The following is a 49,815-nucleotide window of genomic DNA, read 5'->3' as shown; positions in this document are numbered from 1 at the left end:
GTCAATTTAACTGGTTCACTCAAGATCATTTTTACCATCTCAATCACACAAGTCACAACTGCTGATGTCAGATTTTTTGTTTCCTAACCCTTTTAGTATAACTGGGGTTATATTTAATTGCAAGCCCCTAAGTACAGGAGAGGTTACCAGCGAGCACTCGAAACAACTGATTCTGTCGTTTATAGAAGTTGTAGATTTGTTTCTGCTAGCCACAGTATTTTACATTACAGCCCTCGGACTTTACGAGCTGTTTATTGACGAGCGGATTAAAGTACCGCACTGGCTGGAAATTCATAGCATCGACGACCTCAAAACCAAACTCACCAGCGTGATCGTCGTCGTATTGAGCGTATTGTTTCTCGCTGAGGTAGTCAGATGGAAGGGCGATCCAAACATCCTTCCCCTGGGAGTGAGCATCGCCTTAATAATCGCTGCACAGACATATTTTTTAAGTTCCCAGGTGAAAAAGCCCAAGTCTGATTTATAGCTATTTTTGCAGGTAAATCCCCAAATATGGCGCCACCACCAAGAGTCCCAAAATAGCTTTTGGTAAGCGTAATATCTTTTATATTACATCTATCTTAGGGAGTAAAAATCTGCAATCTTAAACTTGCTTTTAGAGAGAGGAAGATAGTTGGTTCGAGTAGATAACATTCAAATTGTGTTTAATAATTGGATGTCATTATGCCAGAACAACAGTTTGACGGCTTACCTTCAGAAGCACAACAACTTCCTCAAGGAGCACAGAATATTTTTCAAGCCGCTTTTAAGAGCGCTAGCGAAGATGGAATGAGCCAAGATGCTGCGACTCGCGTTGCTTGGAACAGCGTAAAATCTGAGTATGTTCAAGGTGACGGCGGCTGGCATCACAAAGGCGATGATACTAACCAAACTCGCAAATCTGTACAGTCTGGTGGCAATTAGGCATTAGGCATTAGTCATCAGTCATTAGTCATCAGTCATTAGTTGTATCGTGTCCGCTCAAATAACCTCGGTCATGTTAGATCGCTGTAATAAAGGTTCGTAGTGAGGACTTCAGTCCGCATTTTCAGAGGACTGAAGTCCTCACTACAAACCAATCATTGTATTGATGAATTGATAAAAAGTTAGGTTTATAGCTGCCGGATTCTGCCCTGTTCCATATCTAAATCCTGCGGTTGAGCCGCTATAGCAATCGCCACAGCGGTGAGGACATAAATAACCTCATGAATAGAGCCGATCGCCCATAGCAGAAACGGTTTGATTTTCTTTCTCTGCAACTGTCAACTGTCAACAGTCCACTGCTATAATGTAACGTACTCGCTCGGGCGGCGCATATCCCATTGCAATTGGGCTAAAACCAGCAAGCTAAATACCATGACAAATCCCGTAAACAGGAAAGACCAACCGCTGGTATAAGGCAAAATTGCAATTCCCAACAGGTGAAAAAAACTGGCAGCTAACAGCGCGCGCGATCGCAGGGCCAATCCAGTCCAAAAATATCCGAGTCCGCTCATTCCCAGCCACAGCGGACAGAGATTTGCCAACACTTTTCCCCAACCCAAAAAAATGCCCAAGTCAGTCAGCAGCAATCCCAATAACATCAGGATTACCCAACCGTAAAGCACCCAAGTCAAGCGTTCTTTTTTGACCCAACAGTACGTCCAGCAAACCATAGCCACTGTACCTACGAGGCTGAGTACAGACCACAAAGCTGCTTGCAACATCCAACTCACCGGAAAAAATTGTGCCGTACCAAACATTGGTATCAACAGCAAGCCCCACATTAGGCAAGCTCGATCTAGGCAAGTATAAAATGTTGAGTAAGATCGTTTTTTTCCTAGGGGAAATTCAAAGTGCCAAATTCCTTCTAATTCCAGAATGTCAGGGTTAAGCTGTTTGCGGCGCAGAGGCGGAACTGAACAATTAAAAAAACTCATATTTTACAAAATTTCAATTCATGATTACTTGCTTATGTCCTATCTCACCAGCAATTTTTAGAATTGCAATCAGTCAATTGGATTAATATCGTGTTTTTTTTTATAACTCGGAAGTGATACTTGTTCCAGGGCAAGAGCTAAAGCCATAAGAGAGAGATTTATGAAGTTTATAAAATAGCTCTTGCGACGGATGGCTGCACTGTTATTTATTAGATACTTTGAAAAAAGTAAACCTTGTTACAGAATTTATGCTCACTTCATCCCATCCTCTCAAACAAGTATTTCACTGCCCGGAAGAATCAGATTTTTACTCGCATTGCTTGGAAAGTCTAGTGTTGAATGCCAGCGACGAATCTCGATCGCTCGTAGAGTTTGGTTCTGGAGAGGGCAGCCCAGTTATTAAATCTTTGCTGAGAAGTGATTTTGACGGAACAATCCAGGGATTTGAGCTGAATAATGTAGCTTGGAAAATTGCTCAATCTCAAATTAAGCAATACGAACTGAGCCAACAATACACTGTTCACAATTGCTCTTTTTTTGATTCGCCTTTATACCATTCGGCAGATTGTGTAATCTCAAATCCGCCTTATTTACCCGCTGCCGATGATAAGATTTATCAGCCGCTGTTGCACGGCGGGACAGATGGCTCGACCATTGCTAAGAAACTTTTATCTTTGGACTGCGAACAAGTTTTGTTGATGGTTTCGAGCTATTCTAATCCTGTGGGATTGGTTGATTATGCCTTGGAGCGAGGCTACTCGGTGGCGAATTTTGAGATGGCACCTTTAACTTTTGGCTATTACAGTTCGGAGCAGAAGGTGAAAAGCACGATCGCCAATCTCAGAAAACAGGGCATGGCTTTTTATTCGGAAAATATCTATCTGCTGGCGGGAGTGTTGTTTCAAAAGCAGCAAAAGTCGCAAAGAGATTTGTCGATCGAGCTAATTCAGCTCTTGACTGCGCTGTAAAACACAGCGTTGGTAGATAGTAGGGTGCGTCAGTCACAAACTGTTTTAGCTGAGTTAAAGCTTGTGACTGACGCACCCTACGCACCCGCGCCCGATCGCCCTTTAATTGTGGCCGCTTGGATCGATGTTGGTAGGGTGCGTCAGTCACAAACTGCTGGAGTTGACTCAAAGCTTGTGACTGACGCACCCGCGCGAGATAGCTGCCCGATCGCCCTTTAATTGTGGCCGCTTGGATCGATGTTGGTAGGGTGCGTCAGTCACAAACTGCTGGAGTTGACTCAAAGCTTGTGACTGACGCACCCGCGCGAGATAGCTGCCCGATCGCCCTTTAATTGTGGCCGCTTGGATCGATGTTGGTAGGGTGCGTCAGTCACAAACTGCTGGAGTTGACTCAAAGCTTGTGACTGACGCACCCGCGCGAGATAGCTGCCCGATCGCCCTTTAATTGTGGCCGCTTGGATCGATGTTGGTAGGGTGCGTCAGTCACAAACTGCTGGAGTTGACTCAAAGCTTGTGACTGACGCACCCTACGCACCCGCGCCCGATCGCCCTTTAATTGTGGCCGCTTGGATCGATCGCACTACAGCCAACCCAGCCCGATCGCCGATCGACTTCTCCTGATCGTAGCCCAACAGCAATTCCCAGGCCTCATCCGGGTATCTGTCTGCCAGCGGGATCGCCACCTCATCAAGCATCCAGCGCCCGTGACGTTCATCTTCTCGGATGTGGAGTTCCCAGTAACCCATCGCAGCTTGCGAGAGGCCCAGACGCTGCGCGGCGGCTAGATAATTGCGGTAAGCCACTGGCCCGGCGATCTCAAAATAAGTAAGTCCGCCGTTGTAGCGCAGAAAATGGCGCTTGCGCTCGGTAAGCAAGAAATTGTGGTTGATGCTGGCGAGCACTTGCCAAGGCACTATATCGAAGTAGGCTTCCGGTTCCGTACTCATGCCGAATTCTGCCAGCATTTGGGCAAAATAAGTCGAGTGCTTCCGGGCTAAGCGACCGCCGCCGTATTCTTCGATCAGCACCCGCGTCAGCGTTGACTGAATTTCGTTGCCGGCACCGCCGATGATGCGAGAAACGCGGCTGGCTTCCACTAAACCGTCGAAGGAGGCGATCGCCAGCAGGTGTCTGTATCCCCCTTCAGTCATCTGTTCCCGCAGGTAGCGATCGATCTGGGTGAGTTCTGGATTGACATCGGCTGCGGCGCGATCGCGCAGAGCTTGCTTGACATCCTCAATGTTTTGCAGCGCTGCAACGTCGATTTGGGCGATTTCCCACTGCTGCCAGGGTGCTTCGATGCGATCGCGCACTGAACGCAAATAGTGCGATCGTTCGTTGTTGTAGCGGCGCAAGTCGTCGTACCAAAACAAGTTGAGGCGGTTGATGCGGTACAGCAGGCGCTGCAAGAACAGGTGAGCGGCCTCATCGCCCTCCGGTTGCTGGTATGCCGATCGCACCGCCACGGCGATCGCGCTTTCCAAATCGCTGACAAGTAACGGTTTTGCCACCACCGTCTTGTCTAAATCTTCCATCTCTAGCAAATTGACAAATTGGCGATCGGCTGCATCGTAATTTGGGAGTGTCGGCTTATTTTTAGGAAGAGTCGGCGAGTCAATTTTTGGGAGTAAGTCTGCGGTATTTTGCATGGAATCAAGTTATCTTAACTCAGATTATTGTGCTGCCTACCACCACAGCCAACCGTTGTAGATTGCTGAAGATTTTGGCTAGTTAATTTCAAGATAACGAATCAGTCAGCCGGATACACCTTTCTATTGATAGATATTTTTGAGTTATCATTGTTATCTGCTCTGCCTTTAACTAACCATTTATATCATGTCAGGTTCGTAGTGCGGAATGCGAGTCCGCAGCATAAAAGCGGACTGAAGTCCGCACTACAAACCGACTTTAGTCCGCAGCATAAAAGCGGACTGAAGTCCGCACTACAAACCGACTTTAGTCCGCAACATAAAAGCGGACTGAAGTCCGCACTACAAACCGGCAACGCTTCTGTTGAATATCCCAGATTCACGGCGCTGCAAGTAAATCTCCAATCTCCAATCTCCAATCTCCAATCTAAAATCGAGTGACTGGCTGTGGGAGCGATCGACTAATTGGCGCTAATATTTGAGCATCTTGTGTAGCACGTACAGCTTCCCGCCACGCTGTGATACCGCCTGAGAGGAAAGCTAAACTCAAATTAGTTTTTTGCAATTTTTGATATGCTTTAACCGATCGCCCGCCCCGCGCGCAATAAAGTACAATAGTTGGCTGAGTGCGATCGGAATTGACACTCGATCGAGCAATAGCCTGCACTTGCTTGACACCGAATCCAGCCTCAATATCAATTAGGGGAACCAGCGGACTTTCACCGATGCGATCTTCGGCGTACTCTTCGGGCGATCGCACGTCAATCAAAATCACTGATTTTAACTTACCCTGCTGCAATTCGGCAACGGTTACTTTTTTGGCATTCAAACTAGCGGCAAAAGTCGGAATATCCATGTGATTAATTAAGGCAAATGCACTAAGAGTACAAACAGTAATCAAGCAAACACCAGAAAATACTCGCAAAGGGCGTAAATAGCGAATCATATCTTTTTTGAATTTGTCATTTAGCATTTTTATTGTTCCTAGAAACGGATAGAGTAGTTGTCCGAGATAGCCAACAGATATGCGATCGGAGATACCATATTTTTGGGGTCTTTTCCCTGCTGGCATATAGAGAGTGCCAAACAGTAAATCTAACAGTGGCAACTGAACCGCAAAGTTTTTGTTATAAATCTCCGGAATTTTAGTATGATGCCATTGATGAAATTCTGGAGTAGCAACGAACCATTTTAGCACACCAAATCTGATATTAATATTAGCATGAATCAGAAATGCGATCGCCGCCGAATAAAGACCATAAACTACCAAATTTTCCTTGGTAAATCCCAACCAGAAAAGAGGCAGAATTTTGCAAATCTGAGTAAAAACTTGCTCGCAGGGATGCACCCGCACTGCTGCCAACCAGTCCATACGTTCGATGCTGTGATGGACTGCATGAAATTGCCAAAGCCAGGGTACTTCATGCAGCAGTCGGTGAGCGATATAATATGCCAGATCGGAAACGATAACTACTTCGACAAACTGCAACCAGACGGGTTGAGAAGCTACTTTGCTTTGCAATTCCGGGTTGAGAAAATTAGTCATCATTGACAAAGTTACAGTTGCAACAATAGCAACAGACTTGCCAATAAAATGACCAGTAAAAAAATAGGTAGCATCGGTTGCCCATCCGAGACGGAATATCTTTTGCTTGTGCAAGGAAAAGATTCTTTCCAGGGGAATGAAGATGCAGGCTAAGATGATGAACCCTTTGACAATTTCTGGTAACATGAGATGATCATTGACAGTTGACAGTTGACAGAAGAGCCCGCCCGCGGAGTCGAGGGGTTGACAGTTGACAGAAGAGCCCGCCCGCGGAGTCGAGGGGTTGACAGTTGACAGGTAATGTCTATATTTACTTACTCACTTCTGTACTACCAGCAGGGCAGACAAAACCATCATTGTCAAGGATAGGATTAGGCAGTTGGGTCTTCCCAGGAGAATTTGCTTGACACAGAATGCCTACAGTAGTCTTGTCGTTGTTAGCTGGGGAAACAGGTAGTATAAATACCGCCCCGACATAGCTAGGCAAATTATGGGTTTTGCTGATGGATACCGCATAACTAAATGCAGCATTTTTTGTAATGCTGATTGAATAGTTATAGTTGATTGTCTGAGTTTTAATGCCCAGCCCCAAGTCATTAAGGGAATTAGAAAATACACCTTTTTCTGCAAAATTAGCTTGTTGGGCGCGGTTCATTGAACCCACATATTGCCTACCTTCTAACCGCCTCGCTTTCAGGGAACAATCCAGAAAAGAAGGAAGGGCGATCGCAGCAAGAATTATAATTATCACGAGCAAAATAATCAGTTCCACTAAAGTGAATCCCCCATCGTTTTTTTTATTACGAATAATGTTTTTTTCTGAAAATTGTGCTTGTTTGTTGAGTGCATCGAGTTGAGGTTTTGTCTTAAGCTGCATGGTTGTTCTCCAAATGTGTGATTAGAGTATTTTTTAAATGAGTAATGGTTAGAGGAGAGGCGCGATGATATTCTGGTTTCAGGTAAATGCCTGATTTCAGTGCGGCGGGGCTTCCAAAGTTCGCATAATGCGCCTTGCTTCTACTCTATCTCTATTAAATCACCAGGCTATTTGAGAACTTGAGTGAGTTCTCATCGACTTCTCATCGACTTTAGACATTACTGGTATTTAATAGCCCGACTGACTATAATTGAATAAATGCTTAGAGGAACGGTAAATTATGGCTGTGCAGTTGCTCAAAAGACTTTTCACAGTTGAAGAATACCATGAGATGGGTAAAGCAGGGATTCTTGCGGAGGGCGATCGACTAGAATTGATAGAAGGAGAACTTGTTGAAATGGCAGCTATTGGAACTCGTCACGCAGGTTGCGTTAACCGCATTACTCGAATCTTCTGCCGACTTCCAGAAGAAAGTGCGATTGTGACTGTACAAAACCCGATTCAAGTCAGCCAGCGAACTGAACCGCAACCGGATTTAGTGTTGTTACAACCTCGCGCCGATTACTATTCAACCGCCCATCCGCTACCATCGGAAGTTTTGCTGTTAATAGAAGTAGCTGATACTTCCATAGATTATGACAGAGATGTGAAACTTCCTATTTATGCCCGATCGCAAATTCAGGAAGTCTGGATTGTCAATTTACAGGAAAACTGCTTGGAAGTTTACCGCCAGCCGACTGTTAACGGTTACGGTTTAATCCTCCGGTTTTGGCGGGGCGACGAAGTTTCGCCGCTGGCTTTTCCCGAATTTGTAGTTAGTGTGGATTTGGCGATCGGCTAAATAATAGACTTGAATTATAAAAATAATTAGGACGCTGCTCAAAGCCCATACCACAATTTTTTTATTCTTGTGGGACGGGCTTCTAGCCTGTAGGAAAAATAATTAGGACGCTGCTCAAAGCCCATCCCACAATTTTTTTATTCTTGTGGGACGGGCTTCTAGCCTGTCCAAAAATTTGATTCAAATGATTTTTACAATCTTGTCTAAGGATTATTTGCATTCTAGGCGATCGCGAAAATACTCCTCATACAAACAGCATCTCGCACTGCAATAATTACCATCCAGTTTCACCAAACCCATACTGTTCAATTTAAACGCTAATTCCGACTTCAACCTGACGGGATTTGAGACACTCGCAACCTCTCCCATCGCCTCGATTAATTCGGGATATTTTTCTAAATTCCACAAATGGCGGCGCAAATGATCGGTGTAAATTCCGGTTTCGGTTGTCGCCGATTTTAACAATTGATTTAAAGTCACATCTTGACAGACAATGCGATACATAGCCAGCCGCACTAAATAGGGATGTCCGCCCACTAAAGCCATCAAGTCTGCAACTTCTGTCGCACTCCAATTCAGTCCGTGTCGCCTCGCCAAATCTTGCACTTGCTGCGAATTAAACTCGGACAATTCAATCGGCAATCCGACATTAAACGGCGATTTATTCACATCTAGCGGGATGTAAACTTCGGTGGAATGTACCACAATCAAACGAAACTTTTTCCAAATATCTCGCCGCTTCGCTTCTTCATGCAAAGCGCGCAACAACCCAAAAAAGTCGTCGGCAATTTCCGGGGATTCAAACAGGCGATCGCTCTCATCCAAACCTAACGTCAGAGGCGGTGACGATTCTGACAGCAAATACTGTTCAAAATAAGCCTTGCAGCACTGATTGCTGCCAATCATATCGGCTAATTCCCAGCACTTCGGCAAGTGTTCCAGCATTCCCAATTCTTGACCGACGCTAGCACAAAACCACTGCAAAAAAGTATCAGAATTAGCGAATATTCTCCGATTTGCTAGCTGAAAACTCAGGGCTACCGTGCGAGAACCTTGCGCTTCTGCGTGATGCAAAATCCGCGCCATCAAGGAAGTTTTGCCCATCTGTCTGGGCGCTTTGATGCGGATCAGGGCTCCCGGTTGGGCGATCGCCTCGTAACACCGCGATTCGATCGGAGGGCGATCGACATAAAAGCGAGAAGCGACTTCTACTTGTCCTCCCGGCAATTCTGGCGCTGCTGCTGGCTGGGGTGGAATTATTGACTGTTTTGTGCTAGTAATTGAGTTCCAATTTACAGCGAATTCATGGTCGGCAGTTAACGATGTGCGGCCTTCTTTGATGATAGTTAAAATTTCTGATAATAACTTTGATGAGTCGCCCGCACAACGCCAAATCCAGGGCTGAATTCCTTGTAAACAACTGAACAAATCAAAGGAAAGCGGTGTATTTGACTCAAGGCAAATCGGTAAAATAGCTGTTTTTTTAGCAGTTAAATTGTGCAAATGCTTGGCTAACTGCACTTGTTCTAATATCATTTCGCTGGCGGCCGATTCTGCGGATATTAGCAGCAGTAAATAATCGGAAAGCTTTAAATACGATCGTGAGTCGCTGCTGTTGTTAATTAAAAAGACTTCGTGGCCCCCGGCGCTCAAAGTTTCGTGCAACTGCTGGGAAAGAATGTGGTTTGAGATCGATCGCGCGTTAGTGTTAGCAAAGCGATCCGTAGCAAAGCCCGCCCCTACGGGGGCTACGCCAACGAAAGTGATCGCCACTTTTGCGCTCACCACCCGTACCTCCTCCGGCTCCGAATTCGCCTCAAAATCGGCTAAATCCCGCCATTCCTGCCCCAATCCGCGACAAATTTCGATGAAATTGACATAATCCACAGGTTTGCCATTCAGGAAATGACTGACAGTAGATTGCGCCATCCCTAAATCCTCAGCCAGGATTTTCTGACTGGGAAAGCCATTTCTCAGGAGAGACGATTTAACTGCACGAATGAACTCTTCGCGCACTTTTAGCGATCGTGGCATTGCTTATCGCGATCGAGACACTGCAACCATCATAAAGGACAGCCGCCCGAAAGTCGATGAAAAGTCGATGAATTTTCCAATAAGTCAGTCGTCAACTCAAATAGTGGCCTGATTTGATTAGAAATAACAAGGTTGGATCGCATCAAAACGAGGTAAACGCATGGTGCATTTTCTCCTAATTTGGTCGCTGGCGTCAGCTACCGAGCCACCGAGTTTCGCCTTCACACCGCCGATGTTGTTGCTGGGAGTTGTGCTAAGTGCGATCGATATATTAATTCTCACAACTCACCCGCCCAGATAAAGTTTTGACTGCAAAAATATCTCTTATGTCATTTATCCGAACCATTTTTCAGTTAATTGTTGCTGGTTCAGCAATGTATCTATCTATTTATTACTGCATTTCTTATGCTAGTATGTCGGCTCAGTTTTACGGCGGTAAACTTGACCCGGACACTGGTGGACTTGGATTCGGTATGTTGTTGGGTATTTATTTATATCCGTCGTTACTCTTCCTGATTTTTTCAGGAACATGGATATACAAAAACTTTTCCAGTATTTTATCTTGCTATTTTATCACTGTTTTTGTAGTAAATATAATTGTCTGCAATCTAATAAACAGAACTACATTGATAGGATTAATAGCTGGCTTTCTTGTGGTGTCCATGATGCTATCTCCACTAATTATTTTAGTCTCTACGACAGCGCATTATACAGCATCCATATTTCACCGCTGGCGAGGACAGCGATAGCGAAGCGCTCATACTTTTAGCGCGCACAGCTAGCGTGTTGGTGCAGGCACAATAGAAGTAGATGCAGGACAAGGCGTGTCAACTTAACATCAAATGCTGTACCGATATCGTTTGTAAGTCCGACAGTCCGACAGGGAATTCATTCCCTGTCTCATAGCGAAAGTCCTCTCAAAGAGGACTGAAAAGCCAATTAAATAAACCTCTTAATCCTCAACTTTAAATCTCAAATCTCCAATCTAAAATCAATCATTCCCAATCTAAAATCTAAAATCTAAAATTGATAGTCGGTTTTAACCGACTTTCGCTTTGAGGCAGGGGTTTAAACCCCTGCCTCAATGCGGATTTGACCTTAAATTGACTGCTAACCCTCCCTAAAGTCGATAAAAAGTCGATGAAAAGTCGATGAATTTTCCAATAAGTCACTCACCAACTCAAATAGCGGCCTGATTAGATTAGAAATAACAAGGTTCAGCACTGTCTAAAGGAGGTAAAAGCATTGTGCATTCTATCCTAATTTGGTCGCTGGCGTCAGCCACTAATCGATCGGGTTTCGCCTTCACACCGCCGATGTTTTGGTTGCTGCTAGGGGTTGTGCTAAGTGCGATCGATCTATTAATCATCACAACTCAGCCACAAAGATACAGATATTACCTGCTGATGATGGGAGTTGCTGCTCTAATTTCATCCTTTATTTTGTGGAGAGGATCGGTAACATTTCAATTCAGTTGGGCAAATGTAATGTATGAAGATTTTGACTGGCAGATATCCTACTGGATGGGAATAGCCCTCGCGCTGAGTATCTGGATTAGACCAATTTTCATTTTTCGCAAAAAGTTTGTCATTCCTGAATCCACCGCAGCAACAACTATCTCCGAAATTCTATCTGGAGAAACTGGAATGGTGATTTATGAGGGTGCTTCTTGGAAAGCTCGCAATGAAGATTCCCAACTAATCGCATCCCGACAAAAAGTTTACGTTTTGCGCCGGGAAGGAAACACGCTGATTGTGATACCTGACAGATTAATTCACAACAGCTAAATCTGGGTTTGTTATTTCTTTTATTAGACGGCGATTGAAATCGCTTCTACACAAACAAAGTCCGCCTCCGCGGACTAAGAAATCACTGTCAACTGTCAACTTTGATCGATCGGCGATTGAAATCGCTTCTACACAAACAAAGTCCGCCTCCGCGGACTAAGAAATCACTGTCAACTGTCAACTATCAACTGTCAACTGTTTAGGAGATTCACTATGTATCAGTATTTTTTGATGGTGTTGTTTGCAATCACCGGAGTATCCTTAGCCAGCAGCGTTAAAATTGTCCGTCAAGGAGATGAGGCTTTAGTTGAAATTTTCGGAAAGTACGATCGCAAAAAACTAGAACCTGGTATCACATTTCTGATTCCCTTTGTCGAGCAAGTCGCCTACCAACAAACTCTGCGCGAGCAAATGTTAAAACTGCCACCGCAACAATGTGCAACTCACGATCGCGTTTTTGTCACCCTGGAATTTATTGTGTACTGGCGAGTAATTGACTTAGAAAAAGCTTCCTACAAAGTGCAGAATCTCAAGGAAGCTATGTTCAATATGCTGATTCTTTGCATTCGGACTCAGATTGCTAAGTTAACTGTCGAGGAACTTCATACAGCTCGCCATCAACTCAATAATACTTTAGTGGAGGAGTTGGATACAACCACCGATCCGTGGGGTGTCAAGTTTACGAGGGTGGAGTTGCGCGATTTTGCGATCGGCACTAAAACGATTAAACCAGAATATTCCGACAAAAAAGAAGCATCAAAGTTGCGATATTAGGAATTAGTATTTCCTCGTTTTCCTCGCTCCCAGTATCTGCCCATTCCTGAAAAAAAACACGTCAAACCCAAAGTCCAGCAGGGGTTTAAACCCCTGCCTCAAAGCGAAAGTCCTCTAAAGAGGACTAAGAAGAAGACTTTTAAATTCATTAGTCCTCTTTAGAGGACTTAAGCTTTGAGACAGGGAATTCATTCCCTGTCGGACTGTCGGACTATCGGTTTTACTATAAACAAAGAGGATACACTACCATGAGTCCAGAAAATTCTCTATCAGCTATCATTTCAGTTTATCGTTACGAATGCTTCTTGTTTTCAATGTACGTCGGAGTAATTGGCGTGCTAGCTCACCCCTCATTTATTAACGATAAAATTCGGGAGATGCCATCGGAACCAAAACAGTATCTTAGCTCAATGAACAGAGGGCAAACAGCCTATTTTGCTCAAAAAAATACTTTGGCTAATTCTGTTGAAGCATTGGCAACAGGCATTCAAACTGAAACCCCAAATTACAAGTATTCAGTTCATGCCACCAAGCAAGCAGCATTTAATTATGGACTATCCAAGCACTTAAAAAATACAAGTTATGTGGGCGGTGTCTTTGTAGTTCCTGCTAAAGAAGTCGATCAAAATGCTGCCAAAGATGAACTCAAGACAATAGCCATATTGTGCAAAGCTGATTTTCCAGGTTTAATTCAAGTGGCAGAACCCACTTATCAAAATGGTAAAACTGCTTGCGGCAAAGGCACGACAGCAGTGACCGAATAATTTAAATTTAGGGCGGATCATGACAGCCGATTACAATATTAAATCGGCATTTACTTGATTTTTCAAGGACTAAAGTCCTTACTACAAACAAAGAGGAGATTATACCATGCGTCAAGAAAATTCTAAGCCAGCTAATGGTTGCGGATGTTTAGTGCTTTTAATGTGTATTGGAGTATTGACCGCGATCGCTGTACCATCTTATCTGAATATGGCAAATAAGGCTAAGCAATCAGAAGGCAAACAGTATGTTAGTTCGCTGAACAAAGGTCAGCAAGCTAAATTTGCAGAAAACAATGCTTTTAGCAATTCTATTGCTGCTTTAGAACTTCGGCTTAAAACCGAAACAACCAACTACAAGTATTCAACTCTGGCTAGAAAGCAAGCTGCTTTTAATTATGGAGTGTCCAAGCAAAAAACAGAAAAAAGTTATGTTGGTGCTGTCTTTCTAGTTCCTGCCAAAGAAGTCGATCCCAATGCTGCTAAAGATGAAATGAGAACAAGATCCATCTTGTGCGAAGCTGACGATCGCGGTACAATTGAACCAGGGGAACCAATTTATCAAAATGGCAAACTTATTTGCGGCCAAGGCACAACGGAAGTGACAAAATAATCTAACTAAACGCAAGCTTATGATAGTCGATTACCAATATCAAATCGGCGGCAGTCTTCCGCAAGATGCACCTACTTATGTAGTCCGCCAAGCCGACTTTGCACTCTATCAAGCCCTGAAAGCCGGAGAGTTTTGTTACGTGCTCAATTCCCGACAAATGGGCAAATCCAGCTTATTAGTTCAAACCGTACAAAAGCTCTCGGCCGATCGCATTGCTTGTGCTACGATCGACCTTTCGGACATTGGCAGCCAGCAAGTCTCTCTGGATAAGTGGTACGGCGGCGTCGCTTACAAGCTTTTGTGCAGCTTCAACCTGTTTAACCCCGTCGAGTTTATGACTTGGTGGCGGGAGAGAGAGTTGATGCCGCCCGTGCAGCGCTTAGGAGAGTTAATTGAGGAGTTGCTGCTGGCAAAAATTGCTCAACCGATTGTCATTTTTATTGATGAAATTGATAGTGTTCTCAGTTTTCAAGAACCGCTAGATGATTTTTTTGCTCTAATTCGATCTTGCTACAACAAACGCGCTGTCAAGTCAGAATACCAGCGGTTAACTTTTGCTTTGCTGGGAGTTGCTTCGCCGTCTGATTTGATTTCCGATCCAATCCGCACGCCGTTTAATATCGGTTTGGCTATTGAATTATACGGCTTTAATTTACAGGAATCTCTGCCTTTAGCTAAGGGATTTGAGGGAGAATTTGACAATCCTCAAGAGGTTTTACAAGAGATTTTGGATTGGACGGGAGGACAGCCGTTTCTGACTCAAAAGCTTTGTAAGCTGATTCTGCAAAATATTAAATGCTTAGGAGATACTTCTATTATTTATGGTGTAAATGAGGAAATAAGGACTGAAGTCCTTACTACGAACCAATTATTAATTGGTGAAATAGTACAATCTCAGATTATTGATAATTGGGAATCCTCCGATGAACCGGTACACCTCAAAACAATTCGCGATCGCCTTTTCAGAAGTCAGTACCGCGCTAGTAGGTTGTTAGGACTATATCAAAAAATCTTGCAAGTCGATTCCCCCCAACCCCCCTTAAGAAGGGGGGAGGAAATGCAAGTCGATCCCCCCCAACCCCCCTTAAGAAGGGGGGAGAAAATGCCAGAATTCCCCTCAGTCAAATTAACCAGGAATGAGGAACTTTCAGAACCCCCCGATTGTAGGGGCGGTGCCCCCGTGCCCGCCCTGGCAGGGGGGATCTGGGCCGATAACTCTCCCGAACAAACAGAATTGCGGCTGAGCGGATTAGTCGTAAAACGAGCCGGAAAATTAACTGTATCCAACCGCATTTATGCAGCTATTTTTGACCAAAACTGGGTAGAAAAAGCACTCGGCGACTTGCGCCCCTATGCCGAATCACTAATAGCATGGATAGCATCAGATTGTCAAGATGAATCTCGATTGTTGCGCGGTCAAGCATTGGCAGATGCGCGAGAGTGGGCTGCTAATAAAAGTTTGAGCGCGCAAGATTATCAATTTTTAGGTATTAGCCAAGAAGCGGAATTTGCCAGGTTTCGCGATCGCGAAAAAAAAACTCAAGCTGAAATGGAGCAACTGCGCCGCGAAAAAAAGTTACTAGAGGAACTTGCAGAAGCACAAAAACAGAAAAGAATTACTCAATATAAGTTATGGCGCGAGTACAACATCAGATTAGCACTTCTTACAGGAGGCGCAGCAATATTAATATCAATCCTGATTGTAGCATTTTGGGTGAAACCGTCAATCGAAGAAAGAAATAACAAAATTCTGACTCTCAGCGTACTATCAGAAACGCTATTTGCTGCTGATAAAAAAGACGAAGCTTTGCTAGAAAGCATCAGGGCTGCTACTGAAATGAAGCGATCGCTCGGAGTGAGTTCAGAAATTCAGACGCGAGTGGCGATCGCCCTAGAACAGGCAGTTTACAGATTCACCGCACGCCGCAGCTTCCAGAGTCAAGCCAGTAACCTTGCTTTCGCGAGCTTCAGTCCCGACAGTCAAATACTCGCTACAGCTACCCATGACAATGATATCAAACTTTGGCAAACTAATGGAACTTTACAAGCAACATTGACCGGGCATACTGATAAAATTATAAGTGCAATCTTCAATCCTAGCGGTCAGATAGTTGTTTCTACCAGCGACGACAAAACTGTCAAGATTTGGCAAAATAACGGAAAGTTGATGCACAATTTAACAGGACATAGCGCTAAACTAACCAGCGTTTGTTTGAGTCCAGATGGCCAAACAATTGTTTCAGCAAGTGCCGACGGAACTGTTAAGTTTTGGCAAATTAACGGGCAAGAATTGTTAAGTTTTAAAGTAAATCAAGGTTGGATAACTCGCATGACTTTTAGTCCAGATGGTCAGATACTTGCGGCGGCTGGCAATGATGGCACTGTTAAAATGTGGAGTTTGACAAAACTTGTGCAAAAAATGCAAAAACAGCAGTCAGTCGAGGCAAGTAGCGATATCAAGTTGCTACAAATTCTACAGATTGATAGCGAGCAAATTGTGAGTGCAAGTTTCAGTCCCGACGGAGAAATGCTGGCGGCGGCAAGTGCTGGAGGAACTGCGATAATTTGGAGCAAAGACGGTATACCGCTAAGTATTTTAAAGCATACAAGTGGATTCACAAATATTAGTTTTAGTCCCGATAGTCAAATGTTGCTATCTGCAAGCAAAGATAAGATATTGAGACTCTGGAAAGTTGACAGCAGGGCAGGTACGGGGGCAGGCACGGGGGCAGGCACGGGGGCAGGCACGGGGGCACTTCCCCTACACATTTTAAGAGGTAATAAGGCTGCGGTTTCGAGTGCGAGTTTTAGTCCTGATGGTAAGGCGATCGCTAGTGCGAGTGCAGATGGTACGGTGATACTGTGGAATCTCGATCTTGACGATTTGTTGGTGCAGGGCTGCAATCGGGTACGGAATTACTTTCAGACAAATGCGATCGCCAATTCGAGCAATCGCCACCTCTGTGATGGCGTTAAAAGTCGATCGGGGCTAACACCAAAAAAACCCGGTTAAGAGGCAAAGTCTTGAGTTTCGCACCAAAATATCTACACAAAAACCTGGTTTTTGGACAATTCTGGATATGTTTAAATTTAGTAGCATCTAATAAATAATAGGTCAGGGCGATCGGTGTATTCAACTCTAGAGCAAAAGTACCAGCGCCTGCAAACACAGTTAACGGGCGGCATCATTAGCCTTGGTGGCATTTTCTGCACCGGTACTCTCTGGTATTGGCAGGTAGAAAAATGGCCTTTACTGGATGCCGCTTACATGACAGTATTTACCTTAGCAACTGTCGGATATGGCGAAATTCATCCCCTCGGCAGACGCGGGCGAATGTTCACCATGTGCCTGATATTGATGGGCGTGATTGCTATTGGTTATATCGTCAACCGCTTTACAGAAGCGCTGATTCAAGGATATTTTCAAGAAGGAGCAAGAATTAGGCAACAGCGGCGTTTGGTAGATTCTTTGATCGGGCATTACATTCTCTGCGGTTTCGGGCGCACTGGGCGGCAGATTGCCTTGGAATTTCAGGCAGAAAACATTCCTTTTGTGGTGGTAGATTTGGCGGTACAGTCGGTGCAGGCTGCTTTGGCGCTGGGGTATACGGCGGTGCAGGGAGACGCGACTCTGGACGAAATTTTGCTAAATGTGGGGATCGATCGCGCACTTTGCATAGTAGCAGCTTTACCGTCGGATGCCGAGAATTTATACACTGTACTGTCGGCGAAAACTCTGAATCCGAAGGTACGGGCGATCGCCCGTGCGACTACAGAAGAAGCAGTAAAGAAGTTGCAGCGGGGCGGTGCTGATGCGGTTGTATCCCCCTACATTACGGGCGGTAAACGCATGGCAGCGGCGGCTTTAAGACCTCAAGTGATGGATTTTTTAGATGGGGTTTTGACGGGCACTGATAGTTCTTTTTACATGGAAGAATTTCTGGTAGATCCCAATAGTTGTGTCTACGTCGGACAAACTTTGAGAAATGCTAAATTGCGATCGCAATCCGGGGCGTTAGTTTTAGCGATACGGCGCGCTGGCGGGACTTTGATTGTCGGGCCAACTGGAGAAACTGCGATCGAAGGAGGAGATACGCTAATTTGTTTGGGCACCGCCGAACAATTGCGAACTCTCAATCAAATCCTCAGCCCCCTGAGTTTTCGCCTCCCGCGCCCTCCAAACTAAATTGAAGAAGGACTAAAGTCCTCACTACAAACGGTTAATTAGGTTCGTAGTGAGGACTTTAGTCCTTTCTTCCTTCTGACTAATGACTGATGACTAATGACTAATAGACAAGATTGCAAAAATAGCTAGGAACGGGCAAGATGCCCGTTCCACAAATTTTTTTTCTGTGGAATGGGCATCTTGCCCGTTCCAAAAGCTGATTAAAAAGACTTTTGGAAGAAATATAATGACAAATGACAACTGACAACTGACAACTGACAACTGACTTCTAATATCAATCGCACTTTAAACCCGCTGCTGTGGCTGTCGGAAATTCGATCGGCACAAAAGTCACCCCAAACTGCTGCTGAGAACACTTGACAATATGCACCAATTTAGGACTAAAATTTTTGCGTTCTCCCATTGTGTCAAACTGAATTGTTCCCGTGGCTCCGGTAGCGCTAAAATTTGGATCTGCCATAGTTGTTTGCATCCCTTCCCGGCTGGGTTGTGGCTGCATCTCTATCGCTTGAATCAGCGTCTTTGCCGCATCGTAGGTTAACGCAGTGCGGTGACTGACATCTCCTTTCCAAAGCTTGCGAGTATCCTCAATAAATTTGCGGTTGGGAGAATTTAAAGGATGCCAAGAGACTGCTGCTGCGAATTTATCATAAGACGGTAACTGACTGGCAGCTTCTAAGGTTTTTTGACCGTATATTCCCCCGGTACCGACAACCCAATTGCGATCGAGATTGGCTTGAAAAAGTGCCATCGCATTATTGACAGAAAGTGGGACGTGACTCGGATTTAAAACAATCGTTATTTTTTCAGTTTCCCCGACTTCTTTGATGGCTTTTTTTACGTCAAAGTCGCTTTTCGACAAATCAAACTCTGTGATATTTGCAATAGTTCCTCCCCGTTCTCTAAACTGTTTTCTAAATTCTTCCCAAAAAGTCGAGATGGATTCGCTTCTGGAGTTGTAGAAACCTGCTATTTTGGTTTGACCTTGCTTTTCACTCAGATATTTTGTGAATACTTCAACACTAACTTTAGTGCTAGGAACAGTTCTAAAGAAAAAATTCCGGCGTTTTTCTGTGACTACTTCTGTTGTACTCCCTGGGGAAATTAATACTAAATGATTTTGGTTGTAAATATCGACTGTATGGGCTGTTGTTGGGTTAGTGTAGTGACCGATCGCACCCAAAATACCTGTGAGTTTGACTAGGGAATTAGCACGGGCGATCGCCTCTTCTTTGAGATTGGCATCGTCAGCAATTATGACTTGTAAACCTTTGCCTTTAATAGCTTGATTTTCCTGAAACTCTAAACCCTTTAGATTGCGCTCTAGGTCAGCGTTGAATAATTTTAAATTAACTTCCGTTTGCGCTTGAGCAACTCCCCGCAGGATTTGTTTAGCCAAATCGATTTCGGCTCTACCTTGTTCGTTTATGCCAACTGGAACGATAATGGCGATTGTGTAATGCTCGACTTTTGTCGCCTTGAGCAAGGCATTATTCATATAAATCAAGGTTTCGGGATCTTTTTGTTCTTCTTCTATCCACGACCTTTTAAAGAAATTAAATGCTTCCCGATAATTGTGTTTTGCAAATTCATTCAGTCCGCTTTGCTTTAATCGAGGGTTCGAGGATTTGAGGATAGATTCTTCGCCGCAGCTTAAAGCATCACCTTGCACGAAAAGGCAAGTTTTTGGGGTAAGAGTGTTGTGGAGAAAAAGGCCGATCGCAATTCCAGCCATAATTCCTGCAATTCCTAGCAGCAGCAAGCGAAAGTGCGATCGAGAAAACCTATTGCGTTCCGGCGGTGACGGTCCAGATACGGGCGGATTGTGTTCTAAATGTTGTGGTGGCGGTGGCTGCAATGTGGCGATCGAATTCAAATCCTGCAAAACTTCAGGCGCAGATTGGTAGCGATTTGTGAAGTAGTAGCGCACCATTTTGTTTAAAATCGTTTCCATGTCGCCACTAATCTGTACCATAGGGCGATCGGGAGTAGAATAGCGCCAAACGATATCACCCTGCCCCGAATCTATCAAGAAATCTTTAGCAGGATGCAAGCCAGTCAAGCCTTCAATGGCAATAATACCCACAGCATAAATATCGCTACAACGCCGAGGATGACCCTTCAATTGTTCGGCTGGCGCATATCCTTCGGTATAAATAGTTCTACTTCTAGTCTCTCCCGAATCTGTGATTTCTAAGGAACTGATTTCTTTGACAGCCCCAAAATCAATCAGAACTATTCTGCCATCGCAATCGCGCCGAATTAAGTTAGAAGGAGTGATATCGCGGTGAATGACATTATTTTGGTGAACAAAAGCGATAACTGGCAAGATATCCTGCAAAAAATCAATTACTTGCGTTTCATTCCATTGGGGATTTTGATTAAATTGTTCCCTGAGCGAACGTCCTTCAATGTATTCTTGAATTAAATAAAACTTTTCATTGTCTTCAAAGCTCTCGAATAACTGCGGAATCTGCGGGTGTCTGCCCAATAGGTACAAAGCTTGAACTTCTCTTTCAAATCGATCCCTTGCTTCTGGTAAGAGTTGGGAATTGCTGGGCTGCTTAATTTCCTTAACGACACACAGGCGGTTATCGGGTATGTCTAAATCAGTAGCTATATATGTCCTTGCAAATCCTCCCCGACCTAATTCACTAACAATTTGGTAACGTTGGCGCAGGATATCTCCTGGTTGCAGGCACATAAATTTTTTGTTATTCTTTAACAGGCTGCGATGTTCAGTTTGATTCTACCGCATTTTTACTGAGATTTATGATGTGCGGTCGATCGATGAATGAGGACTAAAGTCCTTACTACAAACCTAATTAATGGTTTGTACTGAGGACTTTAGTTTTTTCTCGGAATCAGGACTAAAGTCCTTACTACAAACCTAATTAATGGTTTGTAGTGAGGACTTTAGTTTTTTCTTGGAATGAGGACTAAAGTCCTTACTACGAACCTAATTAATGGTTTGTAGTGAGGACTTTAGTTTTTTCTTGGAATGAGGACTAAAGTCCTTACTACAAACCTAATTAATGGTTTGTAGTGAGGACTTTAGTCCTTTCTCGGAATGAGGGCTAAAGTCCTTACTACGAACCTAATTTATGGTGAAATTTGTGGCTTTAGTTTTGCAAAAATCCTGAAACCCAAAGCCGATGGCGGGATTTGAACCCGCGACCGACCGATTACGAATCAGCGAGGACTAGCGAGGACTGAGGCGGAACCAATGGTTCCGGGTTGATCTTAATCGATTTTCAATCAGGGCAAATAAGTGATAAGCGCCCTGAAAGGTCTGCCGATCAGTTGCGAGGAATTGTTTGCCGTCAGGTTTATCTGAAACATCCCGCCGCTCAGGAAGGCCTCGTACTGGAATCCTGGGATCGCGAGTTAAGCACAAGTTCTAAACAAAAAAGCGCAGAGTTGGCGCTCTGCGGTTTTTGCGTTTTGGGGGGGGGATCGATTACGAATTAGCGAGGACGATAATTGGTGAACCGGAACCATTGGTTCCGGGTTTGACTTACAGTAAAAAATTGTGCCAACCACCAAATTTTACCGCAAGGTATGATAATAATCATGGGCGAACCGGGGCAGCACCGGCGCTGGAGCGAAAGCTTTCGTGAAAGCTCGTGCAAGGGCTAGCCTAGTTATTTTCTGGTAGCCAAATATGAATGAACAACAAACCCAAATTTTACTAAGTAGCATAGTTCAATTAATCTCAAAGATTTCGGTAGCGCTGGTGAACTGCGATTCTCGCCTTAAAGCTTTAGAGAATCAAGAATCACAAGAAAGCGCTGCCGCTTTTCTGCAACTTAATCCCTTGATTGAGGCTTTGCAACAACAAGTTAACAGCGTCGTGCCGTAAAAGTAAATTTACTAAATCTCACAAACTAAAAGCGCCAAAATTTGGCGCTTTTAGTTTGTGAGATTTGTTACTTCAGTGGCGACGCCAGGGAAATTGTCGAGGCGATCCGAAAATGTTCTTTTCTTCAATCAGGACATCAGATTTAATTTATATAGCTGACTAAAATCTGAAATGGTTTGCCTAGTATGAGTGCTGAATTCCCAGCCTTAGTGTATATTGTCACGCGATCCGCATTCCAGCCATAAAGAATTATTTCGTAGCCAGGGCTGATAATACCAGCACCAGGCATCATCCACACAGTCGGAAATGGTCGAACAGACAGAACCGCTCCAATAATTTTACTTGGATCAGAGATTCCATGGAAAGGAGCGGCTCCTTCTCCTTGAGTAAGCGGGGTAATACCTGTTATTAATTTCTGTTTAACAATTGTTAAGTCGTCGAGTCTATTTGTTATGACTTTTGATGCGATGTTTCCGTCATGAATCAGGGCTCCATCAAATCCATCGGCATTACGGATTCTGAGCGAATCATTTCCGTATCCCAAGTGATAAAGAGCCGTCCCCGTAAACCCTGCACGATGGAATCCTATTGCTGGGTTACTGCTATCGGTCGTCCGAAGCTCCAGGTGGTTTTGCCCCGCACTATAGCTAACTGCGGACATTGCAGGATTATTTTTAATAATTGCTTGACCGCCTGTCAGCGCTAAAAAAGCATTTGTAATCCGTGTCCACAGACTGGGATGCGGATCTGCTTTCGCTTCGTGATTTGCGATCGCTGCTGCTGTTTCAGCGTCTCGGGCAATCAGCGCGGGAATATCCGCATCGGTCAGAGCTACTGTGCTTTGCCTGTACCGCCCGTCGCCCTCGGCTTGCGTCAAGTAAACCGGGTGCGGATCTGCTTTCGCTTCGTGATTTGCGATCGCTGCTGCTGTTTCAGCGTCTCGGGCAATCAGCGCGGGAATATCCGCATCGGTCAGAGCTACTGTGCTTTGCCTGTACCGCCCGTCGCCCTCGGCTTGCGTCAAGTAAACCGGGTGCGGATCTGCTTTCGCTTCGTGATTTGCGATCGCTGTCGCTGTTTCAGCGTCTCGGGCAATTTCCGGCGGAATACTAGGCTCAGGGATCTGGCCGCTTAAATTTAATAAGACCATTAGACCAGCGTCGCCTCACAAATTTGGCAATTGCTGGTACCACCAGACCCCATCAAACTAATAGCTCCCAAGTACCGAGGTTCACCTGGATCGGGATACCAATAAAATCCAGGCTGGAGCACTGCCTCATAAAGCGCTGCGGTTACCGTGGCTCCTTCCCGCATCAGTACCGGATTGGGGCCCAAATTATATATCGAATAAGTAGCGCGATTTGCGTTTGCCGCCACTTGTGGAGCAGTAAATGCGGAGGTAATAGCCACGGTTGTGCAAACTTTTGCGTTTCGCACATCTTCTGAGATGTTTATGCTCGATTGGGTCTGGGGACTTAAATTACTAAAAGGCATTTTTGTATATGATAGATACATTAACTATACAATTATATACTAAGTGACCAACATCACGCTTCCGACAACACCCGGCACAGTAACTAGCACCACTCTGGAGGGAATGATTTTTCAACTGGCCTGGAACTTTGGAATAAACGCTGAAAAGGATTTAATCAAAAATCCCAACCAAGTAAGTTACGTCACGGCCGGAATCGAGCCGGAATTTACATATGAAAATTACCCGGCAGCCACGGCTGGCCGAATGGTGATAGAAGTTACCGGCATTCCGATAATCACGGTGGCGTCAGCGCCTCCTTACCCCGGCAGGTCGATCGCGACTGTGCCTGACTACCTGATCGGATCTGGCTTCCTTCCCGGCAGCGGCGGAACCCCGACTTTTTTACTGGCAGGGACTAACTGGTGTCAACAGCTTTGGGATGGCATTCTGCTGCTTCATAGACTTCAAATTCAACCAGCAAAAAATCCACTGGGGTTGAATTTAGTTTCTCGGTGGAGCATCGAATCAGGAATCACAAACAGCGTTACCAATGCAATAGGTAATGCCAGCCTAGAAATTCCCCTGCTCTTTACTGCAATTGGTGGATTTCCTACTATTTCAGCAGCAGCACCAATGGGGAATTTATAATAATGTTTAGTGAAAGTCGGCCGGAGATAACTGGAATCTTTCAAACCAATTTTGGACAAAATGATGGAACAATCAAGACCATAGTAGACTGGCCCGCAATTTGGGCTGCTTATACACCCCCTGCTGGATGGGCGATTGCAGGACGGGCATCGGAGATTAGATTTATGCAAGCAATTTACAATCTCCCCAGTATCCGACGTGCACCTGTGCCTGAAATAAATGCCTATGATGCCGATGAAATTACCCGCACCAAAATGCTAGAAAACTTTAGGCTAGCTCCTTGTAAAGCAATTAAGTTGTCCGTAGACTTAGGTGATGGAGCGTGGCAAAATCGCTCTGAAATCTGGATTCAAAACGTGGGGCAAGAAGGCTTTAAGGAGCTAAAAATGCCTTACTTGTCCGATGCTTCTGGATTTTGGGGGAGCACTCAGAAAATAGGCGCCGAAATTATTCCCGCCGGTTTTCCGGTAGTTGGCGATGGTCTTGGGGTGAACGACTACGTAAGAATTCACGGGTCATACCGTATCATCCCGACTTTGGTGCCAGACTTGGCCGCTAAACCTTTCACCAATGCTCAGGGATTTTCTGTAAACGTGGGTACCTCTTCTCCGGTACAGGTGCTTCCTGCTAGAAATTCGCGATCACTCCTACACCTCACATCTAACGGGAAAATCTGGTTTAGTTTTGCGGATTCACCAAGCGGCGTCACGCCAAATGGAGCCTGTGCATTTCTTTCGGCTGGCGGTGCGCTCTCCTATGAAAATGGGCACCTTGCTTTTGACGGCGGGCGGGGAGAAATTATTGCCACGCAAAATACTCTGGGATTTCCACTTTGGGCGATCGCGGAATTTTCAGCAGCCGCAGTTAGTGGCACGGAGTATTTTTAAAATGGCTAAAGTGTCGATCGATCCTCTCAAGGAAACAGTGAAGGTAGGCTTTGATGTCGGTATCGGCAAAGCCAGTATTAGCGTCGGCCCTTCGGGGCCAAAAGCCGAAATTGGAGTTAATTTGGGGCCGATCGGCAAAGCTGGTATCACCCTAGGCCCCTCTGGCCCCGGAGTGTCGATCGGGCTTGGGCCGGTGTCGATCGGCATGGGCCCAAATTCAGCCTCTGGATTTGAATCCATGGTGTGGGATTTTGGGGTGGCCCGCCAAACCACAAAGCAAGTTGGGTGCACCATTACCCGCGAAACGTGGATTGTTGGTGCTGGGGTCTTGGAATCAGAAAGTTGGACTGATCCAAAATGCGAGCTTCCACCCCAAGAACCGCCTCTACCACAACCCTCGCCACAGGCGCTAGGCAAGCCCGTAATCAACGATTATATTCCGCCAGGAGACCCAGCTTGCGTGGCCTTAATTTCTGTTAGGGCAATCGTTTTAGATTACTTTAGCGGGATACCTTGGTGGTGCTGGGTGTATCCCCACGGACGTGATGGCAGGGATACTAGGGCAAGCTCCACGGCGGAATTAAAAATTCACCCCGAGGATGATGCCAATCTTGAAAACTTTGATTTAAGCATATGGCCACGATACAGACTTGTTGGTCAAAAAAATATGCAAGTCGTAAATACTGAGTGGTCGGCACTTGATTCGGCTTCGCCGTGGAATGGCACTGGGAAGCGAAAAGTAACAGCGTTGTTCAAGGGGCCGATAACACTCGGTCACGCTTGGAATAGCAGAATTTCTCCTGAGATAACCCTACGAAATATCGGCATTAACGAAGTATCAAGAAGCTTTGAAAATGAAATAACAAATGTAGGGGCTCACACCCCACAAGAATTTACTTTTATCTTGGCCTATGGTAAGGCATCTAAAATAAACGAGCATTTCAATGCCTTAAATAAATCATCGGCAAACAATGTATCAGAAGGACACTGGATAGAAAGAACCAATGGCGGACTTGAATTTCCACTTGGTGCCGGACCTTGTACCGGGTCGAGGGTATATATTTATTCGTTACAGCACACGATAACGAGATTTGTTACTCGTAAGCCAACTCCGCCCAAATCACCACCCAACAAACCCCCAGAACCTATGGATAAAGCTTGCTGCGCGATGATTAAAGAGCTGCACGAATTCTTTCAAGTGGAGCGCATAAAAAATAAAGGATTTGAAATACCAAATCGGCTGCAAATAGCAGGCGGTGAGGGAGAGGCAAAGTACAACAATTGGATGCAGATAACTGAGGCTTTAATCAGAATATCTGACCACCTAGGCTTGCATCCACTAAGCGTATCGGTAGCAGATTTGCGTTCCGACATCGAAGGAAACCAGACCTTTGGAGCTAATTTTGCTAGCGGCACTCAAGGTATTCAGGCTGCTATGAGTCACCTCTGGCTCAGCGGCGGAAAGTCTGACACCATCACAGCTTTTTTATATAAATTGAGTGTGCTTACAATTCAGATGATGCTGCTGAATTGCAAGCAATCGGGTGATTTGCAAGCTTTGAAAGACATGATCGGAGGCAGCACGAAACCGAGCGTTGAAACAGTGCGAACCCCGCTAAATATAGCAGCGGGTGTCAAGGATTCTAGTAAAAAAAATAGAGGTAAAGGGTTCGGCAAAGAAAAGGGGCAGTCCAAACAGCCTATCGCCGAAAGTGTCCCGGAATTCGATCCAGCAATGGCAGACCCCAATACTTTATTTCCAGAATTCTTAAAGAACAGGGACAACGAAATATCAATAGAACAATTTGATGGAGACAAGGATATCTACGATTTGTTGACACTGATTATCTTAAAAATTGAAAAACTAGAATATAGAGGATAAACGTATGTCATCAAATGACAAAAATCAACCTGGTGGTGTTAAGGCTAATGAAACTTCTTCGGCTGCCTCACATTATTTCGATGCTGCCAAAGACTGGCTAGGTAAGCAGGGCGCTAAAGTTTCCGAGTGGATGGCAAATCCATCGATTGATTTGGGAGGGGTGCTTGGGAAATACATCGACTACCTTAAATCCGCTGTTACCAAGATAGGTGAGATTGCTCAAGCTATTTCTCCGCAAGGGATATGGGACTCAATATCTAAGGCGGTAGGTATTGGAGCATCAAAACTTAAAGAGAAACTGAAAACAGGATTTTTGAAGCCATTGATTATTGTCAAAGACAAAATTATTGGGCAACTCAACAATCCCGAGGGTCAAGGGTTGGCAATATTTGGGGCACTATCGGCAGCAATTATAGGAGGCGGCGTTTTGCTTGGAGCCGGGCCCGAAACCGTGACAGGAATGTTACGAATTTCACAGTTGGCATACGCATTCAACTTTAATCAAACCGACGAGCAGATTAATCGGCAAATTGAGGGAAACATTAGCAGTTTGTACAGCATTACAGGCGAATCTTTTGGCTCGGGGCTTGCCAGCTTTGTAAGCGGGGGGGTTTTTAGTTTCCCCCGCGTTCAAATAAACATGACAAAAATTTCTATTTTATGGAGGGCTTTAAATGAAGAGGCCCGAACGCAATTAATGACGCAGCTTAAGGGTCTTTCTAGAACTGTATTTTTCACGGGGCTAAAAATGATGATGAATTTGTTTTACAGAGATGGAAGAAAGATGCTGAAGCAACTAGCCAAAATTGAGCCAAATCACCCACTCATGAAATTAATCCCGGGCGGAGCAGAAACAGTACAAAAATGGGGTGGTGGTGGAGAGCCCTGGAGCCTAGCCTTATATGTTCAGAAAAAAATCGAAAACACTCAAAGCAACCCAGTTACCAAAAATCTTGGGTTATTTTTAGAGGGTTTCGTAGAGGGTTTTGGCGAGGGGCTGCAAGACTTTTTACCCGATCTAGTTCGTCAACCAATCGTGTAGAGCAAAATAAAATGGCAATCAAGAGACAGCGAACCAAACGACCAAGACTGACCGACAAAAAAGGCAAGATGCTTTCCCCAGAACAGGCTGGGAAAAATATTGATAATTGGGTAGAAGGGGAGTTTGAGGAAGAGCTGAGGATGACTGCGTTTCTAGATGTCAATACCCGGCGCCAAATTCGGCTCGCAACCGGAGTGGGTGACATGAAATCCTTTGTTGAGGAATTTAACAAGGGGTTTTCTAACACTTCTCAACTTTCAATTGAAGATAAACCAAGGGCTGGTGAGGAAGCTTTTGGCGAAGCTTGGCAAAACCGACCCAAATTAAGAAAAATTTCCCAGGAATACAGAATTAACTACAGAAAAGGAGGTACCCCTGGTGGCGGCACCCAAACGACCTAAACCTAGAACTCCAGGCAGCGGAAAGCCTAGAGGGGATAACGATCCAACCGACTTCTCTAGATTCGAGCGAATAATAACTAACGAGGTAAACAAGCGAGAAGCCCCTACCTATATAGAAGGTGAGAAAATATCTTCCAACCTGGAGGATCGTTCGTACTTTGATGTATACGAATTCGATTTCGGTCGGCTCGATGACGAACCACCGCTGATAATTGCTGGGAACGACGCTCAGATTGCCTTGCAAGCATCCTTACTAAGAGCAATAGATCAGCTTCTCACCGTAAGGGGATTTGGGTATTTCAACTTTGCGGAATGGGCTAAACAGTTTGAACTGGGATTTGATAAATTTGAAAGTGCTGAGTCAAGAACCGCTGCAAAAAAAAAGGACAAGGAAGTCTGGCCTGGAATTTCTAGGGAAAACAGGCCAAAAATAGTAGAGCTAAAGCCAGTTGCTAAAGTGGATTCTGACTATTTTGATTACAAGGTAGTTCGTTTTTTCCCCAACAGGCAAAATAAAGAAGACTGGAATATTTTCACTGGATCGTACAGAGAAATCGCTCAACAAATTATAAATTGGTGGAACCAAAAAAGTGATGGTGCGGGAAGCAGCTCTCAACCGAGGCTCACTTCGGACATCTCTCGTCTGTCAAAGCATCCGTACATCTCCCTTCACTTCAGAGAAGATATAAACAGCGGGAGAACTACCGGGACTCCACTCGAATCAGAGATAAGTTTTCGGCTGATGGATCAGCAGGAATATGATGGGCTAATTCCTGGAGCCAACGCAATCTCTATCGCAGATATAAAAAGATATGCGAAGTCGGTCGAGCGAATCTTTAATAACGCCCCGGACAGACCCTACACAATTGCTAGAGGCCGGGGCAGCTATACCTACAATAACTGGCCCCTAGGCTACAAATTATGGCTTCTAGCCAATTCTGCTTCAGAGGCGGAAAAAGTGTTTAAGGATGTGTTGAAAATCCAGAATCACACATTCGATGAAATTTATATGGGGGTTGGCGCTAGCCGAAATCCTACGAAAAAATATCCTATTGTCCAGCCCAAAAGAAAAGTGTTAAACCAAGAAAAAGCATTGCCCAATCAAAGGCAAACCGGTAAAGTAACTTTCAGGTACGCAAAGTTAGTCCTGCCGATGACAAAAGATAGTCTCGTGCTTACCTCGCGGGCGCCTCGGATGAAGGTGGATGAGCGCCTTAATTAGCCCCAGATCCGTGCTTAACAAAAATTTACATAAAAGGGTAGCAGGACTTTTGAGCGCTTACGGATCATTTAAGTGATCCGCGAAGAGTTAAGACCCATGAAAGCTTTACTGGCAAAGAAGTACAGCCCTTGACAGTTCTTGTCGTAACTTTCAGACTGAGAGAGTAGACAAGGTAATTTTATGCCAGATAATAAATATCAAACTAGAGACGCGGTATCCGTACCGCTAGATAATGGCCTGATTTATGTATTCTCAACAAACGTTGATACAGAAGAAAGAAACAATTTAGGTCAAACCCCACTTCCGGCTGTTGCGCCAGCTTTAGCTTTCATGGGTGGAAATAGTCCTAAGCCGAGGCGGGCGAGACGCCGCACCGCCGATGGGTGGAATTCAAGTTTTTGTTCAGTAACCCCGGCAATTTTAGCCGCCCTAAAGACTGCTGGATGGCAAATATCAAAAATCCCTAAAAAAAGGGGGATTATTACGGGAACAACAGCACGAGCTGTGACTGTTTACGTGACAGTTCGCGGTATTAAATATGCCTGGAATATGCCGCAGGAAACTCGGGTAAAAATCACCGCAGCAACTTTAACCGCCTTAGGTATCCAAATTGCGACTGCCGCGGATATCCCAACTCTAGTTTGGGGAGCTAGCCTCCCCCGCCCAGCAAAAGCTCAGTTTTTCTTAGCCACAGGGCCGGGGAATGGCGACACTCTGAGCACTTTTGTAGGTCAGGCCCAAGAGGACAATCTTCCGGCAGGCTGGAAATTAAAATCTCCTAGACTGATGTTCCCCGGAGATCCGGCAGTATAGTAGTGCTTTGATTCTACTTGTTGCCCTCCACCTTACTTTAACCGCCCCAAACCGATAAAAACATGATAGACACCGAAAAAATCGAACCTGTCTTTAGCGAAATAATCCAAATCCAGCCTAAAGCAACTAAATTTGTTGAAGCCCCAATTTCTGACGAATCTCAAGCCTTGCAATCAACTCCAGAATTCCAGGCCTGGAAAGAATCAAAAATCAAAGAGGCATTGGTGTATGCCCGAACCGCCTGGAAAATGGAAATACCCCGAGAAAAACTAATCCTTCGCGCTGTTGACGATGGATTCCCGGATTTTGACAGGCAACAAATGGGTCACAAAATTCTACTATCAAACCTGTTCTACACCCAGGCAACTGGGGAAAGAACTAATCACTTTATCTGGCGTTCTTTGGATTAATGGTTTGGCAATCATTAGGAAGCGTTATTCCTGAGTCTGTTCTATGGTTGCCATTCCCGGGCAATGCCGGGGATGGTACCGTATTTCGCCTCCAGTTTATTTCTGGAGGTAATATTGAAAATGTATTTAGTTCTCTCTGGTTCCGGAGAATCTGGCAGGCGGGAACCTCCACAAGCTTCAGGGAAAAGGAGGTTGAGCCAGTCCAAAAGCTTTACCCACAGCCTCATTCTTTAATCCTGTGGCTCCCAATCCCTCCGGCACTTAGCGTCGCTGGAATATCCCCAGTTGGGTACGAAGTGCGCAAAAATTTGTGGAGTAGAAAAGGTAACTATTCTGAGCCTAATTGGTATGTAAATTTGGATGTATTTGTTTAGTTACTTTGGTTATTTGGCAATAAAGTAGAATGAATAAAGATTCATATCTTAAGCTGTTGTTAGGCGGAGAAGCTGCTGTTGTCATTTCTTTTCTTGGCTTAGCTGCCACAATTTGGCAGGCTCATAAAGAGCAAGAAAAAGCTAGAAAAGAAGATTCACAGAAAAGAGAAAAAGAAAAAAACGACCGGGCAAGACAACAGGCTCAATCTGAGCAGAGAATAAGTTTGATAGCCCAAGAGGTCAAATTTCAGAGCGGGCAGATTACTTTAATTTTTGAGATACTTTCTCAGTTCACTTTTAATAAAAATGGATAAATACTTTTCTAGGATTGCATTGTCCTGCTTGTGCCTCTGTGCATTAGTTTCATGTCTAGGCTTAGTAATTGTAATACTAGAGTCGCAGCCAATTCCAGAAAGATTGGTAGAGCTAATAATTGCAATAATTGCAGTAATTAGTGCTTTTCTTGCCCCATCGCCTTTGCAAAATAAATGAAAAGACCAGAAAAAGTAAGACTAAATATTTCATACAAATCCCAACTAGATAACCTTGAAAACCCAACAGGGTCTTGTAACGTCACTGCGATCGCAACCTGTCTAAACTTTTTCAAGATTAAAGGGAAAACTCTCGCCCAACTAGAGGATGAGATTTACCGAAGAATGTTGCACGAGGGGCTTAGTCGCCACTCGCCGGCTGACTTGGCAAAGATGGTGCAAGCCCACGGTCTGAAGGACGATTTTACTGTCAATGGAACATTCGATCGCTGCAAAGACCACCTTGCAGCCGGCAACCCGTGCGTAATCCACGGGTATTTCACATCTTTCGGCCACATTATTACGCTGGTTGGCTACGATGACGAGGGATTCATCGTGCATGATCCCTACGGCGAGTGGCACTCCACTGGCTATGACACAACTGTTAGCGGAGCTTACTTGCATTATTCATACGACCTTATTCGACGCACCTCAGCCCATGATGGGGAATTCTGGGTGCACTACATAAGTAAGTAAATTGGTCAAAAAAACGGCGTCAGTTGAATAACTGACGCCGTTTTTTTATGGAATTAACAATTAAAAAATCAAATCCGCTTGCTCCTCACCGCTTGAATCACGATTCACTAGAAGAGCCTGACACTCATCTAGTAAATCCTCTGGAGGCTCTGATTGAGCTTCCAGGTAGGCAATCACCTTAAGCAGAGCGGGTGACTGAGCGAATAGGCGATCGCTCTCACCCATTTGGAGATTAGCTGATTGCGATCGGTAGCAGATGGCATCAAATCCCAAAAAGCATCTAACTCCTCGGCGGGAATCAGAATATTAGCCTGAGTTGGTTTCCTACTGGTCGAAACATTGGGTTTTCTTCCGCCGTTTCTTCCTCTGGGTAAAACTTTGGAGGTTGTGCTATTTTTTTTCATAAAATCACTTGACAGGGTACTTTGATTTTACTATTTTGGAATCAAATAGGCGACAAGCACTGCAATAATATAAAGTTCATAGCAACAAGTTATCTGAATTTCAAAAACGGTCAGGCTCTAGTGGTTAAGGGATTATGCACAAAAATCTGTACGATCGCATCGTATTATACGCACAAGACATCGCACTGGGCAATCCATTACCCAAATTCAATTTTCACTGGCAAAACGATGGACTAGAAACTGCTCGTGAAGTATACACAAGAATCCGTTTTTTTGGCGGCGAGACTGCTGAAGAAATAGCAAGTAATCTTGAAATTTCGCCAGAATACGCAAAACAAATCATTCTTGCTTTGCAAAATGGCGGAGTTCAGATCGGGGCCGTTAGTGAAGAATCGAATGTTAACGGGCGACACAAGCACAAATATTTTATGAGGGCATCATGACCAAAATCTTTTTCTTTGACTTAGATGGCACATTGCGTCAAACCAAATCAGGCAAAACTTTTATCAACGAACCCGAAGATCAGCAACCGATCGCCGGTGCTGAAAAAGCAATTATTTACTATCAATCAAAAGGATTTGTCTGCATCGGAATTACAAACCAGGGCGGTGTCGCTGCTGGTCACAAAAGTCTGGAAAGTGCGATCGCCGAACAACGAATTACTTTAAGTTTGTTTCCACAGCTTTCGGAGATTTTCTTTTGTCCTACGTGGGGAGAAAGCTGTTGCCAAGTTTCTCGGGATAATGAGCCGTTGCCTTTCAGTGCCCCAGAATCTGGAGATAGCGTAATATCTTGCAGAAAACCAGGGCATGGAATGCTATTGCTTGCGTCTCAAAGTTTTGGACTTGATGACGCTTGGATGACGGGCGATCGACCCGAGGACAAGCAAGCAGCCCTAACTGCTGGGATAAACTTTATTCCAGCAGATGTGATGCTGGCAAAATTCACACCGGGGATGACTGAGATTCCCTGTACTCACACTGATCAAAATGTGCTGCTAAAATTCCTTGCACTTTGAATACAAGTTTTGTTTTCCCAAGTCCCCTTGAAAAAACGGGGGCTTTTTTTGTGCTGGGATGACCCCGATAGTGGAACCATTGGTTCCGCTGTCAAAATATCGGCACGGGTATTTTACATATAATTCCAGCATAGTGCTGGTAGATCATGGCTGGCGAGTTGCCAACCCAAGCCGCCACCTGTACCGGTGCAATACCAGCTTCTAGGCATCGCGATATAAAAGTATGTCGGGTGTTGTATTGAATGCGGTAGGCTTCGATTTTGAGGTCAGTAGCGAGTTGCCTGACTATTCCCAGGCGATCGCCTTTCCCATACCAAGCATTTCGTAGCTCGCAGTAGGTGATGGGTGTATTGTCAGCCCTCACAAATACTGATATTTCTGGCCCGTAGTTCTCGGGCTTGATAGTTAACAGCAATTTTTTTAATTGCTCATTGCATGGAAAGTATCTTTCCGTGCTTTTTGTTCTGTCATTTCTATATGTACCGCCGACTCCCGTGACTACGGTTTCCCTGAAATTAATAGAGTCTTCAGCTATATGTTGCCATTGAAGCCCCAGGGCTTCGGATGTTCTGCATCCGGTAAGAAAGAAAAATTTAATAAGACAAGTTAGATCGGAATAATTTTCCGAATCTTTAAAGGCGTTAATGATTGCCTGCTCTTCGGCTGATGTAAATGGGTGAATTTTGTTTTTGGATTTTGAAGTTTTTAGCTTGATATCAATTTTAGAGAATGGATTGCTTTCTATTATTGAGCGCTGAACCGCCCAGTTGCAGGCTGCATTTACCTGCATCAAAAATCTTCTGGCAGTATCCACAGGAAGATTCTCGATCGCCCAATCTTTGAGGCTGATGGCTTGTGATTGCAGCTTGAACGGGCTGCGCTCCAAATTTGCAATAGTTACTAAATATCCCTTTTGGGTACTTTTGCTGGTGATTCTTTTTCGGGAATTGGTGTATTTAGTATAAATCTCAATAAAAGTAATTTCTTCATGTTTTACTTCTATTGGTGGGGCTTCATACACTTTGCTAGAATATTTCGATAAAGTAGGATCGAAATTGCCCGATAAAATATCTAATTCTATCTGCCTTGCTTTGATTTCTGCAAGTTTTCTATTTTCAGAGTTGTCAGCTAGTTCTAGGTACAAGTATTTTTGCTTTCTATCTTCCCATATAGTTCGCGGTAGGCGCAATCTGAGCCTACCGCGAACTAGGCTAACAGATACCAAGGTTACGCGGTTTTTCATGTCTATATGCCTAAAATTGAGTGGCTTTTGTATTTGTTCAGGAGCATTTAATCATCATTTGATTTTCTTTTCGTGCTGATATTTTTCGCATTCCCATCCGGCGCGAGAGATGCGAGTTGGCAATTCTTTTATTGGCTTTCCCTTCTGATAGGCTTGTTGCCCCCGAATAAATTGCCAGTCAAATTCTTTAGTTGTTGCCATTTCCATCTCCTTTAATAAGTCTTTCGAGCATTACCCGCGCTTCGGCATAAAGCGCATGATTTCGTCCCCCACGCCGAACACCCCACAGTATCCAGATTGTTTTTTCTAGTCCCAAATCTTGGTCAATAATAAGCCTTGCCAGTTTCAGTTTGTCCTGGTGTTCCAGCGACGAATCAGCGGCGAAGACTGCTTTTTCGGCTGTTCCAGCTAGCAACTGTTCCAGTATCTCCAAAAGCTGTTCTCTGTGTTCCATAAGGGTTCCGGGCTGTTCCGACTCTCCCTTTGGCGTGTTTTGTGGTGTTCCAGGAGTTTCCCAAGCATTAGGGGTGTTCCAGTCGGGAACATCGCCAGCCACTACATTTTGTGGCGCTGAATGCTTGGCTAGTTTGATTAATTTCCTATTATTCAAAGCCTCTCCTGGTAGCTTAATAAGTGCTTCAAAGCGTGGCACGGCTAACCCAGTTTGAGGGCATTGTTGCCCCAGCAATTCGATCTCAAGCAGTGCTTCATCTCTCAGCTTTGCCATGCCAGCAGCGTTGGCTAATCCCGCCAGCGTCCGGGTGTGGCTGACGATTAAACCGAACATTTTGGCTTTACGAATGTCGCTCAAAGCAGATTGGAAAAATTCTCCCGCTGCACTGCATCGTCCCGCCCAATTGGTGAATTCGTCGCACACAAAAGTTAGAGGTTGGAAGGTAGGGTTAGGTTCACTTTCGATTCGTTTATAGCGTCGCCGAACTTCTTCTGCGAACCATTCCAGTTTGGCATCAATGGCAAAGTAATTCATGCCTCCCCCAATTATCTCGCAGCCCTCCCAAGCGCCATAAGCAGCGTGCGGGTCGAGCACTATTACCCGGTGTCCTGCTGCTAGCCGTTTGCTAACTTCTTCTTCTGCAAAGGTAGTTTTACCGCTGCCGGGAGCGCCGTAAATCAGTACGCTGGGGTAGTTCATGAGTACGGGTAATTTATCTTTATTCTGTTCAATTGCTGTTACTTTTGCGTCTTCTATTTTGTCGCTGGGGTTTGTTGTCGAGTCGAGCGTCGCGGTTCCCGTTAGCGCCGCCTGTTGTTGGCTGGTGTCGATGCCCAAAGACTCACAATATGCCGTCTCAATCTCACCCTCAAAAGCCACCTCGTCAGCTTCTAAAAGCTTCTTATATTTCATTTGAGTCTGTGCCATTGAGTAGGCAGATTCAGCAGCAAAACCAAACTCATAAGCTTGTTTCTGGTATCCCTTAATCTTTTGCCGAATAGGTTCCTGTTCCCCTTCATTGCGGGCGATGAGCATCACCGTTACCATGCCCCCAGTAGCCAGCAGAGAAAGCAAGATTTTGACCCCGCCATATCCCCGTTCTATGCCCTTAAATTCTGCCTTTGGTGGCACTAGCCATGCAGGGGCATATTCGATTCTGTTGCTGATTCTGTACTCAATTCTGTCATTAAATTGTAGGGCTGTTGCTACTGCAAACCCTGCCAAACCCAAACCTAAAATTCCAGAAACAATCACCTGATTCTTATTGATTAGCATTGTTCAATTTGCTCCATACTTGTGCCACTACGAATCCGAGGACAATCACTATCAACGCAAAGGTCAAAATGAGTAACTGAGAATTGGCAATTATCCAAGCTTGCCAAGCGTCCCAGTTAGCGGCTAGCAGTGCAGTCCCGATCGCAATCAAGATTAAAGTGCTGCGAAGTTTTGCGGGCCCATCGGCGCTAATCGCGTACAAGCCCAAGCCCAAAGAAGCGGCGGGGATGAGGATTACAGCAGCCGGGATTAGAGCCGGAATCGCTCGCACGACGAGGGATGCAGACAGACCAGCGCCGAAGTAACTGCCAAACTCTCCCCAGTTTCCCGTCAATGCCCAAAACCGCTCGATATTGGTAACTTCTGGGGTTTTGGCTTGCTGCGGTAGCTGTTCACTTTGTGCATTGGCACTAAAATAATCGAATTCTGAAGAGTCAAACTCGGGTAGGTACATGGTGAAAAGCGGGCAGTTTGACCCGCTAATAAACTGCTATTTGTTGCCTGAGAAGAAGTCGAATAAACCGCCTAAAAATCCCTTAGAATTCCCAGCACCGACAGGACTCATGCCACCCGAACCGCCTGCTGTGGCTGGGATGGGGTCAAAGTCACGAGCGTTGATGTAAGCATTGAAACCCGCGCGCCGATTCTGCATGGCTATTGCTTGCTGCGGGGATGCTTGAATGGCTTTGAGGTTCTGCTGAAAACCGTTCTGCTGTATCCGTCCCTTAGCCTGATGATTAGCTTTGATTAACAACAACCGTTGTCGGAAGTCTGCATTTTGCAAGGTTTGGGTTGACGCACTTTGTACTTTTATCAAGCCCAATTTGTGTTGAAGTTTTTGTTCAAGATTAACGATGTGTTGGTCATGCTTTGCGCCGGCCACAATCGCCTTAACCACATAGTTGTCGATTTGAGCTTTGTCAGTCAAACCATTCTCAATGGCTTCTAAAGTTAGCCGTTCGATTTCTACCTTATTGGCTCTGATTTTGGCATCGTGGCGGTTATAGGCTGTGCGTAGCCGTTTCTGAAGGTCTAGAATTTTGGCTGTTCTTGCAGCTTCGTGTACCATCTCCGCTGTGAGGGGCCCGGAGTGGTATCCGAACTCGCGGGCCACGTGACCCGCTCCTGATGTTTGCGCTACTCGAAAATTTACCATGATATAATTCTGCTTAGAGAGCGGTGGAGCCCCTTGTTAGGGGCTTTACTTGCGAGCCAGTCGATTACTTTTTTAGGGGAGTCGGCTGGCTTGAATTTGAATTGTTACTGTGGTTGTTGATAGTCACGTTCCCGTGAATTATTGTCGGCTGGGTTTCCTTTTTTGCAGATTGATGTCCTGCGTCATACCCAACTGCAAAGATAAGAGTGCTGCCAATAATAGCGGCGCCAATCACTACTTTGTCCAGGAATTTGTCGAAATTTTTGTCATCGTCAATCATTTTTAATCCCTCAAACTTTGACCTTGAAATACATTAGGAGTCCTGCAAACTAGCTAAACCGGCCCGAACCTCGTCTGTAAAACCCTGCCTCACCTCAGCAGCGGCTTGTCGCCCCAGCGTCCGCCCCAGTTCGCGGTAGTTGTTGAGCAACCCAGATTTCAAGGAATTAATTTGAGTGAGATTGTTGTCGGCGGCATTGGAACAGGTGACGGCAATCTCGTTATGCCGGCCTAAGAAAACGATGGCAGAGGATTCAGATGTAGGGGCTGTGGCGGGAATTTTGTCCACCAACCGCCGTAGTTCTGAAAGTTTGCCACTGTCTAATAGCTCAATTGCATCCAGAGCCATTTGGGAATATTCCGTAGCTCTGGCGCTACCACGGCGCAAGGATTCAAGCTCGATATCGTAGATGCCTGTCAACTTGGCGATCGCCTTCTGCAATGCCGCCTTGTTGAGTCCGAGAATGCTCTGAATTTGTCCGGCTGTGTACCAACACTCAATCGATTCTGATTCGGGGTAATCGATTCTTTGGACTTCAACGTCAATCAATACTGGGGTTTCAGCTTCCATAATGGTTACTTAGTAGAAGAATCGATTTAGAATCGATTTAGAATCGATTCACATAAACAAAAATACCCCGCTGACAACAGCGAGGCAATGGACTTAGGGAAGCTTCATAGATTCCATTTCTTTTTTAACTCTCCAGCCCATATCCGATAGGCTTTGGAAGGTTTCTTGGCCCCGCACATCCACTTAGCTATGGTGTTGGGCTCGCAGCTAAACGCGATCGCAATTTCGCGATAAGTAAGCGAAGTCTGACCTTGCACCAAACGAATTAGCTCGACAGGATTGAACTCTTGAGGATGTTCGATTATGATATTCATAATTGTCTTTGCCTGATAACGAGGACGATAAATCTGTGTAAACCCTTGGTGACTTCGACAGCCCAAGGGTTTACTTTTTGCGTTTGAGAATTTCGGCTGAAACTAAATCAATAATCTGATTTAGATCGGCATCAGTTAGCGATGCCAGCGATTGCTCGACTTGAAGCACTGCGCTATCAACAATCTCAACGTTGACAGCAGGAATCACTGGGGATTTAGAGCTAGCAGCGCGACGTTCGCTATCACCAGTGCCAGTTTTTTTTCGCGTGACAGCATTCGCCACGTGCTTGCCGGAAACTTTTTCGCCGCTAGCAGCAGCTTCAGCACGGGCATCTTCCCATGCTGCTTTTTGCTGTTCGGGTTCGAGGTTGGCTAGCGGACGAATTTGCCGTTCGTTGGTTGGCAAATCGGAACCATTGGTTCCGCCAATAGAAAGGTTGGTCAAAACCTCTGAGGCTTTCAAAAGATTGCGAGCATAGCGATCGCTAAATCCCCAGCGATGCTCGCAGTAGTCGGCAAAAGTGCCGTACTCTTCGTAAAGCTTCAAGTCTCGAATTTGACGCAGCGCATCTGCTGCTTGCGCGAATCCACGTTCGATAGTGGATTCTAAATCGGCTAATTTGTGGGTAGTTTCAATGTCTGCCACCGCCACATTGGGCTGAGAAGGCTGAGCAACTATCTCTATTTTGTTGCGGTTGCACCAATTCCAGATTCCCTGTTTCCCGGTAGCAGGAATAGGGGAATCAAGAATTTCTACATTTTCCAGCCTCCAAGCGTAACGAGCAGGTTCGGTGATGCTCCAGTCACCGGACATTAACTCAGTATCCGATTGCTGAGAGGCAAAGCTTTCGGTTATCTCAATGCAGTCAATTAAGTCAACAAAAGCCACAATCGCCCCCAACGCCACTTGTTCTTGAGTGATGTCAAGAAGACTAAGTAAGCGATTGTCATTTTCATATTTTTTCCCAGCATGAATAGCCAGCCTGCCCCTATAAGTTGTCCCCCACGATCTGGTTTCAAATTGCTTGATGCCCTGGGCAATCAAGCTAGCCCAGGGCTGGTGTAAGGTAATTGCGGGCATAGAAATCAGGGCATCAGTCTTAATTTCTTCGGTTACAGGCTTGATAAGCCATGATGGACTGCCGACAACATAAAGCTCTGATTTGCTACGAGTTAGGGCAACATACAACAAATTTTCTTCCTGTTCATATTGCCAATCAAGCTGATTTCTCCACACCATCGGCATATCTTCAGGCTTCAGGATGAAAATGCGATCGCCCTCTAAACCTTTCGCCCGATGGCAGGTGCTCAGAGTTATGGGGCTATTCTCATCAGAAAACAAGCCGTCAATATAGTCAGTGAGATCCTTGATGCAAGTCGCGTTCGGCTGCGACTGATAGATCACTTGAAGGGCTTCGATCTTGTCGTTGAGCGCCTCAACAAGCTGTTCCTCGTTATCCAGTCCTGAGTATTTTTGGGCTTTCCGACTCCTGAAAACTTCCAAAGCATTATTGAATGCAGACATCCGAAAGCCGGAAATCTTGGAAATTTCCTCAATTTCAGCTTTAAGCTGTTCGCCGATCGCCCTTCCTTTGACGGTCGCTGCGATGCCACGGGCAATCAGCTTGATGCAAAGATTCACGAGCGGTGCTGTTTTTCGGCAGAGCACCATGTCCCCAATTTGAAGCTTGCACGGCTTATCACTCCACAAATCGCTCTCGGCAATGCTCTCAATCTTCCCCTCCACTGCGTCGATCGGAGCCTCAATCGGAATGTTTGGGAAGTTGGCACTAACCAATTCGAGATGCGAGGTAGGGCAACGGTAGCAAATCGAAAGCGGTAGTTCAGTTGCACCGAGGCGATCGACAATTTTCTGGTAACTGCGGTTGTCGGCACCGGCAAAACCCATGATGGCTTGCCGAGGGTCGCCAACTGCCAGAATCCGGCCATTGGAACCCGCCAACATTTTGACTAATTCCAACTGTGCTGCATTCAAATCTTGGCATTCATCAACCAAAACGAACTGGTAGGGTTTGAACCAAGGACGCTTGGATAATTCCCAGAGAACCGGTAGCCAAACCTGATCGGTGAAGTCGAAGGACTTACCTTTGCTGGCTAAGCCGATGCCCTGAATAATGCACTTAGCCAGCGCCAGCGATACTTTCTCAAAATCGTAAATATCAGCAATTTCAAAATGCAGGCAGAGTTCCTGCACGGTTTCAGGGCTAATACAGCCGCCTACGACGAGGACGTTAACGTAGGAATTTGTGAGTCGCACCAAGTCTAAGAGTTTGACAAAATCCTCGTCTTTTGCGATCGCACCTTCCCGCCTCAACTCAGGGGAAGAGTTGCCACGGCTGGCGATAAATCCTAATTCTTGAGCAATTTGCTTGTACTTATTGCTCTTGACTAGCCCCTGAGTATTTGTGATTTTCAATTCGCTCTTGATTAAGCTCCATCCTGCACTGTGCAAGGTGCTGATTGATTCTTTCCACTGATTGCCGAATTTGGCGATTAGATCGGTAGCATTAGCTTTGCCGAATACGCAAATTTTGATTTCAGAAGGTGTGTAACCAAGTCTATTTTTGAGGTAATCCGTAGTGGCCAAAGCTTCAGCAACTAAACGTAAGGTGGTAGATTTTCCGCTACCTGCGACTGCATTGCAGCAACCGTGTCCTTTCCCAGTTTTCGCCCAGTCTATTATGTCTTGCTGGTAATCTGATAAGTCCATTTATTTTGCCTCCTGTAACTTGAGATGATTCACGAATTCAGCCAACTCGGTAGCATTTAGCAGATGGCGAGCTTCTTTCCCATATTGAAGTCTGAGATGCTCTCTACCTCTGTCGGCATCCCATCCTAGGCGCTTAATGTGTTCCGAAGACTCGTTATAGTTGCAGAGGTAATCGAACAAATCCAGCAAGTCGTCATTGGTCAAATCAGTCAAGTAACTTTTGCCAAAATTAACTAGCAGACAATCCATTTCTTGCTTATCTGTCCACCTCAATTTCACGATGGCCTGCTGCACCGGATGCAATAGTTCAAGCTCTTGCTCTTGCTGTGGCGAAACCGAAACAGGAGCAGGGATGGGCTTAACTTGTGGCTTATTAATCTCAGGAATTTGCTGCGTAACGTTATTTTCTGCACCCTCATCGGGCATTTCCTCACGGGTGTACATTCCCGAAAGTTCGGCAGGAAATGCTTTGCGAAGTGCCAAAGCTTCGGCGCATTTAGCAAGCATCAGATGAGGCATTTTTTCCCAGTTTTCGCCCAATTTTCCGTTGAAGACTTGGGCGTATTGCGCCCAAGCTGCACTGGCGGAAAATGGGCAACGCTGACCGCCGCAAAGTTTCCAAACAGTTACGGTTGCAGTAGTGGGAAAATGGCGGCCACTGGTAAGGTGCTGGTACAAATCCAACCCCTCATCAAAAGTTGCCTCGTCATTGCCGGCGTATTTGTTGGTGCGATCAGCGATAAGCCTGTAGCCGTCGATCGAGGTCTGAAAAGTTAGCTTACCCTTGCGACGGATACCGTAGATTTGCCGTGAGAACGGGTCTAAACCTGTTTTCTGGCACACCATCGAGAACAGCTTTAACTCGTCATTGGTGGCACGTTCGTCAAGAATCGTAGATTTGATCAGCCTAATTTCTTCGGTATCAAATACTAATGCGTGTGGTTGAACTTGAACTATCTGTGACATAATTAAGTTGTTTGTTAAACATCATCAGTCAGGCAACCAATCAAAACGGTTGCTTGTTTTTTTGGTTTTAGGGCGTGGCTTTTTCACTTCTTCCACTTCTGGATTATCGGCAAAATCGTCGGTCTCTTTAAAAGTCAAACCTTTGACATTCTTTCTAATCTCTAAAAGAGACTCTCTAGGCAGCCAATCACTTTTAGGTGTCAGCTTATAAATATCCGATCTTCCTGGTCTACTCTCTTTTGTAAGCAATCCTGCCTTGCAAAGAACAGAAAAAGAATATTGAGCCTTTCTAACGCTCATATGACATATTTCTGAAGTTTTTTTGAGTTTAGCGAAACACTCACCTGTGAGTTTTCCCCCTGTCCTGCGAACCACGTGGGCGTAAATGCGGAACTCATAAGGATCTAGACCATACTCATCAAGGTCTGAATGGACAACTGGCAAAGGTGGCAGCGTTGGTAGCGTATTTTCTTCTGGTTTTGGCATGATTGAAACTAAGAAAGGCGGTAGCGAGCCGCCAATACGCGCTTTAATTTGATGCTTCTAGTCGTGCAGAGTTGTAGCCACTAATGAAATCTGGGGATACTCCATCTGGGCAAGCTTGTCCTCCCCAATCGTAAAAATCTTTGCCAATGATAAAGTCTGCTCTCTTCGCGCCGTCCAAAATTTCATCAAGAGCCTGAATTGCGTCGCCGATGAACAAGTCATTATCCGTAAAGAATTCCTCGTGTTCTGTCAACTCCAAGAATGCTGGGGAGACTTTGATAGCTCTCAGGGTTTCAGCCATGTTGCACAACAGTTGCATGGTCTCAATCCGTGTCAATGGCTCGTCTTTTACTCCCAATTCTTGAATTGCTGCTGCTATTTCGTCAATGCTTAAGGCCATGCTGAAAACCTCGTAATTTGTGAATTTTGACCGCAAAAATCCCGTCTAAGCAGAAGACCTAGAGTTTGCGGGATATGCGGATAGTGTGAAACTTCGTGAACTTTTAGAAGCTGTTTAACTTTTCGGCGACTTGATTGATTTCATCTTGCGTGAGCTTGCCGGCATAGGTTCCGGGAGGGGTAAAGGTCACATACATAAAATCTGTCATCGTGTCCAGAATCAAGATGTGCCGCTTTTTTTTCGGCACTAACATCTGAACTTTTCGGACTGCCTGAGAGCAAGAGTAGAGCTTGGGAGCCTTAGTCATTTTACGACCTCAATATTCGAGAGGTATTCAGAGACAAGCTGGTGGTATTTAACAACGGAATTCTGCTTAATCAACTCCCGGCGCATTCGCTGATAAACACCACCTTCTTGAGTAATCAGATAAAGAGGCGGAACACCATTGATGTTATGGCTCGCAACCGATAAGTTGGCCGAAAAAAGTTGAATGTCAGTGCCGAGCAAGCCTTCTTGAATATTCGAGAGGTGTTCGGCAAGCAACTGAACGTAATGAATGACAATTGTCGGGGAAGTTTGCTTAGCACCAGTGGCGTTAAACAAATTACCTTCTTGAGTTATCAAGTAAGGCGGAGTTTGTGAGACCCGATGCCTGGTGAACGAATTATCACCTAAAAGAGCAATCTCAAATACTGGTTTTGGCTCGACAGGCAGGATTTCAGGTTCAACCGGAACCAATGGTTCCGGCAATTTAATTTCTTGGGAGCCGTCAGAGTTGCGTTTAACCCGATAAATGATTTGCTCCTGACAAGTCGGCGAATCGCTGGGATTGACCAAGATGCGATCGCACAAAGAATTCAATTTTTGGGTGTCATCGGAGTCTAGCCCGTCCAGAAATTCTTGATTTAACACAATCGAGTTAGTGGACTTAAAATCTAGAATTTGATTGATGTGAAAAACCTCAACTGAGTTAACAACACGAATTTTGACGGAAGTGAGTCGGCTTTCACAATCCAGAAACGTGTGCAAAGCGACGATTTGGACAAAACAGTCTGTGTAGTCGCTGAGGCTGCGGCCTTTGATCTGAGCTTCGGAGTCCTGGAGGCGACGCTCCTTAAGCCAAAGCTTATTAGAATCGCTAGTTAGATCAGTTTCACAAATCGCTCCGATTTGGATGTAATTTTCTGGCACTGCGTTTTCAATTTCTACAGCAGATTCGGCGGCACTCTCAGTAACTGCTCCATAAACCATTGGTTCCGATTTCAAAATCTCATCCTTAGCTACCTTGATAATCCAAGGATATCCCCCCTCCTGATGCTTGCAATGCCCATTGTTCAAGCACTCATTTTTAATCTCTACTAATGTACGGGTATCACGGGGATAGTCGTCATCGTCAGAGTCATCGTCAGAGTCATCGTCAGAGTCATCGTCAGAGTCATCGTCAGAGTCAAAAGCTAGAGTTCCTGCAGATATCACGATAATGGCTAAATCCAGGGAGCAAGGGTTAGATTCATGCCAATCTGAATCTTCTTCGGGGGCAGGGTAAGAAGCAATCCACTCTGTGTCTGGAGAAGCAAAATAAGCCTTACGCTCATCGGTCTCTGTCGCCACAGGTTCAGCGACGCTTTCGGCAACTACTGCATCCTCCACGCTAATCGCATTCAACAACACCTCAGACACCCAGCGGGCAAGGGAGATTTTGCTATTTCGGCGGGGCAAACCCTGTGAAATTCCCAAGTTCTCGGCGAGAGAATCGGTCATTTGCTTCAGTTCCTGGATCGAAAAGTCGATCAAGGCTTGAGAAGCTGTTTGGACGCATCGGCTCATCTCGGCAGTTGCGAAGTTGAAGCGATGCTCAAAACTATTCAGTGCCTCGCAGATAGTGCGAGGATCGTCGGTAAAGGTGATGTTGGTCATCTCTGTTTTGTGGTTGTACTCTGCCGACGCTTCCCCTGGCAGGTCTTTGGTTGACGAGGCTGCTATCTCTCGTGAGGCTTTGGGGTCGCTTGATTCGGCTATGGACTGAGTATATCATTAGCTTGCGGATAAGCGCAAGGGCTTAAGCGCTAGTTGAAGACCATCATCAATGCCAATGAGTGACACCAGACACTGACTGGAGCGGCAAACCCTGAGAAAATCTCGTTGTCGCTTTACTCGGAGAGATCAAACTCATGCAAAACTTTATCAAGACAGCGATATTGGCAAGCGCGCTTTTAGCCTGCCATAGCTGCGCGTTAGTTCCAACTTTAGTTTCGACGACTTCAAGTGAAGCTAGCCCCAGTCCCAGCTCTTCAACTATCCCGGACTGCCTGGGATCTCTTCCCAACCTTCCTATTGAACAAATTAGAAAACACGAGTCCTCAAAAAAGGTAGAAGCCGAGGCAGACATCCTAGGGCTATCAGGCAAAGGACAGGAGGCTTTAAACAAATACAGTGAAGCACACTCACTTTATTTTAAAGAGTTAGGACGTGGAGTTGGCAGAGCATGGACAAATGGAGACCTCAGCGCAGCTATGGAAGTAAATCGCTCGCCGGAGACATCAGAATTCCTCTTCAAAGTTGGCAGTGTTTTTGCTCAAACCGGACAGCATCAAGCAGCGATCGGTTGCTTCACTGAGGCATTAAACCAGAGAATAGAAGCTCCCAATGACGCCAACGCTTATATGAGTCGTGGCAATTCTTATGCTCAGATAGGTGGTGGAGAAAATGCACGACAAGATTATCAAAAATCCGCAGACTTATTTAAAAAGCACAAGCTTCCCCAGTACGAACAGCTAGCTCTTAACAAGTTACGCCAAACGCCAAATAAAAATAAACCTGGAGTTACTATTCCTACTCCACAAATTCAAACGATCGATGAAAAATACAAGAAAACTTGCTATGCAGATGCCCTGACGGAAAGCCAGGGACGAGAAATTACTGAAGCTTCCGGTGCTCTAGAAGCAGCAGCAGACAAGCTAGCAATTGCGGGGAAGCACAAAGAAGCTATCCGAAAATACAACGAATCAGCAGCAGCCATACTAAATGAGGCGATCGCAGATGGCAGCGCAGAAGATATGGAAGTTTCCGCTATTTGGCATAGCTGGCGCGGAGAAGGTGTCGAGGGTTTCAAGAAAGAGAATCAAACGCTCTTGCAGAAATCAGCAGAATCTAACTTCAAGATTGGTAGTAGCTACGCAAGACTGGGGCAGTTTGAGCAGGCAATCAACTGTTTTGACAGCACGATTAAGATTGGTATCCTTCCACCGAATGACGCCATAGCACACCTAAACCGTGGCGATGCTCATGAAAGAATAGGACAGAAAGAAAAAGCTAAGACTGACTTCCAGCAAGCGGTCAACTTGTTCAAAAAATACAAATTAGCATCTTACCAAAAAGATGCTGAAAAGCGCCTACAGAACTCAGACAAGTAAAACTAGCAGTCGTTACACCAACATAAAACCACCAGTTTTACTACCAAAACCAAAAATTTACAATAACAGTTTAATTACTAGCAACAAGCTGAGCTTGTTGCTGCTTTTGCTTGTGAAGATTCTCAAAAGCTTTAATAACCTCATCTGCCGTGCATTGGTAAGTATTCATAATTTTAGGCAACAAAAGGACACTTGGGGAAGAAACACCACGCTCCCACTCGCTAATAGTAGATTCCCTTACTCCTATTAGATCAGAAGCTTGTCTTTGAGTTAAACCAGATCGTTTCCGAATCCACACAGGCGTTACAGGCGTTCCTTGTTTTTTTTCGTTATCTGTCATATTATAGTAAAACTTGCGGATAAGCGCAAGGGCTTAAACGCTAGATTCTCCGTGAGTAACAACAGTAGCCGACCCTGAATTTGAGCCTCTGGGTCTGGCTACCCCTCAATTTTCGTTCCTACTCGTTTCAAAGTCCACTTACAAATTGCCCGGAGTCCAGAAATGACAAACCTGATACTGCCCGACATTGATGACCAAGACCTAGGCAAAGACATGAAGCGGATTAGCCAACAGGATTCTCACATCCTTCTGCAAATTGCAATGTTTGTCTCCGGCATGGGCTGGCACGAAAAAATGGCGCTGAGCTTGAATGCTCACGCCACGATCGCCCCTGAATCCGAAAATTTATGCGTGATTACTCCAAAAAATGATTATGACGATCGCCTCAATGCTGCGATCGACCTGCTAAAACATCTCAGTCCGCAAGCCAAAGTCGATCTTGCGGTTGACATCCTGACTGATGATTGGGAGTTGGGGTCTGAGGACGAGGATGAGGATGACGATGACGGTCATTTCCCCCCAGTGCAACTTAGCGACCGATACGCCCCCTCCACATTAATTGAGTAATTTCTGCGATCGCAAAGTCCGCACCTGCGGACTCATTACTGATTATGAAAACAGCCCTCATCATGCTCCTACTTTTTTCCTCCTCGATGCTTCCTGTACTCCATACCCAGCAACAACCAACAGAAATGCCGCCAAAGAGAGGAGGCGATCGCAGATGACACGAACAACCATCAAAATCAGCGAAATTCCCGAACCCTACCGCACGCAAGTCCGCCGATTCTTACATCTATATCCAAAGCGCCAGGGACAGAGAATTGCCTCAAGATACCTGCAAGTGGTAAGCAGCGCAGAGTACAGAAAAAGCTCAGGCAGGCAGGCTTACAAAAAAGTGAAGTCCAGTGAATTCGGTGAGGACGCCTGATGAGATACAACCTCAGAGACTATCAAGTAGAACTCATTGAGCAAATTTTCAGTAGCTGGCAAACCAACCGCCGCATCATGCTACAACTGGCAACCGGCGGCGGCAAAACCGTAGTCTTTGCCCACTTAGCGCGCCAATTTGTACAAAAGGGCATGGGCGTGCTCGTACTCGCCCACAAAGAAGAATTGCTGCTGCAAGCTAAAGAAAAACTGGAGGCCGTGACCGGCCTGCCAGCGGGCATCATCAAATCTGGCTATCCGTACCAATCCCAATACGAGCTACAAATTGCCAGCATCCAGTCTCTAATTCGGCGCAAGCACACCCCAGAAGCAGGGCTGGTAATCGTGGATGAAGCTCACCACGCATCCTCAAAAACTTACACCCAATTGATGGCACGCTATCCCGAAGCCTACATCTTGGGCTGCACCGCCACACCCCACCGGATTGATGGTCAGGGGTTCAAATGGCTTTTTGACAGTCTGATATCCGGCCCATCAACCAAGGATTTAATTGACCAGAACTACCTGTCTAGTTACAAATTATTTCAAGCCGCCAAGATAGCGAACACCACCAAAGTCAAATCAACTGGTGGCGATTTTAACGTTGGTCAACTCGCGGAATCAGTTGCGAGTCAAATCGAGCCGATCGACGTTGTAACGGAATGGCAGCGACGGGCGGAAGGTCAAAAAACAATTATTTTTGCTGTAGACATTGCCCGTTCGATCCAATATAAAGATGCTTTTAAAGCTGAAGGGATAGCGGCCGAACATCTCGACGGACAAACACCAAGCCAACAGCGAAAGGAGATTCTAGAGCAGTTTGCCAGCGGCGAAATTTTGGTGTTGACAAACTGCGGAATTATTTCTGAAGGATTCGACCTCCCCAGCATTGAGGCAGTACAGATTGTGCGGCCCACAAAATCGCTGAGTATGTGGCTGCAAATGGTAGGGCGATCGCTGCGAACTTCTGAAAAGAAAAGCTCAGCAACCATCATAGATCACACGAAGAACTGGCAACTGTTGGGCTTACCAGATGACGACAGAGACTGGAGCTTAAATCCGATTCCACTACAAGAATCAGCAAAGCGCTTTCTTCACATCAACTGTGATGATTGCGGTCACGTATTCAAGCCACTCGGTCACGAGATGGAAACCAAGTTTTGCATCTGTCCAAATTGCTTGGCTCAGCATGAATTTGAAATCGGCACAGGCGGAACCCCACCCACAAAGTCACTAGATGCCAACGAGGCTGAAGGTGAAGTTGACCTAGAAGTTAATGGCTTACATCAAGCAATTATCGACTCACTAATCGAACAACAAGAGCGGTTCCAACGAAAACCAGGATGGGTAGTTTTCCGGCTACGAGAACTGCCGAGCATCAACCCTGGATTCGACATTAAAGCCCTATCACTTGGCGACTGGAGGTATTTGGCTAGCAAGCTTGAATACAAAACCGGATGGGCATTTATCAAATGGCAAGAAGCGCAATCAGGCGAATTGTTTGACAGCCCCGATCACTGGAGCAAGACTCCAATTTTCAAGGACTTAATCGAAAATTTAGACGCGCCTGAGCAAAAAAGATTCAGGCCCACTGCAACCAGCAAGCCCAAACTTAGAGAGATATAAAACTTATGTCTAATTTTACATACTTAAAGGGCAATTGTCCAGTATGTGACGGCGCAAGAAAAGATTGCCGTCAACTAGGCGACTTATATTTTTGTGGCACCGACAATCCGTAAGGATTCAGGTCAAAAAAAGTTCATCCAGAGCCGAGAAATATGGTAATGTAGTCAGATGAGTGAAAAAGCAGAGTTATTAGCACTAAAAATGGAAGTTGAGCAGTTAAGCCGTGAAGAACTGG

The 49,815-nt window shown here is 45.3% G+C and carries 52 protein-coding genes; 28 read left to right on the top strand and 24 right to left on the bottom strand.

Annotation, left to right across the window (positions count from 1 at the left end):
* The first annotated feature begins 64 nt into the window (after positions 1–64).
* Complete coding sequence (locus QZW47_RS27600; protein WP_293134698.1) at positions 65–487, top strand: YqhA family protein; 423 nt, start codon at positions 65–67, stop codon at positions 485–487.
* Between the two features lie 197 nt (positions 488–684).
* Positions 685–924 (top strand): ChaB family protein, encoded by a 240-nt coding sequence (locus QZW47_RS27595; RefSeq protein ID WP_293134696.1) that lies wholly within the window; start codon positions 685–687, stop codon positions 922–924.
* Between the two features lie 188 nt (positions 925–1,112).
* Here the strand turns inward: QZW47_RS27595 and QZW47_RS27590 are convergent, their stop codons facing one another.
* Positions 1,113–1,259: a hypothetical protein gene (locus QZW47_RS27590; protein WP_293134693.1), complete on the bottom strand. Its 147-nt coding sequence runs from the start codon at positions 1,257–1,259 to the stop codon at positions 1,113–1,115.
* A 24-nt stretch (positions 1,260–1,283) separates the two neighbouring features.
* On the bottom strand, positions 1,284–1,919 hold the full coding sequence (locus tag QZW47_RS27585; protein ID WP_293134690.1) for a hypothetical protein: 636 nt from the start codon (positions 1,917–1,919) through the stop codon (positions 1,284–1,286).
* Positions 1,920–2,167: 248 nt separating this feature from the next.
* Between QZW47_RS27585 and QZW47_RS27580 the strand changes: the two genes are divergently transcribed.
* Positions 2,168–2,887 carry a methyltransferase gene (locus tag QZW47_RS27580; RefSeq protein ID WP_293134687.1) on the top strand — a complete coding sequence of 240 codons (720 nt, stop codon included), beginning with the start codon at positions 2,168–2,170 and terminating at the stop codon, positions 2,885–2,887.
* Positions 2,888–2,911: 24 nt separating this feature from the next.
* A complete protein-coding gene (locus tag QZW47_RS27575) occupies positions 2,912–3,106 on the top strand; it encodes a hypothetical protein (RefSeq protein ID WP_293134684.1) in 195 nt (64 codons plus the stop codon).
* Between the two features lie 308 nt (positions 3,107–3,414).
* Here the strand turns inward: QZW47_RS27575 and QZW47_RS27570 are convergent, their stop codons facing one another.
* The 3 genes from QZW47_RS27570 to QZW47_RS27560 all read right to left on the bottom strand — a co-directional run bounded on the left by QZW47_RS27570 (position 3,415) and on the right by QZW47_RS27560 (position 6,959).
* Positions 3,415–4,536, bottom strand: coding sequence for an iron-containing redox enzyme family protein (locus QZW47_RS27570; protein WP_293134681.1), 1,122 nt, complete (start codon positions 4,534–4,536; stop codon positions 3,415–3,417).
* Positions 4,537–4,963: 427 nt separating this feature from the next.
* The gene (locus tag QZW47_RS27565; protein ID WP_293134678.1) at positions 4,964–6,268 is read right to left on the bottom strand and encodes a sterol desaturase family protein; all 1,305 of its coding nucleotides are present in this window, start codon (positions 6,266–6,268) and stop codon (positions 4,964–4,966) included.
* A gap of 124 nt (positions 6,269–6,392) precedes the next feature.
* The gene (locus tag QZW47_RS27560; RefSeq protein WP_293134675.1) at positions 6,393–6,959 is read right to left on the bottom strand and encodes a type IV pilin-like G/H family protein; all 567 of its coding nucleotides are present in this window, start codon (positions 6,957–6,959) and stop codon (positions 6,393–6,395) included.
* 280 nt (positions 6,960–7,239) lie between these two features.
* Here QZW47_RS27560 and QZW47_RS27555 point away from each other — a divergent pair, with 280 nt between their 5' ends.
* A complete protein-coding gene (locus QZW47_RS27555) occupies positions 7,240–7,800 on the top strand; it encodes a Uma2 family endonuclease (RefSeq protein ID WP_293134672.1) in 561 nt (186 codons plus the stop codon).
* 210 nt (positions 7,801–8,010) lie between these two features.
* Here QZW47_RS27555 and QZW47_RS27550 read toward each other — a convergent pair whose 3' ends face one another.
* Positions 8,011–9,834 carry an AAA-like domain-containing protein gene (locus tag QZW47_RS27550; RefSeq protein ID WP_293134669.1) on the bottom strand — a complete coding sequence of 608 codons (1,824 nt, stop codon included), beginning with the start codon at positions 9,832–9,834 and terminating at the stop codon, positions 8,011–8,013.
* A 160-nt stretch (positions 9,835–9,994) separates the two neighbouring features.
* Between QZW47_RS27550 and QZW47_RS27545 the strand changes: the two genes are divergently transcribed.
* The 7 genes from QZW47_RS27545 (at position 9,995) to QZW47_RS27515 (ending at position 17,955) form a co-directional block, all read left to right on the top strand.
* Positions 9,995–10,135, top strand: coding sequence for a hypothetical protein (locus QZW47_RS27545; protein WP_293134666.1), 141 nt, complete (start codon positions 9,995–9,997; stop codon positions 10,133–10,135).
* Between the two features lie 946 nt (positions 10,136–11,081).
* Positions 11,082–11,621, top strand: coding sequence for an NfeD family protein (locus QZW47_RS27540; protein ID WP_293134663.1), 540 nt, complete (start codon positions 11,082–11,084; stop codon positions 11,619–11,621).
* Positions 11,622–11,834: 213 nt separating this feature from the next.
* Positions 11,835–12,395: a paraslipin gene (locus QZW47_RS27535; RefSeq protein ID WP_293134660.1), complete on the top strand. Its 561-nt coding sequence runs from the start codon at positions 11,835–11,837 to the stop codon at positions 12,393–12,395.
* Between the two features lie 248 nt (positions 12,396–12,643).
* Positions 12,644–13,159 (top strand): type IV pilin-like G/H family protein, encoded by a 516-nt coding sequence (locus QZW47_RS27530; protein ID WP_293134657.1) that lies wholly within the window; start codon positions 12,644–12,646, stop codon positions 13,157–13,159.
* A gap of 106 nt (positions 13,160–13,265) precedes the next feature.
* The gene (locus tag QZW47_RS27525; protein ID WP_293134654.1) at positions 13,266–13,769 is read left to right on the top strand and encodes a type IV pilin-like G/H family protein; all 504 of its coding nucleotides are present in this window, start codon (positions 13,266–13,268) and stop codon (positions 13,767–13,769) included.
* A 19-nt stretch (positions 13,770–13,788) separates the two neighbouring features.
* Positions 13,789–16,782 (top strand): AAA-like domain-containing protein, encoded by a 2,994-nt coding sequence (locus QZW47_RS27520; protein WP_293134652.1) that lies wholly within the window; start codon positions 13,789–13,791, stop codon positions 16,780–16,782.
* A gap of 114 nt (positions 16,783–16,896) precedes the next feature.
* The gene (locus QZW47_RS27515) at positions 16,897–17,955 is read left to right on the top strand and encodes a TrkA family potassium uptake protein (protein ID WP_293134650.1); all 1,059 of its coding nucleotides are present in this window, start codon (positions 16,897–16,899) and stop codon (positions 17,953–17,955) included.
* A gap of 274 nt (positions 17,956–18,229) precedes the next feature.
* Here the strand turns inward: QZW47_RS27515 and QZW47_RS27510 are convergent, their stop codons facing one another.
* Complete coding sequence (locus tag QZW47_RS27510) at positions 18,230–20,659, bottom strand: bifunctional serine/threonine-protein kinase/ABC transporter substrate-binding protein (protein ID WP_293134648.1); 2,430 nt, start codon at positions 20,657–20,659, stop codon at positions 18,230–18,232.
* A 960-nt stretch (positions 20,660–21,619) separates the two neighbouring features.
* Between QZW47_RS27510 and QZW47_RS27505 the strand changes: the two genes are divergently transcribed.
* The gene (locus QZW47_RS27505; RefSeq protein ID WP_293134645.1) at positions 21,620–21,817 is read left to right on the top strand and encodes a hypothetical protein; all 198 of its coding nucleotides are present in this window, start codon (positions 21,620–21,622) and stop codon (positions 21,815–21,817) included.
* A 142-nt stretch (positions 21,818–21,959) separates the two neighbouring features.
* Here the strand turns inward: QZW47_RS27505 and QZW47_RS27500 are convergent, their stop codons facing one another.
* Together QZW47_RS27500 and QZW47_RS27495 are read right to left on the bottom strand one after the other, a co-directional pair.
* Positions 21,960–22,967 carry a hypothetical protein gene (locus QZW47_RS27500; protein ID WP_293134642.1) on the bottom strand — a complete coding sequence of 336 codons (1,008 nt, stop codon included), beginning with the start codon at positions 22,965–22,967 and terminating at the stop codon, positions 21,960–21,962.
* On the bottom strand, positions 22,967–23,227 hold the full coding sequence (locus QZW47_RS27495) for a hypothetical protein (protein ID WP_293134639.1): 261 nt from the start codon (positions 23,225–23,227) through the stop codon (positions 22,967–22,969). Before QZW47_RS27495 ends, QZW47_RS27500 begins: the two co-directional genes overlap by 1 nt.
* A gap of 127 nt (positions 23,228–23,354) precedes the next feature.
* On the opposite strand from QZW47_RS27495, the gene QZW47_RS27490 reads away from it, so the two are divergent.
* From QZW47_RS27490 to QZW47_RS27445, 10 genes are all read left to right on the top strand, one after another.
* Entirely contained in the window at positions 23,355–23,939 is a 585-nt protein-coding gene (locus tag QZW47_RS27490; RefSeq protein ID WP_293134636.1) for a hypothetical protein, read from the top strand.
* Between the two features lie 2 nt (positions 23,940–23,941).
* Positions 23,942–24,826: a hypothetical protein gene (locus QZW47_RS27485; protein ID WP_293134633.1), complete on the top strand. Its 885-nt coding sequence runs from the start codon at positions 23,942–23,944 to the stop codon at positions 24,824–24,826.
* Entirely contained in the window at positions 24,741–26,708 is a 1,968-nt protein-coding gene (locus QZW47_RS27480) for a hypothetical protein (RefSeq protein WP_293134630.1), read from the top strand. The genes QZW47_RS27485 and QZW47_RS27480 overlap by 86 nt, the downstream gene beginning before the upstream one ends.
* Positions 26,709–26,712: 4 nt before the next feature.
* Positions 26,713–27,750, top strand: coding sequence for a hypothetical protein (locus QZW47_RS27475; protein WP_293134627.1), 1,038 nt, complete (start codon positions 26,713–26,715; stop codon positions 27,748–27,750).
* 11 nt (positions 27,751–27,761) lie between these two features.
* On the top strand, positions 27,762–28,151 hold the full coding sequence (locus tag QZW47_RS27470; RefSeq protein WP_293134624.1) for a hypothetical protein: 390 nt from the start codon (positions 27,762–27,764) through the stop codon (positions 28,149–28,151).
* Positions 28,129–29,373: a hypothetical protein gene (locus QZW47_RS27465; RefSeq protein WP_293134621.1), complete on the top strand. Its 1,245-nt coding sequence runs from the start codon at positions 28,129–28,131 to the stop codon at positions 29,371–29,373. Before QZW47_RS27470 ends, QZW47_RS27465 begins: the two co-directional genes overlap by 23 nt.
* Positions 29,374–29,553: 180 nt before the next feature.
* Positions 29,554–30,186, top strand: coding sequence for a hypothetical protein (locus QZW47_RS27460; protein ID WP_293134618.1), 633 nt, complete (start codon positions 29,554–29,556; stop codon positions 30,184–30,186).
* Between the two features lie 62 nt (positions 30,187–30,248).
* Positions 30,249–30,596 carry a hypothetical protein gene (locus tag QZW47_RS27455; RefSeq protein ID WP_293134616.1) on the top strand — a complete coding sequence of 116 codons (348 nt, stop codon included), beginning with the start codon at positions 30,249–30,251 and terminating at the stop codon, positions 30,594–30,596.
* 403 nt (positions 30,597–30,999) lie between these two features.
* Complete coding sequence (locus tag QZW47_RS27450) at positions 31,000–31,284, top strand: hypothetical protein (RefSeq protein ID WP_293134613.1); 285 nt, start codon at positions 31,000–31,002, stop codon at positions 31,282–31,284.
* A gap of 174 nt (positions 31,285–31,458) precedes the next feature.
* A complete protein-coding gene (locus QZW47_RS27445) occupies positions 31,459–31,977 on the top strand; it encodes a C39 family peptidase (RefSeq protein WP_293134610.1) in 519 nt (172 codons plus the stop codon).
* A 173-nt stretch (positions 31,978–32,150) separates the two neighbouring features.
* On the opposite strand, the gene QZW47_RS27440 is transcribed toward QZW47_RS27445, so the two are convergent.
* Positions 32,151–32,381 (bottom strand): hypothetical protein, encoded by a 231-nt coding sequence (locus tag QZW47_RS27440; protein WP_293134607.1) that lies wholly within the window; start codon positions 32,379–32,381, stop codon positions 32,151–32,153.
* A gap of 134 nt (positions 32,382–32,515) precedes the next feature.
* On the opposite strand from QZW47_RS27440, the gene QZW47_RS27435 reads away from it, so the two are divergent.
* Positions 32,516–32,824 carry a hypothetical protein gene (locus QZW47_RS27435; protein WP_293134605.1) on the top strand — a complete coding sequence of 103 codons (309 nt, stop codon included), beginning with the start codon at positions 32,516–32,518 and terminating at the stop codon, positions 32,822–32,824.
* Positions 32,821–33,399 (top strand): HAD hydrolase-like protein, encoded by a 579-nt coding sequence (locus QZW47_RS27430; protein WP_293134602.1) that lies wholly within the window; start codon positions 32,821–32,823, stop codon positions 33,397–33,399. Before QZW47_RS27435 ends, QZW47_RS27430 begins: the two co-directional genes overlap by 4 nt.
* 91 nt (positions 33,400–33,490) lie before the next feature.
* On the opposite strand, the gene QZW47_RS27425 is transcribed toward QZW47_RS27430, so the two are convergent.
* The 13 genes from QZW47_RS27425 to QZW47_RS27365 all read right to left on the bottom strand — a co-directional run bounded on the left by QZW47_RS27425 (position 33,491) and on the right by QZW47_RS27365 (position 45,191).
* Positions 33,491–34,642 carry a tyrosine-type recombinase/integrase gene (locus QZW47_RS27425; RefSeq protein WP_293134599.1) on the bottom strand — a complete coding sequence of 384 codons (1,152 nt, stop codon included), beginning with the start codon at positions 34,640–34,642 and terminating at the stop codon, positions 33,491–33,493.
* A 54-nt stretch (positions 34,643–34,696) separates the two neighbouring features.
* Positions 34,697–34,843 (bottom strand): hypothetical protein, encoded by a 147-nt coding sequence (locus QZW47_RS27420; RefSeq protein ID WP_293134596.1) that lies wholly within the window; start codon positions 34,841–34,843, stop codon positions 34,697–34,699.
* A complete protein-coding gene (locus QZW47_RS27415; RefSeq protein ID WP_293134593.1) occupies positions 34,830–36,371 on the bottom strand; it encodes a type IV secretory system conjugative DNA transfer family protein in 1,542 nt (513 codons plus the stop codon). Before QZW47_RS27415 ends, QZW47_RS27420 begins: the two co-directional genes overlap by 14 nt.
* Positions 36,358–36,825 (bottom strand): hypothetical protein, encoded by a 468-nt coding sequence (locus tag QZW47_RS27410; RefSeq protein WP_293134590.1) that lies wholly within the window; start codon positions 36,823–36,825, stop codon positions 36,358–36,360. The genes QZW47_RS27415 and QZW47_RS27410 overlap by 14 nt, the downstream gene beginning before the upstream one ends.
* Positions 36,826–36,861: 36 nt before the next feature.
* On the bottom strand, positions 36,862–37,527 hold the full coding sequence (locus tag QZW47_RS27405) for a hypothetical protein (RefSeq protein ID WP_293134587.1): 666 nt from the start codon (positions 37,525–37,527) through the stop codon (positions 36,862–36,864).
* Between the two features lie 313 nt (positions 37,528–37,840).
* A complete protein-coding gene (locus QZW47_RS27400) occupies positions 37,841–38,377 on the bottom strand; it encodes a hypothetical protein (protein ID WP_293134583.1) in 537 nt (178 codons plus the stop codon).
* Between the two features lie 104 nt (positions 38,378–38,481).
* Positions 38,482–38,691, bottom strand: a complete 210-nt coding sequence (locus QZW47_RS27395) for a hypothetical protein (protein WP_293134580.1) — start codon at positions 38,689–38,691, stop codon at positions 38,482–38,484.
* A gap of 70 nt (positions 38,692–38,761) precedes the next feature.
* Positions 38,762–41,422 carry a UvrD-helicase domain-containing protein gene (locus QZW47_RS27390; RefSeq protein WP_293134577.1) on the bottom strand — a complete coding sequence of 887 codons (2,661 nt, stop codon included), beginning with the start codon at positions 41,420–41,422 and terminating at the stop codon, positions 38,762–38,764.
* On the bottom strand, positions 41,423–42,388 hold the full coding sequence (bet, locus tag QZW47_RS27385) for a phage recombination protein Bet (protein ID WP_293134574.1): 966 nt from the start codon (positions 42,386–42,388) through the stop codon (positions 41,423–41,425).
* Between the two features lie 24 nt (positions 42,389–42,412).
* Positions 42,413–42,874, bottom strand: a complete 462-nt coding sequence (locus QZW47_RS27380) for a helix-turn-helix domain-containing protein (RefSeq protein WP_293134572.1) — start codon at positions 42,872–42,874, stop codon at positions 42,413–42,415.
* A gap of 43 nt (positions 42,875–42,917) precedes the next feature.
* Positions 42,918–43,274, bottom strand: a complete 357-nt coding sequence (locus QZW47_RS27375; RefSeq protein ID WP_293134570.1) for a hypothetical protein — start codon at positions 43,272–43,274, stop codon at positions 42,918–42,920.
* Positions 43,275–43,377: 103 nt separating this feature from the next.
* The gene (locus tag QZW47_RS27370) at positions 43,378–43,581 is read right to left on the bottom strand and encodes a hypothetical protein (protein ID WP_293134568.1); all 204 of its coding nucleotides are present in this window, start codon (positions 43,579–43,581) and stop codon (positions 43,378–43,380) included.
* On the bottom strand, positions 43,578–45,191 hold the full coding sequence (locus QZW47_RS27365) for a hypothetical protein (RefSeq protein ID WP_293134566.1): 1,614 nt from the start codon (positions 45,189–45,191) through the stop codon (positions 43,578–43,580). Before QZW47_RS27365 ends, QZW47_RS27370 begins: the two co-directional genes overlap by 4 nt.
* A 254-nt stretch (positions 45,192–45,445) precedes the next feature.
* On the opposite strand from QZW47_RS27365, the gene QZW47_RS27360 reads away from it, so the two are divergent.
* The gene (locus tag QZW47_RS27360; RefSeq protein WP_293134564.1) at positions 45,446–46,687 is read left to right on the top strand and encodes a tetratricopeptide repeat protein; all 1,242 of its coding nucleotides are present in this window, start codon (positions 45,446–45,448) and stop codon (positions 46,685–46,687) included.
* Between the two features lie 70 nt (positions 46,688–46,757).
* On the opposite strand, the gene QZW47_RS27355 is transcribed toward QZW47_RS27360, so the two are convergent.
* Positions 46,758–47,027 (bottom strand): helix-turn-helix transcriptional regulator, encoded by a 270-nt coding sequence (locus QZW47_RS27355; protein ID WP_293134562.1) that lies wholly within the window; start codon positions 47,025–47,027, stop codon positions 46,758–46,760.
* Between the two features lie 162 nt (positions 47,028–47,189).
* Between QZW47_RS27355 and QZW47_RS27350 the strand changes: the two genes are divergently transcribed.
* Positions 47,190–47,594: a hypothetical protein gene (locus tag QZW47_RS27350; protein WP_293134560.1), complete on the top strand. Its 405-nt coding sequence runs from the start codon at positions 47,190–47,192 to the stop codon at positions 47,592–47,594.
* Between the two features lie 360 nt (positions 47,595–47,954).
* Positions 47,955–49,580: a DEAD/DEAH box helicase gene (locus QZW47_RS27345; RefSeq protein WP_293134558.1), complete on the top strand. Its 1,626-nt coding sequence runs from the start codon at positions 47,955–47,957 to the stop codon at positions 49,578–49,580.
* The last annotated feature ends 235 nt before the right edge of the window (positions 49,581–49,815 follow it).

This window comes from Microcoleus sp. bin38.metabat.b11b12b14.051 (genome assembly GCF_013299165.1).
Lineage (GTDB): Bacteria > Cyanobacteriota > Cyanobacteriia > Cyanobacteriales > Microcoleaceae > Microcoleus.
This window is presented reverse-complemented; position numbering and strand designations above follow the sequence as displayed.

What these genes read in the sequence shown, in the direction of transcription:
- QZW47_RS27485 (WP_293134633.1), top strand. Translation starts at nt 23,942, where the DNA reads ATGTTTAGTGAAAGTCGGCCGGAGATAACTGGAATCTTTCAAACCAAT.
- QZW47_RS27440 (WP_293134607.1), bottom strand. Translation starts at nt 32,381, where the DNA reads ATGAAAAAAAATAGCACAACCTCCAAAGTTTTACCCAGAGGAAGAAAC.
- QZW47_RS27375 (WP_293134570.1), bottom strand. Translation starts at nt 43,274, where the DNA reads ATGGCCTTAAGCATTGACGAAATAGCAGCAGCAATTCAAGAATTGGGA.
- QZW47_RS27350 (WP_293134560.1), top strand. Translation starts at nt 47,190, where the DNA reads ATGACAAACCTGATACTGCCCGACATTGATGACCAAGACCTAGGCAAA.
- QZW47_RS27500 (WP_293134642.1), bottom strand. Translation starts at nt 22,967, where the DNA reads ATGGTCTTATTAAATTTAAGCGGCCAGATCCCTGAGCCTAGTATTCCG.
- QZW47_RS27415 (WP_293134593.1), bottom strand. Translation starts at nt 36,371, where the DNA reads ATGCTAATCAATAAGAATCAGGTGATTGTTTCTGGAATTTTAGGTTTG.
- QZW47_RS27360 (WP_293134564.1), top strand. Translation starts at nt 45,446, where the DNA reads ATGCAAAACTTTATCAAGACAGCGATATTGGCAAGCGCGCTTTTAGCC.
- QZW47_RS27535 (WP_293134660.1), top strand. Translation starts at nt 11,835, where the DNA reads ATGTATCAGTATTTTTTGATGGTGTTGTTTGCAATCACCGGAGTATCC.
- QZW47_RS27405 (WP_293134587.1), bottom strand. Translation starts at nt 37,527, where the DNA reads ATGGTAAATTTTCGAGTAGCGCAAACATCAGGAGCGGGTCACGTGGCC.
- QZW47_RS27450 (WP_293134613.1), top strand. Translation starts at nt 31,000, where the DNA reads ATGAATAAAGATTCATATCTTAAGCTGTTGTTAGGCGGAGAAGCTGCT.
- QZW47_RS27355 (WP_293134562.1), bottom strand. Translation starts at nt 47,027, where the DNA reads ATGACAGATAACGAAAAAAAACAAGGAACGCCTGTAACGCCTGTGTGG.
- QZW47_RS27470 (WP_293134624.1), top strand. Translation starts at nt 27,762, where the DNA reads ATGGCAATCAAGAGACAGCGAACCAAACGACCAAGACTGACCGACAAA.
- QZW47_RS27595 (WP_293134696.1), top strand. Translation starts at nt 685, where the DNA reads ATGCCAGAACAACAGTTTGACGGCTTACCTTCAGAAGCACAACAACTT.
- QZW47_RS27580 (WP_293134687.1), top strand. Translation starts at nt 2,168, where the DNA reads ATGCTCACTTCATCCCATCCTCTCAAACAAGTATTTCACTGCCCGGAA.
- QZW47_RS27395 (WP_293134580.1), bottom strand. Translation starts at nt 38,691, where the DNA reads ATGAATATCATAATCGAACATCCTCAAGAGTTCAATCCTGTCGAGCTA.
- QZW47_RS27505 (WP_293134645.1), top strand. Translation starts at nt 21,620, where the DNA reads ATGAATGAACAACAAACCCAAATTTTACTAAGTAGCATAGTTCAATTA.
- QZW47_RS27565 (WP_293134678.1), bottom strand. Translation starts at nt 6,268, where the DNA reads ATGTTACCAGAAATTGTCAAAGGGTTCATCATCTTAGCCTGCATCTTC.
- QZW47_RS27420 (WP_293134596.1), bottom strand. Translation starts at nt 34,843, where the DNA reads ATGGCAACAACTAAAGAATTTGACTGGCAATTTATTCGGGGGCAACAA.
- QZW47_RS27380 (WP_293134572.1), bottom strand. Translation starts at nt 42,874, where the DNA reads ATGCCAAAACCAGAAGAAAATACGCTACCAACGCTGCCACCTTTGCCA.
- QZW47_RS27585 (WP_293134690.1), bottom strand. Translation starts at nt 1,919, where the DNA reads ATGAGTTTTTTTAATTGTTCAGTTCCGCCTCTGCGCCGCAAACAGCTT.
- QZW47_RS27510 (WP_293134648.1), bottom strand. Translation starts at nt 20,659, where the DNA reads ATGTGCCTGCAACCAGGAGATATCCTGCGCCAACGTTACCAAATTGTT.
- QZW47_RS27460 (WP_293134618.1), top strand. Translation starts at nt 29,554, where the DNA reads ATGCCAGATAATAAATATCAAACTAGAGACGCGGTATCCGTACCGCTA.
- QZW47_RS27475 (WP_293134627.1), top strand. Translation starts at nt 26,713, where the DNA reads ATGTCATCAAATGACAAAAATCAACCTGGTGGTGTTAAGGCTAATGAA.
- QZW47_RS27410 (WP_293134590.1), bottom strand. Translation starts at nt 36,825, where the DNA reads ATGTACCTACCCGAGTTTGACTCTTCAGAATTCGATTATTTTAGTGCC.
- QZW47_RS27530 (WP_293134657.1), top strand. Translation starts at nt 12,644, where the DNA reads ATGAGTCCAGAAAATTCTCTATCAGCTATCATTTCAGTTTATCGTTAC.
- QZW47_RS27390 (WP_293134577.1), bottom strand. Translation starts at nt 41,422, where the DNA reads ATGGACTTATCAGATTACCAGCAAGACATAATAGACTGGGCGAAAACT.
- QZW47_RS27365 (WP_293134566.1), bottom strand. Translation starts at nt 45,191, where the DNA reads ATGACCAACATCACCTTTACCGACGATCCTCGCACTATCTGCGAGGCA.
- QZW47_RS27570 (WP_293134681.1), bottom strand. Translation starts at nt 4,536, where the DNA reads ATGCAAAATACCGCAGACTTACTCCCAAAAATTGACTCGCCGACTCTT.
- QZW47_RS27425 (WP_293134599.1), bottom strand. Translation starts at nt 34,642, where the DNA reads ATGAAAAACCGCGTAACCTTGGTATCTGTTAGCCTAGTTCGCGGTAGG.
- QZW47_RS27370 (WP_293134568.1), bottom strand. Translation starts at nt 43,581, where the DNA reads ATGACTAAGGCTCCCAAGCTCTACTCTTGCTCTCAGGCAGTCCGAAAA.
- QZW47_RS27455 (WP_293134616.1), top strand. Translation starts at nt 30,249, where the DNA reads ATGATAGACACCGAAAAAATCGAACCTGTCTTTAGCGAAATAATCCAA.
- QZW47_RS27435 (WP_293134605.1), top strand. Translation starts at nt 32,516, where the DNA reads ATGCACAAAAATCTGTACGATCGCATCGTATTATACGCACAAGACATC.
- QZW47_RS27545 (WP_293134666.1), top strand. Translation starts at nt 9,995, where the DNA reads ATGGTGCATTTTCTCCTAATTTGGTCGCTGGCGTCAGCTACCGAGCCA.
- QZW47_RS27345 (WP_293134558.1), top strand. Translation starts at nt 47,955, where the DNA reads ATGAGATACAACCTCAGAGACTATCAAGTAGAACTCATTGAGCAAATT.
- QZW47_RS27600 (WP_293134698.1), top strand. Translation starts at nt 65, where the DNA reads ATGTCAGATTTTTTGTTTCCTAACCCTTTTAGTATAACTGGGGTTATA.
- QZW47_RS27560 (WP_293134675.1), bottom strand. Translation starts at nt 6,959, where the DNA reads ATGCAGCTTAAGACAAAACCTCAACTCGATGCACTCAACAAACAAGCA.
- QZW47_RS27400 (WP_293134583.1), bottom strand. Translation starts at nt 38,377, where the DNA reads ATGGAAGCTGAAACCCCAGTATTGATTGACGTTGAAGTCCAAAGAATC.
- QZW47_RS27525 (WP_293134654.1), top strand. Translation starts at nt 13,266, where the DNA reads ATGCGTCAAGAAAATTCTAAGCCAGCTAATGGTTGCGGATGTTTAGTG.
- QZW47_RS27445 (WP_293134610.1), top strand. Translation starts at nt 31,459, where the DNA reads ATGAAAAGACCAGAAAAAGTAAGACTAAATATTTCATACAAATCCCAA.
- bet (WP_293134574.1), bottom strand. Translation starts at nt 42,388, where the DNA reads ATGTCACAGATAGTTCAAGTTCAACCACACGCATTAGTATTTGATACC.
- QZW47_RS27430 (WP_293134602.1), top strand. Translation starts at nt 32,821, where the DNA reads ATGACCAAAATCTTTTTCTTTGACTTAGATGGCACATTGCGTCAAACC.
- QZW47_RS27555 (WP_293134672.1), top strand. Translation starts at nt 7,240, where the DNA reads ATGGCTGTGCAGTTGCTCAAAAGACTTTTCACAGTTGAAGAATACCAT.
- QZW47_RS27550 (WP_293134669.1), bottom strand. Translation starts at nt 9,834, where the DNA reads ATGCCACGATCGCTAAAAGTGCGCGAAGAGTTCATTCGTGCAGTTAAA.
- QZW47_RS27520 (WP_293134652.1), top strand. Translation starts at nt 13,789, where the DNA reads ATGATAGTCGATTACCAATATCAAATCGGCGGCAGTCTTCCGCAAGAT.